This is a genomic window from Mycobacteroides sp. LB1 (assembly GCF_013449725.1).
Lineage (GTDB): Bacteria > Actinomycetota > Actinomycetes > Mycobacteriales > Mycobacteriaceae > Mycobacterium.
Window position 1 is genome coordinate 454,421 of record NZ_JACCFF010000003.1, and the last position, 51,280, is coordinate 505,700.

Consider the following 51,280-nt stretch of genomic DNA (forward strand, 5'->3'; position numbering starts at 1 on the left):
AGTGCGAGCTTCATGCCGTCCCCGCCGGGCGTGAATGCGTCACGGTCGAAAAGCCGGCCGAAGAATCGTGCGGTCTCCACAACACGTTGCGGACCTTCGTCACGGAAGCGTCCACTGGCCCCTGTGGACGCGGAGACATCGGCGTTCATCACCGTGTCAAAAATCGCGAACGTGCCCACGATCACGATCGTGAGCAGCGTGGAGCTGGTCATCCGCCTGCGTCCGCGTTCGGCCTTGGCCGGGTCCCACCAGTCCGGCACCCGGTAGGCGTCCTCCAGTAACGCCCGCAATTCCTCCGGCGGGTTGTCGAGCGATTCGATGCCCTGGTCGATCGCCTGGTCGAACAGGCGCCGGGCCTCTTTCGAGCCCAGGCGCCCGAACATATCCACCACGGCGTCCATCAGCTCGTCGCCCTGCCACATGTGGTCGTCGAACAGCAGGCTTTGTGGTGTGGGCGTGAATTCGTCCTCCACCTCGTACCAGGGACCGAACATGTGGTGCCTGCAGTGGCGCCATACCCAGCTGAATTCGTCCTTGGCGGGCGGAATCGGCCGTAGGGACATGCCTTTTCGGTAGTAGTAGTCGTTCTTGTGCTTGATGTCTTTCGAGCTCACAGGTTTCGCCATTGAACCAGCCCTTCTCGAGGGTCCTGCGTATTTCAACAGTTGGCAACATCTGTTGTTAATTCTGGAAAGTATCAGCAGACAGGCCGTGGCGCTAGACCTGATCCGACAATTGACGGGGCCGGAATCCCGCCGTGATAGGTAGGAGACCTGTGGTCCTGATCTGGGCCCGGGCCGGTCAGCCGAGACTGATGGTCTTCGCGAGCCCGCTCATCCCAGCTTCTTGAAGACACCCTTGGCCAGACCGATGACCCAACCGGCTGCACCGGGGCCGAACGCGCGATCCCAGTTCAGTTGGAAGCTGACCACATACGGTTGACGGTTGCGGTCCTCGGCGTACCAGCTGAATGTCAGGTCGCCGGGTAGGTTGCCGCCCTTGGCACCGATATAGCGCCAGTTTTCGCTGTGCAGGTCGATACCCGGTTCTGCCGACAGAAGATCACGGATCGGAGCAGCCGGGCCGACGGCGACCTTCTGCAGCGCCGCGTGCACCCGGCAGATGTCCTCGGCGCTGCCGTACCACTCGATGCCGTATTTCGACGCCGGTGTGGTGGTCCGGTCGGGATCCAGCTTGTAGTCGTGGGTATCTGCGTCGGCGAGCATCTGACCGCGCTGCGCAGGTGTGGTGGCGTCCTTCCATTGCTGTCGGACGTCGGGTACTCCCCAGCCGATGTTGAAAAGCTCATGCATCGTGGGGAAGGGCGTCATCGATCCCGGATCGTGATGGCCTCCGTCGGCCAGCGCCTTCTCGATCGCCTGTCTACCGAGGCGGTTGATCAGCATGTCGGTGCCCATGTTGTCGCTCACCGAGATCATCTTCTGGGCTGCGGTGCGCACTGAGACCGTCGAGCCCGTGGCGAGCTTGTCCATCGAGCTTCCGAGTGCCTTGCCGCGATCGGTGACGGTGAGTCGGTCGTCCCATTTGAGAGTGCCCGCATTGATGGCGGTGCCGGTGGCCAAGAGCACGTAAAGCTTGAAAACCGATGCGAGCGGCATAGATTCGGAGGTGTTGGTTCCGGCGATCTGCTCGCATTGTCCGTTGACGATCTTGGAGGCCCGGTAGGAGTATCGACCGCCCGATGCCGACAGAGCGGCGTCGACATCAGACCACTGGGCGATGTTCGGAGGCTGCTGATAAGGAACCAGCCTGTCGACATCCCCCTTGCCATTGGTCCGCAGCCCGATGTCCACGTTGGCGCCGTAGGGCGCGATCAGGTGGACGGTGGAGCTGTTCGCGGCGAGATCCACCGAGCTGACCTTGTATGGCCGGTCGACCCACAGCTTGGTCATGATCTCGGTGTAGTCGTCGACCTTGTTGGCTGCGGCCATGGTCGCCACGCCCTGCTTGCCGATCGGCCAGTTCGAGTTCAGCATGTCGATCAGCTGTTGTGATCGCAGGCCCGGAGGCGTGCTGGTATCCACATCGCCATGCGGCACCTGACGCAGCTTGATGCCACACCCCACTGTGCTGCCGACCGACAAGGCAACCACGACAACCGTGCACATCGATACGGCGCGCGTCATGCGCGCGCGAAGCGCCCCACCGTTCACGCCTTGGCGGCGGCCCCGGTCACGTCGAGCACAACCTCGAACTCCAGCAGGTGAGCACCCGTTGCCACGGGCTTGGCCTGCTGGCCGGCGTGTGCTTCGACTGCCGGACCGGTGGCCCAGGCCTGGAAGGCCTCCTCGGACTCCCACTGGGTGACCACGAAGTAGCGGTCCTCGCCCTTGATGGGGCGTAGCAGCTGAAAACCCAGGAATCCTGGCTGATTCTCCACAGCTCCGGCCCGGTGAGCGAATCGCTTCTCCAGCTCCGGACCCGCACCCTCGGGGATCTCGATTGCGTTGATCTTCACCACGGACATGGGTTCAGGCTACCGTGCGTGCTCCCGCATGATTTGGGGCCGATGATTAGGGCGATGATGAGGGGCATGGATGAGCCGCTTGCGCGAAGACCGGTAAGCATGGACGGCGACTGCCTGTTCGACCGGGGAGGGCTGTCTGAAGAGTCGGGGGCGCCGTCCATCGTCCTCGTTCACGGTCTGATGGGCCGCGGAAGCACCTGGTCGCGGCAGCTGCCCTGGCTGCGGCAGCTGGGACGGGTGTACACCTACGACGCGCCATGGCATCGCGGCCGTGACATCGTTGATTCCCAACCGATTTCGACAGAACGTTATGTAGAAGCACTGGCGAATGCGGTGCGCGAGCTCGGCGTTCCGGCGCTGCTCGTAGGGCACTCCATGGGCGGACTGCACTCGTGGTGTCTGGCGGCGGAGCATCCTGAGCTGGTGTCGGGGCTGGTGGTGGAGGATATGGCCCCCGACTTCATCGGCGGAACCACCGGCCCCTGGGAACCCTGGCTGCACTCCTGGCCCGAGGTGTTCACCTCTGCGCAGGATATCCTTGGTCGATTCGGACCTGTTGCGGGGCAATACTTTTTGGAAGCATTTGATCGTGGCCCGGACGGCTGGCGGTTGCACGGACCGATCGACAAGTGGATCGCCACCGCGTCCGAATGGGGAACCCGCGACTTCTGGGAGCAGTGGCGAGCGGTGCGTTGCCGATCGCTGCTTCTGGAGGCGTCGGACACCGTGGCCCCGCCGAGTCAGATGCGCAAGATGGCCGAGATAGGTTGGAAGTCAACCTATCTGAAGGTCGACGGGGCAGGGCACCTGATTCACGATGACGCACCCGAGAGGTATCGGACGGCGGTCACGGAATTCATTGCCGCGGACGGAGTCAGATGACCGGCTCGCGTCGAGAGTGAATGGCTTCCATCTCGTGCAGCTGGCGCTGTAGATCCCGGTCATCGGCGAAGGTTCCGCCCAGTGGTGCGGCGACCCGGAACTGGTCGAGTTGGATTCGGAAGGTCTTGTTTCGGCGAGCGATCCAGCTCAGCGCGACCGCCAGGGCAAAGGGGGATAGCAGGACGAGGGTGGCGGCGAGGATGGTCATGGCAATAATTGTGTTCTGATAAATATTGCGCCAACAGTGGCGGAATTGACGGTCTTCGATAATATTCAGCCATGTTGCGTTCGGTGGCGGCCCTGGTCCTCGATCGCGTAGCCGTCTTCGAATTCGGGGTCATCTGCGAGGTCTTCGGTATCGACCGCAGCGCCGACGGCGTTCCCAACTTCGACTTCCGGGTCTGCGGGCCCGAGGCCGGCGCACCACTGCGCACCTCGGTCGGAGCGTCGCTGATCCCGGAGCGTGGACTCGATGGGCTGGCCGACGCCGACCTAATCGCGCTTCCGGCGCGGCCGTTTACCGAGGGCTACCCGCAGGAGGCGCTCGATGCTGTGCGGGCCGCATCGGAGCGGGGGGCGACCGTGCTCACCGTCTGCTCGGGTGTGTTCATCGCGGGTGCCGCCGGACTGCTTGACGGGCGCCGCTGCACCACCCACTGGATGCATACCGATGAGCTGTCCCGCCGCTATCCGACCGCGACAGTGGACCGGGACGTGCTGTTCGTCGACGACGGTGACCTCATCACGAGTGCGGGGACCGCTGCAGGAATCGACGCCTGCCTGCATCTGGTGCGTCGCGAGCTGGGCAGCGATATCACCAACCGGATCGCACGGCGCATGGTGGTGCCGCCGCAGCGTGCGGGTGGTCAGCGTCAATTCATCCCGCAGCCCGTACCCGATGTGGACACCAATGGCTTTGGCGGACTGTTCGACTGGCTGATCGAAAACATCGACCAGACGTATACGGTGGCGGATCTTGCCGCTCGCGTCCACATGTCGACGCGCACCTTCGCCCGCAAGTTCACGGATCAGGCCGGTGTGACGCCAATGCGCTGGATCATCGATCAGCGGGTGCTACTGGCTCGGCGCCTGCTGGAGGAGACGGGCCTGGATATCGATACCGTCGCGGCGCGCAGCGGTTTCGGCACGGCGATCCTGTTGCGTCATCACTTCCGCCGCGGCGTCGGAATCACGCCCACCGATTACCGCAAAATCTTTGCGACGGCTGCGAGTTAGCCCTCGCCCGCCAGGGCGAACCGGCCGTCTGCCGTCTGCTCCACCAATCCGTCGACCAGTAGCGAGTCCAACGCGCGGTCGCGTTGCGCGATATCGGACAGCCACACCACGTCGAGCTGTGCCCGTTCGACCGGAATGCTGCTGCCGCGCAACACGTCCAAGAGTTTGCCTCGAACCTGCCGGTCGGTACCAGCGTACTTCTGTACGGGCCGCGCAGGGGTATCCAGTTCGGGGCGCCCCGACTCGTGCCATGCGCATGAGCTCAGCGGACATAGCGGGCACTGCGGCGCGCGGGCAGTGCACACCAGGGCGCCCAGCTCCATAAGCGCCGCCGAGAACCGTGCGCCGTTCTCCACCGGTAGCAGCGCCTCGGCATCCCGTAGGTCCCGGGCCGATGGTGCGGAGTCGGCGATACCGTGCACCACCCGCGCGATGACTCGGCGAACGTTGGTGTCCACTACGGGAACTCGCTGCCCATATCCGAAGCAGGCAATGGCACGCGCCGTGTACGCGCCTACCCCTGGAAGCGTCAGCAGGGTCTCCACGTCATCGGGTACCTGGTCGCCATAGTCGCGGGCCAGCACCGTCGCACACTCGTGTAACCGCATCGCGCGGCGCGGATAGCCGAGCTTTCCCCAGGCACGTAATACCTCTGCCACAGACGATTTCGCCATGGCTGACGGAGCCGGCCAGCGCGCGACCCATTCCCGCCACACCGGTTCCACCCGGACGACCGGAGTCTGTTGAAGCATCACCTCGCTGACGAGAATGTGCCACGGTGTCGCGTCGGGGCTGCGCCACGGCAGGTCTCGTTCAGCGATGTCGAACCAGCCCAAAAGCTCGTCAGGGCACAATGGCGGGCATGGCATCTGATCCGAAGTCCGCCTGGAAGGCACTCAAAGAGGGTAACCAGCGTTTTGTCGGTGGTTACCCACAGCACCCGAGTCAGAGCATCGCCCGTCGCGCACAACTTGCCGACGGTCAGAACCCCCATGTGATGCTGTTCGGATGCTCTGACAGCCGGGTCGCCGCCGAAATCATCTTCGACCAGGGCCTCGGCGATATGTTCATCGTCCGCACCGCGGGCCAGGTGATCGACTCCGCCGTGCTCGGTTCCATTGAGTACGGCGTGGCGGTCCTTGGGGTACCGCTGATCGCCATCCTCGGGCACGACTCCTGCGGAGCGGTGGAAGCGACGCTGAAGGCCCTCGATACGGGCGAGGTGCCGGGCGGGTACATCCGCGACCTGGTGGTGCGGGTGATCCCGTCCATCCTCGGAGGCCGCAAGGACGGGCTAACCCGGGTCGACGAGTTCGAGGCTCGTCACGTGCAGGAGACCGGCCTCAAGCTGCTGCAGCGTTCCCAAGTGGTCGCCGATGCGGTGCGTGCCAAGAAATTGGCCATCGTGTACCTGACCTACAAACTCGCGGACGGACGTGTCGTTTTGCACGGTCACGTCGGCGATATCGGCGAGCCTGGATAGTCGAACCCCCAGGTCAGAGCCCCTCGGCAAACATCACATGGCATCTCGGTGCCGGTGATGGGAGAATTAGACCGATTGCAGATTTCTCTGGGGGAGGGATGGGTAGTTCAGTGTGTATGTTGCTGCCACACGGGGGTGGCAACCGATGAGCCGCGACAGTGGTCGCAGGCGACCAAAGCACGCACTACCCAAATCGAATAACCGCTGGTCAATCAGTAAAGTCGCGGCCGGGCGGGCTATTTTCTCCCTGTTAGCGTGCGGCAGCCTGGTGGTAACCGGCGCCGGCTGGCAGGTGTTCTACAAGGCGTTCAGCCATGTGCCCACCTCAGGGGCAGAGGCCGAGGGCGGCAAGTCCAACGACGGCTCCATGAACATGCTGCTGATCGGTCTCGACTCGCGTAAGGACCAAAACGGAAACGACCTGCCGAAGGCGGTCCTGAATCAATTGCACGCCGGTGATTCGGATGCGGGCGGCTACAACACCAACACCCTGATCCTCGTGCACGTCGGCGCCGACAATAAGGTCACCGCGTTCTCGATCCCCCGTGACGACTGGGTCCCGGCTGAGGGCATCCCCGGCTACAAGCACATCAAGATCAAGGAAGCCTATGGCCTGACAAAGGCCAACGAGGCGGACAAGCTCGTCAACGAGGGCATCACTGATCAGGCGACCCTGGAGCAGCAGAGCCGCGAGGCGGGACGCCGCGCCACCCTCAATGCCGTGCACCGGCTCACCGGCCAGCCCATCGACTACTTCGCCGAGGTTAATTTGGTCGGTTTCTATGACCTGGCCTCTGAGCTCGGCGGGGTCACCGTATGTCTGAACAACGCCGTCTACGACAGCTATTCGGGTGCGAACTTCTCGGCCGGCGAACAAACCCTCAACGCCTCACAGGCATTGGCGTTCGTGCGCCAACGCCATGGTCTCGAAAACGGTGACCTCGACCGAACTCACCGCCAGCAGGCGTTCCTGGTGTCGGTGATGCAGCAGCTGCGCAGCGCGGGAACCCTCACGGACATCACCAAACTGAACGGCTTGATGAACGTCGTCCATAACGACGTGGTGCTGTCGAAAGGCTGGACCGAGAAGCAGTTTCAGCGCATCGGACAGATCGCCGATGGCAATGTGAACTTCCAGACGTTGCCCGTGGTGCGATACGACTCAATCAACGGCATGGACGTCAACATCGTCGACCCGGTCGCAATTCGGGCCAAGGTAGCCGCGGCGTTCACCGGGGAGGGTTCCGCTACCGGGTCCACTACGGCGACGCCCTCCAGCACCGTCGATGTTGTCAACGCCACCACGACCCCCGGTCTGGCATCAACGATTTCGTCCGCGCTGGCTGGCCGCGGTTACGCCAAGGGCGAGGTGCGGGATCCGCTCAGCGGTGAATCAACCAGTACCGTCATCGATTACGGTGCCGGCGCGGAGGCCGACGCCCGTGCGATGTCCACGATGCTAGGCATCGAGGCGACGCCCAGCGTGGATCCGTCGTTGGCGCCTAGGCGAATTCGAGTCATGTTGGGCGACGGCTACTCGGTGCCGTCCGATGTGATGAGTGCCGATGACACCGGCACCGCAAGCTCGATGTCGGGCTCGTCGAGCTCCGGGTCGTCCGGTGATTATGCGCCGCCTGATTCGGGGAAGCCGGTTGGCGGCAGTAGCGGCGTTCCCTGCGTGAACTAGCGCAGCAGGGCCGTCCACATTGGCGCAATTGGCCCTTCCGGCTAGCTCCAACTAGCCCCAAATAGCACTGTGAAGTCTGTGTAGCTCGCCGACACGCCGAGCGAGGTCGGCCATCCCGTGGTGACCTGCGCTTACCGTTGAATCGTGATTGAAATGCACCCGCAAGGCCCGCTGCCTTCAGAGATCTATTGGCGGCGCCGCGCCCTCGCCATCGGCGTGGGGGTGGTCGTGGTCGCCATCGTCGCGGCGGTGATCTTTGCGCTGGTCAGTGGTAGTGCTGGAGCCGATACGACGGCCGCCGATAGGCCCGCCGAAGCGGCGGCCCCCGCCGGTAAGCCGGTCATCTTGCCGCCCAACGAGATCAAGAAGCCGACCGATAAGCCCGCTGATGCGCCGGCCCATGACGGACCGCCCATCGCCAAGCCCGAGTTGGTGCCGCCGGTGGCGTTGAATCCCGGTGACGACTGCCCCGACGCGACCCTCGCGGTGAAGGCTTCCACCGACAAGCCCAGCTATTTGGCCGGTGAGCAGCCCAAGTTCACGATGGTCGTCACCAATATCGGCTTGGTGCAATGCAAGCGCGATGTGGGTGCCGCTGTGCTGGCCGCTTCGGTGTTCAGCGTCGATAACAAGCGGATCTGGGCCAACTTGGACTGCGCTCCGTCGCAGGAGTCCTCCAACAAGAACTTCAACCCGGGTGAGCAGGTGACCACCGAGGTCACGTGGACCGGAATGGGTTCCGCCCCGAACTGCCCGCTGCCGCGGCCGGCGATTGGTCCTGGAACCTATTCGCTTGTGGTGCAGCTCGGTGATCTGCGCAGCGCACCAGTGCCATTCATCATCGGCGAGAAGCCTGCCGATGCACCGGCGCCTGCACCACCGGCCTAGCCGGTCTGTTCGGTAAGGGTCGATTCGGCCAGCCGAGACAGTCCCTCGCGGATGTGCCGGGCCCACATGGCGCCGATGCCTTCCACCGACTGCAGATCCGTCGCGCTGGCTGCCAGGAGCCCCTGCAGCGATCCGAAGGCCCGGACCAGCCTGTCGATATGCGCGAACTGCAGCCGGGGGATGTGTGTCATGACCCGGTAGCCGCGGGAGCTCATTGCGGTGTCTTGGGCTTCAACGGTGGACGGGTATCCGAACGTCCGTGACAGCACGGTCAGGTCTAGCAGGTCGGTGTCTGAGAGCGCGTCCAAATCCTCGAGTGTCGAGGCGATCTGTTCCTGTGTCGGTGGCTCCGGGTTGGCGTGATAGTCCCGGACCAGCAGCTCGCGTTCGGTGTCGTTATCGCCGACGAGCTCGCCGATCTGCAGTTTGAGCTGCCGTCCATCGGTGCCGAGCTCGATGACATCGAGTTCGATGTCCTGGCTGATCCGGCGCACCAGCTCCAACCGCTGCGCCACCGTCATGACGTCGCGCAGGGTCACGAAGTCCTCGATCTCGGCGGTGGAAAGCGCCGAGGTCACCTCGTCCAGTCGCGTCGTGTAGCGCTCCAGCGTGGATACCGCCTGGTTGACACGGGACATCACGGTCGACGAATCCATGACCACGTGCCGGATACCGGCCGTGTAAACACTCACGATGTTCATCGAATGGCTCACCGACACAACGGGGTAGTCCGTCTGAATGGCAGTGCGCTCCGCGGAACGGTGCCGGGTGCCGGATTCGTCGGTCGGAATGGACGGGTCGGGGACCAGTTGGACATTGGCCCGGACGATCCGCGATCCATCCGTGGACAGCACCACGGCGCCGTCCATCTTCGAAAGCTCGCGGAGTCGGGTGGGAGCGAATGCGACGTCGAGGGAGAAGCCGCCGTCACAGATGGTCTCGACCTTGTCGTCGTAGCCGAGGACGATCAGCGCCCCGGTACGACCGCGAAGAATACGTTCCAGGCCGTCGCGCAGGGGTGTGCCCGGCGCCAACCGGGCCAGGGTCTCTCGCATTCTTGCGTTGGCTTCCGCATTGTCCATCACGCACCCTCCCTCTCAGGCTCGGTTCGCCGCAGTTAGATTACGTGGTCATGTCGACGTGGACGTTGCCCGAGGGGCTGGAGCCGGTAAGTCGCGGCCCGGAAGCTCCCAGTCCGGGCGTGGTGCTGAACCCGGGTTGGCCCCGTAGGTTCAGCTACCCGGGTACCGACGAGGACCTGTGGGGTACGCGGTTCTTTGCCGGTGACGGCGCCAGTGTGACGGGCCAGTTCGAGGTGCTCCCGGAGCTTGAGGGCGGACCCGGTGTCATCCACGGCGGTGTGATGGCGGCTATTTTCGATGAGCTGCAAGGCATTTTGGGAATCATGACGCAACTAGTGGCTGTCACAGCACATTTAGAGGTCGATTACCGCAAGCCGATTCCCGTCGGGTCAACGGTTGATCTGGCCTGTGCCGTGGAGGGCCGGGTCGGACGCAAGTTGTACACCACGGCGAGTGCGCGGATCCACGGTGAGCTGGTGGCCAGCTCGCAGGGCATCTTCGTGATCATCGATCCGGATGCGCACTACGGAGAAGGCGCCTCGCGGACGCTCGGCATCAGTCCGTAAATCGTTGCGCCAGGCGCAGGCTCGGGCGCTTCTCCGGTTCGATCTTGCGGGCCTCCGACAACACTTCGAGGGCCCTGCCCACCGTCGGGCAGCGCAGCAGATGCATCCCGGCCGGGTGCAGGTCGTCGCCCTCGGGCGGAATCACCGCATGCGTGTATCCGAGGCGCGCGGCCTCGGCGATGCGCCTGCCCACCGCTGCGGTGCGCCGAATATCGCCCGCCAGCCCCACCTCGCCGATGAACACCATGTTGGCCGGTAGGGCGATATCGGTGTATGCCGAGGCCACCGCCATCAGGACGGCCAGATCTGCGGCTGGGTCGGTCATTCGCATGCCGCCCACCGTGGCCATGTATATATCGTTGTTGCCCAATGGAATTCGTCCGTGCCGCTCGAGCACCGCGGTGACCATTGCCGAGCGTGCATGATCGAGCCCGCTGACCGCGCGTCGCGGTGACGGGTTGGTCGAGGTTGTCACGAGGGACTGCACCTCACCGAGCAGTGGGCGCTTGCCATCGAGGGTGACAGTCACGGCAGTCCCCGCCGCGGCGTTCTCGCGATGCTCGAGGAACAGCCCGGACGGGTCCGAAACGCACTCGATTCCCTTCTCTCGCAATTCGAAACATCCGACCTCGTCTGCGGCGCCGAATCGGTTCTTGATCCCGCGCACCATGCGCAACGCCGAGTGCTTATCGCCTTCGAAATGCATCACCACGTCGACGAGGTGCTCGAGAGACCGCGGTCCCGCGATCGCGCCGTCTTTGGTGACATGACCGACCAGCACCATCGCCACTCCCGACGACTTGGCCGCCATGGTCAGCGCCGTCGTTACCGCACGCACCTGTGTGACGCCACCGGTCACCCCGTCCGCGTCGGTCGTTGACATGGTTTGCACCGAATCAATAACCGCCAGTGTGGGTTTGACGGCCTCGATGTGTCCGAGCACGCTGTGTAGATCGGATTCGGCTGCCAAGTACACCTCGTCGTGAACACAGCCGGTGCGCTCGGCCCGCAGCCGAACCTGGGCCGCGGACTCCTCACCACTGATGTACAGGGCTCGCCCGCCCGAGGCCGCCCATTGATGGACGACCTTCAGTAGTAGCGTCGATTTCCCGACTCCGGGCTCGCCGGCCAGCAGGTTCACCGAGCCGGGTATGACACCGCCGCCGAGCACCCTGTCGAGTTCGGAGACACCGGTGGGAAGGTGTCGGGTGGCGTCGGTCGCAATGCTGGTGATCGGTACTGCCGCTGTGGCCGGGGCCACCGCGCGTACGGCGCCAAGCCCGCCGATCGAGGACAGCACCGCGGTTTCATTGACGCTGCCCCAGGTACCGCAATCGGGGCACCGGCCCACCCACTTGGCGGTGGTGTGTTGGCATTCCGAACAGCGGTACTGCGCGCGGGGTTTGGCCACACCGCGACGTTAGCCGCCGGGTCTGACAAGACCGGGCCAACACGGCCCAGGTGTGGCTAACGGTTGTATCCGTCGGAATCGGGCTCGGTAGATGTCTGTGCAGTCCCGTCTCGCTCACGCCCCGGGCTTCGTGGCTTGTTGTGTATTCGTGCTGGTTATGTTCCTGCTGTCGCCGCGATTGGTATGCAACTGTGCACTTTTTATGAGAACTCTGAGCGAATTGGTCACCGAGACGCATCGCCTGGAAAGCGCGGTGAAGAACATTCTAAATATATGCCTTGAACTGCCGTTAAATCTCGATGTTGTGTGCGTCACGTCGGAATAACTTGTCGTCGAGTGCGTCCTGTCGTACTGTTATCGGTGTACAACTGTTAACCGAAATGGAGTCAAGCATGTCTCTTAATATTCAGACATTGAGCTCTTCTCGGCTTGCGCGTCGCGTGCTGACCTCTTCATTCGTCAAGGCGGCCACGACTCCTCACGGTGTTGACCGCTACTTTGAAATGATCGACCCGCTGTGGTCCACGACTGAGACCCGCGCCGAGGTGACCGAAGTCGTCCGGAAGACCAAGGACAGCGTCACTCTGACTTTGCGCCCCAATACCAACTGGAAGGGCTTCCGGGCCGGACAGTTCGTCAAGCTCTCGGTTGAGATCGACGGCATCCGCCGCACCCGTTGTTACTCGCCGGCGAACTCGCAGTTCCGCCGTGACGGCCGCATCGAGCTCACCATCAAAGTGGACCCGAATGGACTTGTTTCGCCCTGGCTGCTGGCCAACGCCAAGCCCGGCTTGGTCGTACAGATCTCGGCCGCGCAAGGCGAGTTCTACCTGCCGCTGCCGCATCCGCGAAGCATCCTGCTCATCAGCGGTGGTTCTGGAATCACGCCGGTGATGTCGATGCTGCGCACACTGACCGACAAGGCGTATATCGGAAAGATCACCTTCCTGCACTACGCGTTCACCAAGGACGATGTGATCTACCAGGCTGAAATCGATGAGATCAAGGCCAAGTACGAAGGCGTCAAGATCGTCCGTGCATATACCGAAGCGGCCGACGGTGACCTTGAGGGCTACTTCAGCAAGGAGCACTTGCTCGCCGCTGACCGCCACTACGCAGAGGCCGAGACATATCTGTGCGGTCCGATGCCGCTCATGACCGCGGTCCGTGAGATCTTCGATGCCGAGGGTCTCTCGGACAAGCTTCACATCGAGCAGTTCGCCGCTCCGATTCGCACCGTCAGCAACGACGATGCCGAAGGTGACCTCACCTTCTCCGAGTCGAACACGGCCGTCGCCAACAACGGGCAGACGATCCTCGAGCAGGCTGAGGCCGCGGGCCTGACCCCGGAGTACGGCTGCCGGATCGGCATCTGCTTCACGTGTGTTCGCAAGAAGGACAGCGGAACGACCCAGAACGTTCTCAACGGCGACCTCTGCAGCGACGGTGACACCAACGTCAAGCTTTGTATCAACAAGCCCGTCGGCGACGTCGTCATCGCCCTCTGATCAACGCCGAGCCAGCCTCCACCACAGCCCTGAAGGAGACACGAAAATGACTACTTTCGCACCCGCTATCAAGCAGAAGAACCAGAAGAAGCCGACTATTTACGCACCTGCGGCCAGGCCGAACGACCTTAAGAAGCTGACCTCCGAGCAGATCGAAGAGTTCGGCAAGGAAATGGACGCCCTGCGTGCACGCATTGTCGCCGACCTCGGTGAGAAGGATGCCGAGTACATCCGCGGCATCGTGAACAAGCAGAAGAAGCTCGAGCTCACCGGCCGCGCGCTGCTGTGGGCTGGTTGGTTCCCGCCGGCCTGGCTGGGAGGAGTCGTTGCGCTTTCTCTCTCCAAGATCATCGACAACATGGAGATCGGGCACAACGTCATGCACGGTCAGTACGACTGGATGCAGGACCCGGCCTACACGTCGAAGAACTTCGACTGGGACAGCACGATCCACGCCGACAGCTGGCTATACACGCACAACTACATGCACCACACCTTCACCAACATCGTCGGCAAGGATCACGACGCCGAGGGTTACGGCGTCATGCGCATGACCGAAGAGCAGCCGTGGCACCCGATTTGGCTGCTCAACCCCGTTTTCTGTGCCACCCTGCAGATCTTCTTCCAGTGGGGGACCGCCCTGCAGGAGCTCGAGACCGAGAAGTTCTTCCGCGGCCAGAAGTCGTGGTCCGAGATGCGGTCGGGTCTTGCCCGGTTCCGCGCGAAGGCCGGCAAGCAGGCGCTCAAGGACTACGTCATCTTCCCGTTGCTTTCCGGACCCGGTGCACCCTTCACGTTCGCCGGAAACGTCGTCGCCAACCTGGCTCGCAACTTGTGGGCATCGTCGGTGATCTGGTGCGGTCACTTCCCTGAAGAGGTCCAGACCTTCTCGATCGAAGAGACCGAGGACGAGAGCCACGGCGGCTGGTACTACCGCCAGATCCTCGGTTCGGCCAACTTCACCGGTTGGAAGGGCATCGACATTCTGTCGGGAAACCTGAGCTATCAGATCGAGCACCATCTGTTCCCCGACCTCCCCGCGTACCGCTACGCGGAGATTGCAGTCGAGGTCCGCGCGATATGCGAAAAATACGGCATTGCCTACCACGAGGCTTCGATGGCGAAGCAGCTGGGAAGCGTCTACAAAAAGGTGTTCAAGCTTTCGTTCCCGGACGACTTCTTCAAGAAGTCGCCGATTGCAACGGTTGCAGACATCATCACGTTTCCAGTGCGGATGGTGAGGCGCCGGTTCCAGGCCGCTGTCTGAGCTTTATCTGAACCTAATCAGGGGGCAGCGGAACGATCCGGTCCTGACAGTTCACGGTCTTCTCGCCATCGTTGGACAGGATCGTCTGCCCATCCACCAAAATCCTGCAGTAGATGTGACCCGAACCCCAGATGGCCGTCACCTGTTTGACGGTGTCCTTGTACGGCCAGGCCACCGTCGTCGACCACGGCAACTTGACGGCGTTCACGGCCTGCGGCATTCCGGAGTGGTCGCCGTAGCTGATGGTGCCGGCCTCAGGCGTGTTACCGGCCGCCCACACCAGGTATGTCACCTTCGAGGGCGCGGCCTGTGCGGTGCCGGGCACGATCAGACCAACGACTGCCGTTGCTGCGGTTACCGCCGCCAACGCTCGCTTCACGGTGTCCTCCCGGTTCAGGCTTTGGGCCGGAAGTTATCACGAAGGCGACAGGCAAATGGGCCGAATCGTCACACCGGAGGTGTCAACGGGGGCTACTGCAGGGGTCGCCATCCACCTTGGTGAAGATGCCGACAATGGAACCGGAATTGCCGCGCATGCAGTGCTCGCGGGGTAGGCCGTCGGTGGCGTAGCTGCAGGTGGCTAGCTCCACCCGGTCGTCTTCGTCGACCACTTGCCCGTCGACGAGGATCTGGCAGTAGATGCGTGCGCCGTCACCGTTGTTATATCCGGTGACGTTGATGACGGGGTGTTTGGTGTCATCGGTCCACGTGATGTCCTTTCCCCAGGGCAGCTGCGGATTCATCGCCCCCTGGCGGGCACCGTTGGCTTCGTTGTAGCCGATGGTCGCGACGATGAGGGGCCCGTTCTCTGCCCAGACCCGGTAGGTGACCGTGCGGGGCGCCGCGTGCGCGGCTGGTGCGGTCAACACCGCACTCATCATGACCACCGCCGCGGCGCAGGTGAAGAGCCGTCTCATGGGCGCAAGCTAGCACGAAAAAAGCGAGGGCCCGGGTCGGCTGATCGCCGTCCCGGGCCCTCGCTACACGACTGTGTTAGTGTTCGCCGCCCTCATGGCCGCCACCGTTGCCGGTGTGCTGGCGGGGCGCGCTCGGACCGGCATCGATGGGCACCACGACGGTGACCTCTCCGGCCTTCTCGAAGGTGAAAGTGAACCGGTAGGTCAGGCCGTCGGCCAGATCCTTCGTCAGCTGCAGCTGGGCCTTGCCGTGCTTGACCAATGGATCAGATGAGGCTTGTGGCTTGGGTTCTGGCGCCTTGACCTCCGTGGTGGCCCCGGGCTCCCCGTTGCTTCCTTCTGGGCTGGCGGCTTCCTGTCCCTTGGCCTCGGAGGCGGGCGCCTGGCCCTCGGCGGCCCCGACGAACAGGCGGCCGGTGGCCGGGATGTCGTTGTCCCCGCTGAGTGTCACCTTGCCGAGATCGTCCGGGGAGCTGACGGAGGTGAGCTTGTCGTTGACGTCCGCGGATTCATTCGTGATGACCAGAACCAGATCGGCCTTCTGTCCGGCACGCTGCTTCACCGGGTCCGGGCTACCAACGAGGTGGATATTGCGCAGGGCCAGCTTGCCGAGGTTGGCGCTGCCGCCGTTGATTGCCGACGACTGGTTCGCGGTCTGCGAGATCTGTCCGGCACCGCAGCCGGTGAGGGCAGTGGCGAGAACCGCGGCGCCGACAAGGGTGACAACGCGAACGGTGGACCGAGTGCGAAACACAGGCATCTCCCTGATTCGAAAGCGGCTCCGGATTGTCCGAAATCCACCAGCGGCCGATATGTCCTATAGACAGTAGTAGGTGCCTCGTGTGGACGAAAACAGTGGGGCTTGTGGATGAGCCGCTTAAGCGAAGAGGGTCAAGATCCGGTGTTCCAGTCAGCCGTCAGGGAGCCGATGTGACCTGGATTACCGCTTGTGAGGGCTGTTTATGGGCCGGCGGGCAGGGTCCGCGCAGGCGTCCGGATGCACGAAAACATCACCCTGTCAACCCCGGAGGTTCATCTGCAGTGCCCCTGACCTGCACCGTTGGTGGGCACCTCGAGATACGCCGTGTTAGAATTGGGTATCGAAAGGGGCACGAAACAAGATGATATTTAAGGTCGGCGACACCGTTGTCTATCCACATCATGGTGCAGCGCTCATCGAAGCGATCGAGACCCGAACCATCAAGGGCGAGCAGAAAGAGTATCTCGTTCTCAAGGTTGCCCAGGGTGATCTGACGGTCCGTGTGCCTGCTGACAACGCTGAATACGTCGGTGTTCGTGACGTGGTGGGACGCGAGGGTCTGGACACGGTCTTTCAGGTGCTGCGTGCACCGCATACCGAAGAGCCGACCAACTGGTCCCGTCGATTCAAGGCCAACCAAGAGAAGCTGGCTTCCGGCGACGTGAAGAAGGTCGCCGAGGTCGTGCGTGACCTGTGGCGTCGCGAGCAAGAACGCGGACTGTCTGCCGGTGAGAAGCGCATGCTGGCCAAGGCCCGCCAGATTCTGGTCGGTGAGCTCGCGCTGGCTGAGAACACCAACGGTGACAGGGCCGACATCATGCTCGACGAGGTGCTCGCAGCTGCCTCGTAGGACGGCGGCGATAGTTCCAGCCGCCGGTCTCGGTGTGCGGCTGGGTGCAGACATTCCGAAAGCCTTCGTCACTTTGGCGGGGCGCACTCTGCTTGAGCACTGCGTCGATGGTCTCTGTGCATCGGGGGCCGTGGACCAGGTCATCGTTGTGGTGGGTGCTGATTACGTGGCCCAGGCCAAGACTTTGGTTGGCCGAGTTGCCTCCGTCGTGCCAGGAGGTGTCGAACGGACCGATTCGGTGCGTGCCGGTCTCGCCGCGGTCGATGCGGCCGACTGGATTCTGGTACATGACGCCGCGCGCTCGCTGACCCCTCCAGGCATGATCGCCCGCATTGTCGCGGAGCTGCACGGCGGCCGTTCCGCGGTGATTCCCGCGATTCCCGTCGCGGACACCATCAAAGAGATTGATGCCGACGGAAACGTGAAGGGGACTCCGGACCGGGCCGCCCTACGCGCGGTGCAAACCCCACAGGGCTTCGCTACCGAGATTCTCCGGCGTGCCTATGCCGTCGCGGGCGATGTGGCCACTGACGATGCCGCGCTCGTCGAGCAGCTCGGAGAACCGGTTCACGTGGTGGAAGGAGACCGAATGGCGTTCAAGATCACGACGGCGTTCGACCTGATCATGGCGTCCTCGATCCTCGCCGGGGATGAGCCGCTTGCGCGAAGGGGATCAAGCGGGGAGGTCCGATGACGGATATCCGGGTGGGTATCGGCACCGATGTGCATCCCATCGCCCCTGGAAGACCCTGCTGGCTCCTGGGCTTACTCTTTCCCGACGACGACGGCTGCGAGGGGCATTCGGATGGCGACGTCGCTGCTCATGCGCTGTGCGATGCTCTGCTCTCGGCGGCCGGGCTGGGCGATGTGGGGGCCATATTCGGCACGGGCCAACCGGAATGGTCCGGAGTCAGCGGGGCAAAGATGCTGACCCATGTGCGGGAGCTACTGCACGACAACGGTTTCCAGATCGGCAATGCCGCGGTGCAGGTCATCGGCAACCGGCCGAAGATCGGACCGCGCCGCGTGGAGGCTCAAGCGGCTCTGTCGGGCCTTCTCGGGGCGCCGGTTTCGGTATCGGCCACGACGACCGACGGGCTGGGGCTGACCGGGCGAGGCGAGGGCTTGGCCGCGGTGGCAACGGCACTCGTCTCATCGCGGTAAGCTCGCTGGTCGTGACCGGTCACGCTCCGCTTCGGCTTTACGACACCCGCGCGGGTGGCGTGCGTGACTTCGTGCCCCTGCAGCCCGGGGCCGTCTCCATTTACTTGTGTGGTGCAACTGTGCAGGGTCTGCCCCATATCGGGCACGTGCGCAGCGGTGTGGCCTTCGACGTGCTGCGCCGCTGGCTCACCGCCCGCGCTTATGACGTCCTGTTTGTCCGCAACGTCACCGATATCGACGACAAGATTCTCCATAAGGCAGCCGATGCCGGACGGCCCTGGTGGGAGTGGGCGTCGACGTACGAGCGCGCCTTCGACAACGCGTACGACGCTCTCGGCGTGCTGCCGCCCTCGGTATCTCCGCGCGCGACCGGGCACATCACTCAGATGATCGAGCTGATCGAGCGGCTCATCGACACCGGGCATGCGTACGCCAGCGGCGGCGACGTCTACTTCGATGTGCTGAGCTATCCGGAGTACGGGCAACTGTCCGGACACAAGATCGACGACGTACATCAGGGCGAGGGTGTGGCGACCGGAAAGCGCGATCCGCGCGACTTCACCCTGTGGAAGGGTGCAAAGCCCGGTGAGCCGTCCTGGCCAACCCCGTGGGGACCCGGTCGTCCGGGTTGGCATACCGAATGCGTCGCGATGTGCGAGACGTACCTGGGCCAAGAATTCGATATCCACGCCGGCGGAATGGATCTGGTCTTCCCGCATCACGAGAATGAGATCGCGCAGGGGCGCGCTGCCGGTGACGGATTCGCCCGGTACTGGCTGCACAACGGTTGGGTCACCATGGGTGGCGAGAAGATGAGCAAGTCGCTGGGCAATGTGCTGTCCATTCCGGCTGTGCTGCAACGCGTCCGGGCCGTCGAGCTGCGTTACTACCTCGGTAGCGCGCACTACCGCTCGATGCTCGAATACTCCGAAAATGCGCTCGCCGATGCGGTGAAGGCTTACTGCGGCATCGAGGATTTCCTGCACCGGGTGCGGGTTCGGGTCGGCGAGGTATCGGTGGGTACCTGGACTCCCGCATTCGCGGCCGCCCTGGACGACGACCTGTCGGTGCCGATCGCGCTCGCCGAGGTGCATTCCATGCGCGCCGACGGAAACCGGGCGTTGGATGCCGGAGACCACGAGGGTGCTTTAGCTGCCGCACAAAGCATTCGGGCCATGATGTCGATCCTCGGCTGCGACCCGCTCAATGAGCGCTGGGAGACACGCGATGAGACGTCGGCGGCCTTGAATGCGGTCGATGTGTTGGTCACCGCTGAGCTGGAACGACGTGGAACAGCTCGGGCAGAGAAGGACTGGGCGCTAGCCGACGAAATCAGGGACCGGCTCAAGCGGGCAGGCCTGGAGATAACCGATACCGCCGACGGCCCGCAATGGGCCCTTACCAGTAGCGATGAAGAGTAAAAATGGCAGGCAATTCTCAGCGCCGTGGCGCTGTACGTAAGGCGGGTACCAAGAAGGGACCCACCGTCGGTTCCGGCGGGGTGCGCCGTCGTGGGGTGGAAGCCAAAGGCGCGACACCGCCGGCCGAGCAGCGGACCAAGCATCCTGCCGCCAAACGTGCTGCGGCCCAACGAAAATTCAGCGATGCGAAACAGCGACGGGCTAAACAGGGCGACGAGTCTGAGATGGTCTTGGGCCGCAACCCGGTGCTGGAGTGTCTGCGTACCGGCGTGCCCGCCACTGCGTTGTATGTGGCCGTTGGCGCCGATAACGACGAACGTCTGACCGAGTCGGTGTCCCTTGCCGCCAATGCCGGGATCTCGATTCTGGAGGTTCCGCGCCCTGACTTGGACCGCATGAGCACCAATGGTTTGCATCAGGGGCTCGCGCTGCAGGTTCCGCCCTACCGCTATGCGCATCCCGACGACCTGCTGGCCCGGGCGCGTGCGGAGGCGCAGCCGGCGCTGCTGGTGGCCCTGGATAACATCACGGATCCGCGGAATCTGGGTGCCATTGTGCGTTCCGTGGCCGCCTTCGGCGGGCACGGGGTGGTCATCCCGCAGCGCCGCAGCGCCTCGGTAACGGCGGTCGCCTGGCGTACCAGTGCTGGTGCGGCGGCGCGGCTACCGGTCGCGCGTGCTACGAATCTGACACGCACACTGAAGGATTGGCAGGACAAGGGCCTCACCATCGTCGGACTGGATGCCGGTGGAGATACCGAGCTCGACGATCTCAATGGTGTCGGCGATATCGTCGTCGTTGTCGGATCCGAGGGCAAGGGCCTGTCTCAGCTGGTTCGCAAGACCTGTGACGCCGTGGTGTCGATCCCCATGGCTGGACGCATCGAATCACTGAACGCCTCGGTTGCGGCGGGTGTGGTGCTCGCGGAGATCGCGCGCCAACGGCGCTGACCTCCGCTGAGTGCGCAGTTACGCACGCCCCATCTCGCAATATGTGATCGCAGTTGCGCGCTCGGCGGTGGCGACTAGCCTTGTGCCCATGCTGCGTGCCGCGCTCTTGGCCGTTCTCACGCTGTTCACTCTGACGCCGGTTGCCAACGCAGATCCACAGGTCTTCGATCTGCAGGCCCACCGGGGCGGGCGCGGCGAGACCACCGAGGAGTCGTTGCGCGCCTTCGCTAAATCGCTGGAGCTCGGCGTTGACACCCTGGAACTCGATATCGTCATCTCCAAGGACCGCACGCCGATGGTGTGGCATGACCCGGCGATCGACTCTGCCAAATGTTCCGATACTGCACCCGTGAGACCCGGCGACCCACAATTCCCCTATGTCGGCAAGCTGGTCAAGGATCTGACCTACCAGCAGCTACGCACCCTCGACTGCGGCAAGCTGCTCAAGGATTTTCCGAAGGCCGAAGTGGTCAAGGGCGACAAGATTGCCACGCTGCCAGAGGTTTTCGCCCTCGCCGACAGCTACCGCGCGAACGTACGGTACAACATCGAGACCAAGGTCGAAGCTGCCGAGCCGGAAAGATCGGCCGATCCGCAGGTCTTCGTCGATGTCATCCTCGACGCCATTCGTGCCGCGGACAAGACCGACAAGGTGGAGATACAGAGCTTTGATTGGCGCACATTGCCGATGACCCGTCGGCAAGTGCCCGGTATTCCGCTCGTCGCGTTATGGGACGACACCACCTGGTATCCCGGATCGCCGTGGCTCGGTGGCGTCGAACCCGCCGTCGTGCGGGACCCGATCCTGGGCGCAATCGGTGTGGGGGCGTCCATCCTGTCTCCCGAGTATGTGTTGATAGACAAGGCGTTTGTCGACAGGGCGCACCTACATGGTCTCAAGGTCATTCCGTGGACCGTCGATGATGCCCCCACCATGAGGGCGCAGATCGATCTGGGTGTCGACGGCATCATCACCGACTACCCGACCACTCTGCGGAATGTCATGGCTGAGAAGGGGCTGCCGCTTCCTCCGGCATATCACCGCTAGACGAATGGGGCGAGCGCGATCCCGTTGGCCACCAATGCCGTGCGCACCGCCACCGCCATGTCGACGGCACCGGGTGAATCGCCGTGTAGGCATATCGATTCGGCGTGCACCGGCACCGAGACACCGGATACTCCCGCCACGCTCCCGGTACGCACCATTGCGAGCACGCGGTTCGCCACCGTGGTGGGATCGTTGAGTACCGCGCCCGGCTCGCCGCGAGGTACCAGGGTGCCGTCGTCACGATAACCCCGGTCGGCGAAGGCCTCGGGTATTACACGCAGCCCCAATTCGCTTGCACGGTAGCCGAATACGCCGTGCGGGAGGGTCAGTACGGGGAGCTGGGCGTTGACATCCCGCACCGCCCGTGCCACCGCATCCGCCTGCACCTCGTGGTGGATGATCGTGTTGTACAGCGCACCATGCGGTTTCACATAGGACACCGAAGAATCGACAGTGCGGGCGAGTGCATCCAGTGCGCCGATCTGATACACCACATCGGCGTACAGGTCGTCGGCGGCGATATCGATGAACCGGCGACCGAATCCCGCGAGATCGCGATAGCCCACCTGTGCGCCGATGCGGATACCGCGTTGTGCGGCAGCACGGCAGGTGCGATGCAGTGTGGCGGGGTCGCCCGCATGGAACCCGCAGGCGAGGTTGGCGCTCGTCACCACGTCGAGCATGGCCTCATCATCGCCCAGGCGCCAGGCACCGAAGCCTTCACCCAGGTCGGCATTCAGGTCGATGCGGCTCATCGTGCGAGCCTAACTCGCTCAGGCGTTCCGATAGCGCCCGATGACGCGGCAGATCAGATAGATCGATACGGCGATCATGGTGACGAATACCGATATCGGTACTCCCGGCGCCAAGGACAGTACGATTCCGCCGATGGCGGCGACCTCGGCGAAGACGATCGACAACATGATGGCACGAGCCGGGGATGAGGTAACGCGTGCGGCCGCCGCCGCGGGAGTGATGAGCAGCGACATCACCAGCAGCGCGCCGACGATCTGCACACCCTGTGCCGCGGTGAGGCCGACGAGCGCGGCGAACACAATCCCCAAGGTACGCACCGGGACTCCACGAGCCTCGGCGACGTCGGGATCGACGGTGGCGAACAGCATTGGCCGGTAGGTGACGGCGAGTACCGCGCCCACCACGATGCTCACCACAACCAGCATCAGCAATCCGCTGTATCCGACGCCGACGATCTGCCCGGTCAACAGCGCGAAGCTGGTGCCGGTGCGTCCCGGATATAGATGGATGAACAGCACTGCCAGTCCGAGCCCGAACGCCATGACCACGCCGATTGCCGAATCGCGATCCTTAGTGCGCTGTCCCAGGACGCCGAAAAGTATTGCCGCGACCACGCTTCCGAGCAGTGCGCCGGTCCCGACATTGGCGCCGGCCAGGAGAGCGGCCGCGGCGCCCGTCAGCGATAGCTCACTGGAGCCGTGTACCGCGAAGGACATCTGCCGCATGACCACGAACGGGCCGACAAGCCCCGCCAGTAGGCCCAATAGTGCGGCCGCGAGGATCGCCTGCTGTACGAAATCTCGCCCGAGGAGGTCGGCGGTGAGGGCGAAGTCGAAGAAGTTATTCATGCGCGTGCTCCGCACATTCGTTGGTCTCGCCCACCACGACGTATTGACCGCGCACCTTCACCACGTCGATCTGGGTGCGATACAGCTCGGATAACGTCTCGGTCGTCATCACCTCGTCGACGGCGCCGATTCGGAAGCGTCCGTCCACTAGGTACAGGATCCGGTCCACATACGGCAGGATCGGATTGATCTCGTGTGTCACGAACAGCACTGCCGTCTCCGCGCTGCGCCGACGTTTGTCTAAGAGTGTGCAAATCTGTTGTGCGCTTGCTGGATCCAAGTTCAGCAGCGGCTCATCGCAGAGCAGGAGCGCGGGATCGCCGGCCAATGCCTGCGCGATGCGCACCCGTTGTAGCTCGCCGCCGGACAGCGATGCGACCGCCTTGGTTGCCAAATGGCTCGCATCGACCTGGTTCAGCGCGACGTCGATTGCCGCGCGATGGCGGGCTCGGTGGGCGGGGTTAAATGCCGCCAAACCCCAACGGTGCCCGTCGATCCCGAGGCCCACCAGATCTGCTGCGCGCAGTATCAACGCGTTGTCGGCGAGCCGGTGTTGGGGGACGTATCCGAGGTTATCGGTGACAGTGAGGCTGCCCTGGGTCAGGGGTACCTGGCCCAGCAGCAGTCGAAGCAGCGAGGTCTTTCCGGAACCGTTGGGGCCCAGGACCGCGATGAACTCGCCCGGTTCAACGGTGAGGTCGAGGTCCTCCCAGAGGATGCGTCCACCGCGGCTCAGCGATGCGTTGCGCAGTGAGGCAACGGTCATGCGAGCCTTTCTGCTTGATGGTCTTCGCGCAAGCGGCTCATCCTACGGCCGCAGCCAACTGCTCGGCGGTGCGTTGCTGCCAGGTGATGTAATCGGTTCCGGTAGGCAAGGTTTCGGTCACCGTCACCACGGGAATTCCATGCGATTCGGCGGCCTGTTTCACCCGGTTGGACACGGGTCCAGCCGTCTGTGAGTTGTAGAGCAGAGCGGCCACCTTCTTGGTGGTGATCAGATCCATGGCGGCAGCAATATCGGCAGGTGCGGGATCTGTGCCGTTTTCGGCGGCTTCGGCGTACCCGTGTGGGGTGAGGTCGACCAACCCGGAACCGGTCACCAGGTAGTGGGCCACCGGCTCGGTGGCGAGGATCGCGGTTCCCTTGTGCTTGGTGGCGATGCTCTGCTCGACGGCCTTCACCGAATCAAGTTGCTTGTGAAAGGTTTTCACGTTGGCATGGTAGGCATCGCCGTGCTCCGGATCAACCTTTGCCAACTCGTCGGCCAGCTGGTCGGCTACTGCGGAGACGACGTCGAGCTGATAGAAGACGTGCTCGTTCGGCTCGGGGAGGTCGGCGGGGAGCAGCGAGTAGGCATTGACCCGCGGTTTGTCGTCCTTGAGCAGCTTGTCCACGTACGGGTCGTAGTCGCCGCCGTTGTAGACCACCACGGTGGCATCCTGGACCTTCGTCGCAGCCGCCGGGCTCACTTCGAAGGAATGCGGGTCGGTGTCGGCACCGCTGACCAATGCGCTCACCGTGGCGTGGTCGCCGACGACGGCCTTGGCCACCGAGGCCCACACATCGGTGGAGGCCACCACGGTGGGCTCACCGGTCCGCTCGGAGGAGTGGCCGCAGCCGGCCAAAACGAGCGTTCCGATGGTTACGACCGTCAAAGCTAACCCAGTGACACGAGCGAGCACAGGAGACCTCCAGCCATCCAGTAATGAAAACGATTTTCATTATGACGGATAGGGTGTGTGAGCGCAAAACGTGTCGGTCGTCGGTCAGCGTTCACTCAGATTGGCGGCGACGCGCAGCGCCGGTAGCAGCAGTGATCGCGGAGTGAATCGTCCCGCTATGGTCATCGCCTGAGGTACCGCTCCCGGCACCACGCTGCGAGACCCGCGCAGCATGCCCTTGATGGCCGCCGCGGCGACCTGCTTCGGCGAGACCTGCACACCCGGCACGCTGAATCGCTCCGCACTCGCGATCTCGGCCCACTCGGTCGGTACCGGCCCCGGGCACAGCACCGTGCAGGAAACTCCAGTACCCCGCAGCTCCTCGTGCACCGCTTCGGAAAAGGACTGCACATACGCCTTGGTCGCCGCGTATGTCGCCATATAAGGGATCGGTTGGAACGCGGCGACCGAGGCGATGTTGAGCACGGCGCCCGTGCCCCGGTCCACCATCCCCGCCACCGCGGCATGGGTCAGTTCGACCAGCGTGATGACATTGACCTCGATCTGCTCGCGTTCGCGATCCAGCGGCAACTCATGGAAGATTCCGCTGGTCCCAAACCCCGCGGAATTGCACAGTCCCGCAATCCGGTTGACGGCAATCCACTCGCGTAGTGCGGTGCGGCCGGGCTCGGTGCCAAGGTCGAGTGACTGCACGTCGACTTCGATGCGGTGGCGTGCGCTGATGATGTCGGCGAGCCGGTCCATCCTGTCTTTGCGACGCGCGACCAGGACCAGTGAGTATCCGCGCTTGGCCAGTCCGTACGCGAGTTCGGTGCCGATTCCCGAGGACGCTCCGGTGATGACGATGGGGCCGGCGGTGCCCGGCTTCGGCAGGCTCACCAGTGCACCCCGGGTGTGGCATCGATGAATATCTGTTGTCCGCTGTCCACTTCCTCGGGTTTGAGGTTTCTGACGCCCTTGGCCGCATCGGAATCCGGGAACATCTTGTAGCCCTGATTGCGCACCGCATCCATGATTTCCGGTGTCACCGAGTCCGCGAACGAGGCGATCCGTCCGAACGCCGAGGCCACCCGCCGGGGCCGCTCGGTGATCGCCTTGGCGATCACCTCACCTGCCTCGTCCGGGGTCAGCGCCGGAAATTTCTGGTATAGCGTCGTCGGCGCGATCATCGGGGTACGCACCAGCGGCATGTGAATGGTGGTGAACCGCAGCCCCTCGTCGGACGTCTCGGCCTGGAACGCATCCGAGACGGTGTCCAACGCCGCCTTCGACGCGATGTACGCACCGAACCGTGGCACCTTTGTCTGCACCCCGATGGAGGAGATGTTGATGACATGTCCGAACTTGCGTTCCCGCATACCCGGCATGAAACCGAGGATGAGATGAAGGGGCGCAAAATAATTCAGCTGCATAGTGCGTTCGAAATCGTGGGGCCGATCGTAGGACAGCGCCAATGAGCGTCGGATCGACCGGCCGGCGTTGTTGATGAGGATGTCCACCTTGTGGTGTTCGGCCAGCACGTCCTTGACCATGCGGTCTATCGCGTCCATATCCGACAGGTCGCATGGGAATACGTGCGCGGTGCCACCGACCCCACGAACCTGGGTCGCCGTCTCCTGCAGCTTGTCCTCGGAGCGGGCGACCAGCAGAACTGTGCCCCCGGCGGCGCCGATCTGCAGCGCCGCTGCCTGGCCGATACCCGAGGAGCCTCCGGTGATCATGACGATCTTGTTGCGGACAGCCGACCGGAGGCTTCGGCTCGGCGTGACGAGCTTGGCGATGGCGTGCGGGGTCAGCTGACCGGTGGGTGTGGTCAGTGCTTTGTTGACCTTCGCGAACTGCTGCGATGCCATTGAACTGAGACGTTGCATGGGCTTCATGGAGACCTCCCGGTCGATACCCCGGACGCTAGTCCCGCCGGGACGATCTTGCGGGCGAAGTGATCGAACTAGTTCTGTAGCAGCTGGGCGCAGCGCAGCAGCCCGATATGGCTGTATGCCTGCGGGTGGTTGCCCAGCGAGCGCTCGGCCACGGGGTCGTACTCCTCGGAGAGCAGACCCGTGGGTCCGGTGGCCTTGACCAGCTGGTCGAACAGCAGTTCGGCCTGGGATCGCGCACCGATGAGCAGATAGGCCTCGACCAGCCACGCCGCACATAGGTGGAACCCGCCCTCTCCGCCGGGCAGTCCGTCGTCCCGATGGTAACGGTAAACTGTTGCACCGCTTCGTAATTCGGCCTCAGTCGCGATCACCGTAGCGGTGAACCGGGGGTCGGCGGGATCTATCAGTCCGGACAGTCCGATGTACAGGGTGGCGGCGTCCAGGTCGGTGCCGTCATAGGCGGCGGTGTAGGACTTGACCGACTCGTTCCAGCCCTTCTCGATGACCTCGGCGGCGATCTGGTCGCGCAGCGCGACCCAGGCGGGAGGAGTTTCACGCTGGAATTCTTCGCCGAGCTTCACCGCTCGGTCCACCGTCACCCAGCACATCACCTTGGAGTAGACGTGATGACGCGGATTGCCGCGAATCTCCCAGATGCCGTGGTCGGGTTCGTACCATCGACGTTCGACGGCAAGAACCATGTCGGACACTAGGTTCCAGTCGGCGTCGGTCAGCGGCTCGGTGTGTCCGAGACGCTTGCGCGCGTGGGTCAGGTCGTGGATCAGCTCCACCACCGGACCGAAGACATCCAGCTGCACTTGCGAATTGGCGGCGTTGCCGACACGAACCGGGCGGGACCCCGCGTACCCGGGTAGTGAGTCGATGACGGCTTCGGGCGGCAGCACCGTGCCTGCGAGTGTGTAGAGGGGGTGTAGACGATCGGGCCCGGGGAGATGCTCGAGCACCCGGTGCAGCCAGTTGAGCAGCCCTTCGGCCTCACGCAGGGATCCCAGCGCCACCAGCGCCGAGGCGGTCATCGACGCATCCCGCAGCCAGCAGTATCGGTAGTCCCAGTTGCGAATGCCGCCAATGTCTTCCGGTAGTGAGGTGGTGGCGGCCGCCAGGATCGCACCCGACTCGGCGTGCACCAAGCCACGCAGCGTCAGTGCTGAGCGCTTCATCAGACCGGGTTTGCGGTCTGGAAGGGTCAATGTCTGGGCCCAATCGCGCCAATACGATTCGGCCCGCTCTCGCAGCTCCGGCTCCGAAGTCGAGTTTTCGCCGAGATCCTCAGTACCGCAGCGCAGTTCGAGAATCACCGGGCCGTTGGCGGGGCTGATGGTTGCGGTCGCGGTCTGATCGTCCGCCCCGATTGTCCAGGTGACACCAGGGGCTCGCAGCACGATCGGATCGTTGGTGCCCAGCACCCGCAGGCCGTCTTCCTCGGCGACCAGCTGCACGGGGGTTTGGCCGAATTCAGGACGTGGGGCGAAGGCGATGACCGCATCGGCCTCGCCGGTGACCACCCGAATCAGATCGGTGCGTCCGGGGATCTCGTCTGGGGCCAGGTAATCGGTGAGTTGCAGGCTGGCCCAACGTGTTTCGACGGTCATTGTGCTGTCGATGTATTTTTGGCCGAGCGGCAGTGCGGACCGCGCGGGCCCAATCGTGAAGTGTCCGGCCTCATCCCCGCCGAGAAGGTGGGCGAAAACCGCCGCCGAATCGGGTTCCGGGTGACACATCCAGGTGACGCCGCCGGTGGGCGTCACGAGCGCGATGGTGCGTGAATTGGCGAGCATGGTGAGGCGCTCGATGGGCGTGGCGTGCCCGCCGAGCAGCCAGGTACGGCGCTCCTCAAGAATGAAAGCCAATGCGACACCCACCGATTCGGTGTCCGGGATGCGGTATCCGGCGAGCGTATCGCCGTCGCCCACCTTGATGCCCACATCCGGGCCGTGCAGCCGCGTGAACACCTTCTCATCGGTGACGTCGTCCCCGATGAACACCGCAGCCGTTGCACCCTCCTGATGCCGCAGGATGTCCAGGGCCTGCCCCTTGTCGGTGGGGATGACGGCGAACTCGAGAACCTTCTTGCCCTCGGTCACCTGTGCGCCCCAGCCGTTGGCCACCGAGAGCGCTTGCGTCAACGCAGCATCGCCGTCCTCTTCGGAGGCGTTGCGGACGTGCAGGGCCACGCTGGCGGGCTTCAGTTCGATCGCGACACCGCGGTACTCGGCGGCGATCGCCGACAACCGGTTCGTGATGGTCTTCAGCAGCGCCTTGGCGTCCCCGTCGATGGCGTGCACAAATCCGGCATCGAATTCGGAGCCGTGACTTCCGACCAGATGCACCTCGGCTGGCAGCCGTGACAGGGTGGCCAGATCGCGCAGCGCACGTCCGGAGATCAGCGCCGAGGTTGTCGATGGCAGCCCGGCCAATGCCCGAAGGGCCGTGGCCGATTCGGGATGCGGGCGCGCATCATCGGGATTGTTGACCAGTGGGGCGATGGTTCCGTCGTAATCCGAGGCCACCAGCAGCCGGGGGGTACGGGCAACCTCGGAAAGAGCCCGGCGCAGTTCGACGGGCAGATCTTGCGCACTCACCACGGGAGCCGAGTCTACGTCCGCTACCTGTCTGTGCCCGGTTGGCTAGGGGGCGGGAGACTCAACCAACCTGAAACGGCTACGTAATGCCGAGCAGCAGCCTGACGGTTCGGTCCAGACGGTGGCTCACATCGGTTGCCGACGCGCGCCGCGTCAACCAGGCAATCATGTTGGAGGTCCAGACATCTGAGATGACGCGGGCGATGTGGAATTGCCCCTCGGTCGGGTTGTCATCACCGGCCATCGCGCGGGCGAAGATGCCGTCCATCAGCCGGCCCACGTGATCAACCTCACCGGCGGCGGAGGCGTCGGCGAAGACCAGGGCGCGTGTCATCGCCTCGGTGAGCAGCGGGTTGCGCTGCATATTGCGGTTCAGCCGGGTGATCGCTGTGTGCAGGCGTTCGTATGGCGTACCGCCGCCGACGGTGTTGCGATCCGTTTTCGCGTCGATCTGTTCGAACTCGCGCTCCAGCGCGGACACCAAGAGGTGCACCTTGGAGGGGAAGTAGCGGTAGAGGGTGCCGACGGCGACATCGGCACGTTCGGCGACTGTGCGCATCTGCACCGCCTCGTACCCGCCCTTGGACGCGATGGCCAAGGTGGCGTCCAGGATGCGCTTGCGCCGCTCGCGCTGCGCGGTCGAACCGAGATCGTCATCGGACAGCGCGGAGACGGCGGTGGGCTGATTCGTCGCGTCGGTGTCGTCGCTGTCGGCGTGTGTGGCTTCCGATGCGCTAGGTGTCCGTGGCGTTGCCATTGCGTGCTGTGCTCCCTGTGCTCAATCCCGCGCGATCACGCGATCGTTTCAGCGCACGACTATACGGATGCCCGTCGGTTGTTTCAGGTCTCCCTCGCCCGCCGGTAGTGCTCTGTACAGCCTGAATGCGTTCCTACTACACTGAACCCAATCACGATATTAGAACACGTTCTAGTCTCGTGTACCCCGAAAAAACAGGAGGAAATGTGTCCGCGTCTTCTGGTCTTCGCGCAAGCGGCTCATCCGAAGTCCAGGAAGCCGCGCGAGACGCGGTCCGTCAGTGGGCCAAGAGCGCGGCTGTCATCGAGTCGGTCCGGAAGCTGGAATCCGAGCCTGCCGAGTGGGGTCCCGCATATGCCGGGCTCGCTGAACTGGGCATTTTCGGTGTCGCCGTGCCGGAGGCCGCCGGGGGCTCGGGAGCCGGATTTGACGACATGATCGCCATGGTCGACGAAGCCGCGGCGTCCTTGGTGCCGGGACCGGTTGCCACCAGTGCGTTGGCCGCGGTGGTGCTCGCATCCGACGGTACGTCGCGATCGGTCCCCGAATTGGTCGAAGCGCTGGCCGCCGGGGAGCGCACGGCGGGCCTGGCCCTCGCCGGGAGCCTGAGCGTCGCCGATGGGCTGGCCTCGGGCGTGTTGCCCGCGGTGTTGGGCGGCACCGCGGACGGAGTGCTCTTGGCTCCGGGACCCGACGGTTGGGTGCTGGTCGATTGTGTGGGTGCCGGTGTCGTGGTCGACGTCAAGAAGGCCACCGACTTCTCGCGCCCATGGGCTGCGGTCACCCTCGATGGCGCCGCGGCGCACCCGGTGAGTCTGCCCGCCGCCGTGGTCGCCGATCTGGCCACGGTGACGCTCGCGGCGGAAGCGGTAGGCGTGGCACGGTGGGCGCTTCAGACCGCCGTCGAATACGCCAAGGTTCGCGAGCAGTTCGGCAAGCAGATCGGTAGCTTCCAGGCCATCAAGCACATGTGCGCGGAAATGCTGTGCCGTGTTGAGCAGGCCGATGTTGCGGCGTGGGACGCCGCCGGGTGCGCGCGGGATGTCCTCGCGAGCAGCTCGACTAACAACGTTGATTCTGAGCAGCTTTCGCTTGCTGCCGCGGTGGCGGCGGCGGTGGCCGTCGATGCGGCCGCGGCCAACACCAAGGACTGCATCCAGATTCTCGGTGGTATCGGATTCACCTGGGAGCACGACGCGCACCTGTACTTGCGGCGGGCGTATGCCGTTCAGTCCTTCCTGGGTAAGCCCGCGGTATGGCGGCGCAGGGCTGCCGCGCTGACACTGGCCGGAACCCGCCGATCCCTGACCATCGACCTCGGCGAGGTGGAGGCCGAGCGTGCGCAGGTGGCCGCCACTGCCGCCGAAATTGCATCGGCACCCAAGGATGAGCACCAGGTTCGACTGGCCGAGACGGGCTTCCTGGCTCCGCACTGGCCCGCGCCGTACGGGCTGGGGGCGGGTGCCGCACAGCAGCTGCTCGTTGACCAGGAGCTGCACGCGGCCGGCGTCACCCGTCCCGATCTCGTCATCGGATGGTGGGCGGCGCCCACCATCCTTGAGCACGGAACTCCGGAGCAGATAGCACAATTCGTCGCACCCACGCTTCGGGGCGAGATCGAATGGTGCCAGCTGTTTTCCGAGCCCGGCGCCGGCAGCGACCTCGCGGCGTTGCGTACCAAGGCAACTCGGGTCGACGGCGGATGGAAGCTGGACGGGCAGAAGGTGTGGAACTCCAAGGCGCAGGTCGCCGACTGGGCGATCTGCCTGGCCCGCACCAATCCGGATGTTCCCAAGCACAAGGGCATCACCTACTTCTTGCTGGACATGAAGACCCCGGGGATCACCGTGCGGCCGCTGCGCGAGATCACCGGCGAGGAAATGTTCAACGAGGTCTTCCTGGATGGCGTGGTCATCCCGGACGAGAATGTGGTCGGCTCGGTCGACGACGGGTGGCGCCTTGCCCGCACCACGTTGGCCAACGAGCGGGTGGCGATGGCCGGCGGGGGTGCCCTCGACGAGGCAATGGAATCGCTGATTTCCTTGATCGGGGACACCGAACTGGATGCGGCGCAACTGGATACGCTGGGGTCATTCGTGTGCTCGGCGCAGGCGGGTGCGCTGCTGGATCTGCGTACCGCGCTACGTGCCATCGGAGGTCAGGACCCGGGCGCGACCTCAAGCGTGCGCAAGCTCGTCGGCGTGCGTCATCGTCAGGGGCTTTCGGAGCACATCCTCGACTACGTCGACGCCCACGGTGCGGTGGAGTCGCATGAGATGTGGCTGTTCATGCGAGACCGGTGCCTGTCGATAGCCGGAGGCACCACGCAGATCCTGCTCAGTGTGGCGGGGGAGCGGCTGCTCGGGCTACCGCGGTAGCCCTACCGAACGCCGCCCTACTGAACGCCGAGTGCGCACTGAGGAACACGTTTCTCGGGTACTGCCGTACCTGAGTGCGCGCTCGACGCAGGGAAGCTAGCTGAACCGCGCCACCGCGCAGGCATCGGGCGAAATCACGCTGCGCCCATCGATACTGGCCTCGACGTGACTGCACACGATGTAGTCGGCGTCGAGCTTGGGTTGCCCGGTCGCCCAGTCGGTGGGCTGGGTGGTGCCGGTGACCCGGAACCGGTCGGTGTCACCGCCGCCGAAGTAGACAGTGGTGAGCAGCCAAGTGCTCCCGCCGTTGTGCTCCACGGTGTTCGGGTTGTCACCCCACTGCACCCATAGGTAGTTCATCCGATCGGAGGTGCGTAGTTCAGTGGTCTGCTTGGCCCACAGGTCGCCGCCGAATCCCTCAATCCCGTTGGGAGTCCGCAGATTGAAACTTGCGGTGTAATAGCACTGCCGCTCGGCCTTGCGGCAGTCGGCGGTGGCGTGTACCTCGAGCTGGCGGCCCTCATCGACCGGCGTGCTGACGTCGGTGGTTTTGATCTCGGCCGCGGCGGAACCCGGAAGAACCAGGGAAGCAACCACCAGTGATGCGGCGGCCAGCGCCGGTTTCAGGGACTTCATGATGTACCGAATCGTATCGGCCCGGCCGGAGTGTGGCATCGAGATGTGTTTTCTGTATTTGGTGTTCACTCGTCGAAGGTGACGTTGACGTCGTCGGTCTCGGGAACCGCCTGGCACGCCAGGATGTACCCGTCGTCGATGTCATTCTGGGATAGCGCATCGTTGACGAGCATGCGGACCTTGCCGTCCTTGAGGATGCAGGCACATGTCATGCAGTGCCCCTCGCGGCAAGAGAACGGCGCGTCCAGCCCCTTGGCGAGCAGCACATCGAGCAGCACGGTGCTGCGCGGCCAATTGACCGTGTGTGTCTCGCCATCGAGCTCCACGGTGGCCATGGCGGGTGGCTCATCGTCTTCGGAGGGTTCGGCGAGGACCACCTCGGCGAACGGGTCGCTCTCCAGCGAGCGGAAGACTTCGGTGTGCACTCGGTCGTCCGGCATGCCGTTGCTCTTGAGCGCGGCCTCAGAGGCGTCCATGAACGGGCCGGGACCGCAGATGAAGGCCTCGTGCCCGGCGAAGGGCGCGGCCAGGGTGGCCAGTGACTGTTGCGAGGGCAGCCCCTGCACCGATTGGAGCCAGTGGATGACGGTCAGCCGGTCCGGGTGCTGCGCCACCAGGTCCCGCAGCGCCGCCCCGAAGATCACCGACTGTTCGTCACGGTTGGCGTAGAGGAGCACCACCTTGCCGCTGCCCTGCGAGAGCGCGGATTTACAGATCGCCATCATCGGGGTGATTCCACTGCCGCCGGCAACAAGGAGGAGATCTCGGCTCAGGTCTCGGGGGACAAAAACCCCGGAGGGTGCCAGGACATGCATGTGCATACCGGCGTGCGCGTTATCGCAGATCCAATTGGACCCGTAGCCATCGACGGTGCGCTTGACCGTGACCGTCAACCGGTCATCGATATGGGGTGAGCTGGACAGCGAGTAACAGCGCGCCACCGATCCCGTGCGGTCGGATGGAATGCGCAGCGTGAGGTACTGGCCGGGTGCGTACGCGAACTTATCGGCCGCATCTTCGGGAATGTCGAAGACCAGGGACCTGGAGTCTTCGGTCTCGGCGATTACCTCGGCGATCCGTACCTCGAGGACGTGCTTCCCCAGCGGAACGTCCGTCACGTGATTTCCTCCGTCGTTGACTTCTTCTGGCCAAGCCCAACTAGAACCGAACTAGAACAGGTTACAGAATTGACCTTTGGCCCTACAACACCGTTGTCGCTTCGTTCCAGATGAGCCTGCCTTCCCGGGGTGGGAGAGGCGATGTCGACACAGATCGAAACGTGTTCTAGTCTCAGCAGGGAACACGCGCTGTCACCGAGGGTGGGCAGCGGGTGTTGCGAACTACTAGCCCTAGTTTGTGCCGACTGATGCTAACTACAGCAGTGGAGGAAATGCAGTGACGACGACCGAACAGCGGGACGAGATTCAGGCGGTTCTCGCAGGAATTGACGACCTGCTGCCGATCCTGCGCAAGCGCGCGCAGGAGACCGAGGACCTGCGGCGTCTTCCCGACGCTACGGTCGCCGATTTGCAGGAGATTGGCTTCTTCAAGCTGCTGCAGCCTTCGCAGTGGGGTGGATTCGAGACCGCTCCGACCGTCTTCTACGAGGCGGTCCGCCGCCTGGGCAGTGCCTGCGGCTCGACCGGTTGGGTCTCCTCGATCATCGGCGTGCACAACTGGCATCTGGCTCTGTTCGACCAGAAGGCTCAGGACGAGGTCTGGGGCGAGGACACCAACGTGCGGGTGTCCTCCTCGTATGCGCCCATGGGTGCCGGTGTCGTCGTCGACGGTGGGTATCTGGTCAGTGGTTCCTGGAACTGGTCATCGGGCTGTGACCACGCCACCTGGGCGTTCCTCGGTGGGCCCGTCATCAAGGACGGCCGTCCGGTCGACTTCGGCAGCTTCCTGATTCCGCGTACCGAGTACCGCATCGACGACGTATGGAACGTCGTCGGTCTGCGCGGCACCGGCAGCAACACCGTCGTGGTCAAGGAAGTGTTCGTGCCGACGCACCGCTTCCTGTCGTACAAGAAGATGAACGACCAGACCGCCGGTGGGTACGAGACCAACACCGCGCCGGTGTACAAGATGCCCTGGGGCACCATGCATCCCACCACCATCACCGCGCCCATCATGGGTATGGCCTACGGTGCGTACGACGCTCATGTCGAGGCCCAGGGTAAGCGGGTTCGTGCCGCCTACGCCGGTGAGAAGGCCAAGGATGACCCGTTCACCAAGGTGCGGGTGGCCGAGGCCGCCAGTGACATTGACGCCGGGTGGCGTCAGCTGATCGGGAACGTGGGCGACGAGTTCGCACTCATCTCGGCGGGCCAGGAGGTTCCGTTCGAACTCCGTGCCGCGGCACGCCGCGACCAGGTACGCGCCACCGGCCGCGCCATCGCCTCGATTGACCTGCTGTTCGAGAACTCGGGAGCCACTGCGCTGTCGAATGACGCACCGGTGCAGCGGTTCTGGCGTGACGCGCACGCCGGACGCGTGCACGCGGCCAATGACGCCGAGCGGGCTTACCAGATCTGGGGTAACCACGCCTTCGAGCTGCCCGCCACCGACACGATGGTTTAGGAGGGCATCAACACGATGAGCCTTATCAAGGCACTCGGGTACATGCGGATCGAGGCCACCGACATGGGGGCCTGGCGCGAATTCGGAACCAAGGTGCTGGGCATGATGGAAGGCACCGGCGACAACCCCGCCGCGCTCTATCTCCGGATGGACGATGTCGCGGCTCGTCTGGTGATCGTGCCGGGCGACAACGACCGGTTACTGGCCTCGGGCTGGGAGGTCGCCGACGCCCCGGCGTTGCAGGCAGTGCGGGACCGCCTGGACAATGCGGGTGTTGAGTACGTCGAGGGCACCAAGGTCGAGGCTTCCGACCGTAAGGTCGAGGGGCTGATCAGGTTCCAGGATCCGTCCGGAAACGTGCTGGAGTTGTTCCACGGAGCGCAGTACCTTGGCCGCAGGTTCGTCAGCCCATACGGCCACAAGTTCGTCACAGCCGAGCAGGGTCTGGGGCATGTGGTACTCACCTGTACTGATGACGCTGCGGCACAGGCGTTTTACCAGGATGTGCTCGGTTTCCGGCTGCGCGACTCGATGCGGCTACCCCCGCAGCTCGTCGGCCGTCCGGCCGACGGTGACCCGGTATGGCTGCGTTTCTACGGCTGCAACCCGCGCCATCACGCGCTGGCGTTCATGCCGATGCCCAACCCGACCGGAATCGTGCACCTGATGGTCGAAGTGGAGAATTCCGACGATGTCGGTCTCTGCTTGGACCGCGCGAATCGGAGAAAGGTCAAGATGTCGGCCACTCTGGGTCGGCATATCAATGACAAGATGCTGTCCTTCTACATGAAGACTCCCGGTGGGTTCGATATGGAATTCGGTTGCGAGGGTTCTGAAGTCGATGACGAGAGCTGGATCGCGCGCGAGAGCGTTGGTATCAGCCTGTGGGGTCACGATTTCAGCGTTGGGTTCAAGTAGAGATGCACACATCGCAGATCGACCCCAGGGCATTCCGGAATGTGCTGGGGCAGTTCTGTACCGGCGTCACCATCATCACCACGACGCATGAGGACGCACCGGTGGGCTTTGCCTGCCAGTCGTTCGCGGCGCTGTCGCTGGAGCCGCCGCTGGTGCTGTTCTGTCCCACCAAACAGTCGCGGTCTTGGGCGGCCATCGAGGCCTCTGGGAAGTTCTGTGTGAACGTCCTCGCCGAGGACCAGCGCGAGGTTTCCGCGCGCTTCGGTTCCCGAGAGCCCGACAAGTTCGCCGGAATCGACTGGCGTCCATCGCGTCTCGGTTCGCCGGTCATCAACGGGTCGCTGGCGCATATCGACTGCGAGGTCGCCCAAGTGCATGACGGTGGCGATCACTGGGTGGTGTTCGGGTCGGTTAGCGAGCTCAGTGAAGTTCCTGCGATTCCCACCGCTTCCCGGCCGCTGCTGTTCTATCGCGGGCAGTACACGGGTATCGAGCCGGATAAGACCACGCCCGCCGATTGGCGCAACGACTTGGAGGCGTTCCTCACCGCCACCACCGAGGACACCTGGCTCTAGCTCTTTCTTTCGCCGAGCGTGGGGCGTAGTGCACTGCTTGGGCGAAATTGCGGGCCCCAGCCCCCACTCTCGGCGTTGGTGTGATCTGCGGTTCCCATGCGGGCCTGGCCAATCCGGCGTAATCTCACAGATCCAGGTGGTACCTCGGTGAGGGCGGGTGATGGCGTCATACGAGTATCGGTGCGCGAGCTGCGGCGATAGTGCGCGTAGTTTTCCGATGTCCACTGCCCCAGATGCGGTGCCGTGCGCCCGCTGCGCTGGGTCGGCACGGCGGGTCTACGGTATCGCCGGAGTGAGCCGCGGTTCTTCGGCGCGTATGCGCCTACTCGATGCCACTCACCGCAGCGCCAGTGAACCGCCTGTGGTTTCCGCACCGCCGCCGTCGGCGCGCCGTGCGGCACCGATCACATCAAATCCGTTGCATCGCAAGCTGCCTCGCCCATAACCGGAAGGACCTCCATGCCCCAGGTGTTGTTCCCGCTGGATTCGAGCAAGAAGTTCACCGAGCAACAGATCGTGGGGCACAACCGGTGGCACCCGGATATCCCGCCCGCAGCTGTTGTGAAGCCGGGTACGTCGTTCCGTGTGCATTGCCGCGAATGGTTTGACGGCGCGATTCATAACGACGACTCTGCCGATGACATCCGCGATGCTCCGCTCACCACGGTGCACGCATTGTCGGGACCGTTCTCGGTAGAGGGAGCGCAGCCGGGCGATCTGCTGATCGTCGACATCTTGGACGTGGGTCCCATCCCGCAGGAGGACTCCGGACCGCTGGCCGGGCAGGGGTGGGGCTACACGGGAATCTTCCCCACCGTCAATGGTGGCGGGTTTCTCACCGAACAGTTCCCCGATGCATACAAGGCGATCTGGGACTTCTCGGGGCAGACCGCGACATCGCGGCATATCCCGCACGTCAGCTTCACGGGGATTGTGCATCCCGGGCTGATGGGTACGGCACCGTCCGCAGAACTGTTGGCACGATGGAATGCCCGTGAGGGTGCGCTGATCGCTACCGATCCGCACCGTGTTCCCGCCCTGGCGCTTCCGCCGGAACCCAGGGATGCGGTACTGGGGACGCTCGCGGGGGAATCCTTCGAGCGGGCAGCGGCGGAGGCGGCCAGAACGGCGCCGCCCCGAGAGAACGGCGGCAACCAGGACATCAAGAACCTGACCAAGGGCAGCAGAGTGTTCTATCCGGTGTTCGTGCCGGGCGGAAAGCTGTCGGTGGGCGACCTGCACTTCTCCCAGGGGGACGGCGAGATCACCTTCTGTGGCGCCATCGAGATGGGTGGCTTTATCGACCTACACGTCGATGTACTCAAGGGTGGAATGGATACCTATGGGGTATCGGAGAACGCGATCTTCATGCCGGGCAACACCGATCCGCAGTACTCCCAATGGTTGGCGTTCTCGGGGACCTCGGTCACCCTCGACGGCGAGCAGCGGTACCTGGATTCGCATCTGGCATACCAGCGTGCCTGCCTGCACGCCATCGACTACCTGACCAAGTTCGGCTACAGCCCGGAGCAGGCCTATCTGTTGCTGGGTGCTGCGCCTATCGAGGGGCGGCTATCGGGTGTGGTCGATATCCCGAATTCCTGTGCCACGGTGTACATTCCGACGGCGATTTTCGACTTCCCGATGACACCCTCGGCCGCCGGTCCGCTACAGATCGATCCAGGACCGGGGGCGCCACGTTCGGTTGCGCGCTGAGGGCGGCTACCGGGGTTCCTGCTGGGTGGCGCAGTGGATGCCACCGCCCCCTGCGGCAATCCCGTCGATATCCAGCTGCACCACCCGGTGGCCCGGGAAGACCCTCTCCAAGGTGGATTTTGCTGCCGCGTCTGCCTCTGGATCCCCGAACTGCGGTGCGATGACCCCGCCGTTACACACATAGAAGTTGATGTATCCCGCTGCAAAGTCCTCTGATTCGAACTCGTCACGTCCCTGTTCGGGTGCTTCGAGCACTTCCACGCGCAGTGGGCGGCCGGCGGCGTCCGTCTCCTTGCCGAGGATGTCGAGATGCTGGCGCGTCACGTCGTAGTCGAATGACTCGGGGTCGTTGTCCAATCCGGCGACGACTACGCCCGGTCCGGCGAAGCGCGCGTAGAAGTCGGTGTGCCCGTCGGTGATATCCATCCCTGCGATTCCGGGCAGCCAGATGATCTTCTGCACACCGAGTAAGCGTTGCAGTTCCGTCGCGACATCCTTCTTGGTGCGCCCCCGGTTGCGGTTGTTGTTGAGGACGCAGCTTTCCGTGATGATCGCCGTCCCCCCGCCGTCGACCTCGATGCCGCCGCCCTCCAGCACGAGATTCGTGTGAACAACGGGAACACCGGCGAGCTTGGCCACCTCAGCGGCCACCTTGGCATCGGATGTATGTTTTTGTTTGTTGCCCCAGCCGTTGAAGTTGAAATCAACAGCGGCCCTGCCAGTCTCGTTGCTGACGAACACCGGGCCGGTATCACGTATCCACAGGTCGTCCAGGGGCGCGGGCACCAACTCGACATTCGGGCCCGCCAACCGGCGGGCGAGCTCGGTCTCGTGTGGACGCACCAGCATCGACACCGGCTCGAACTGCGCAATAGCCTGGGCGATCGCGGCGAGATTCTGTTGCACTTGCCGCGTCAGTCGTCGGCCCCAGATCTCATCACTCGCGCCGAATGCCATCCAGGTCCGCCGGTGCGGTTCACCCTCATCGGGCATGCGCCACGGGCCGCCTTCGCTCACCTCGCCATTATCGTCACCCTCATCTGCGCAGGAAGTCAGCGCGAGGCTTGCGGCCACCGCCGTTCCGAGCTGGAGTAGTCGTCGTCGGCGCATGAACCGATTGTGCCAAGTCATGCCGCAATGTGCGGCACAGCCGCGATGAGCCCGTCTGGATCGGTGACGCTGAGCAGTAGTTGGCGAATGGTGCCGGCGGTCCACGGTGCGTTCTTCGGTTTCATAGGCGTGAAGCGGATTTCGACGATGCCATCTCGTGAGCCATTGACCAGCCAGCCGTCCCCGGAGGCATGAACACCCCACGCCATAGGCCTCTCCGGGACGTGCTTGGCGGAAGTGATTGACGTGAGCGGGATCTGGATGGAAAAGGCCCATCCGTTCTTGACGGTCAGCATCCCGTCGGCAACCCGGATGACAGTGCGGTTGGGGCCTAGCCACAGTGCCGTGGCAAGCGGTAGGTACCAGCGGTCATAGCGCAGCGCGAAGTCTGTGGATGACAGTGCCATACCGCCACGATACTCGAATCAGCAAATATCGAACCATGCTCTTCGGTGAGGTTGTCAGTCCTCCCCGGGCCGATTGAGCTATTGGGCCATACCAGATTTCGTGACTCAACTGTTTCTGTGATGTGGCTGTGGATTTCGACTCAGCGTTGGTACTAATCAAGATCACATACGCATCGCGTGAGTTCTTCCGAACGAAGGGATCCGATTGTGACCAAGATGAGTACGAAACTATTGGCCGAATTCTTCGGCACTTTCTGGCTGGTTTTCGGCGGTTGTGGCAGCGCGATTTTCGCGGCCAAGAATGTCGCCGATGCCGGTGAGGGCAACACGGGCGCGATTCAGTTGGGGATCGGCTTCCTGGGCGTGGCCCTGGCTTTCGGATTGACTGTCGTGACAATGGCTTACGCCGTTGGTCACATTTCGGGTGGGCACTTCAACCCGGCGGTCACGTTGGGCGCGGTGATCAGTGGTCGGCTTCCGGCCAAGGAACTGCCGGGCTACTGGGTGGCGCAGGTGGTCGGTGGACTCGTGGCGGGTACCGCTTTGTGGTTTATCGCCAGAGGCAAGCCCGGCTTCGAGGCCACCGGCAATATGGCGGCCAACGGGTATGGCGAGCATTCGCCCGACCATTACTCACTTGCGGCGGTTGTGGTGGCCGAGATCGTGCTGACCGCTATCTTCCTCATGGTGATCCTCGGCGCCACCGACGATCGTGCCCCAAAGGGTTTTGGTCCGCTCGCAATTGGTTTGTGCCTCACACTGATTCATCTCATCTCGATCCCCATTAGTAACACCTCGGTGAATCCTGCGCGCTCGACCGGTGTCGCCTTCTTCAACGGTGGTGCCGCGCCGGGGCAGCTGTGGGTGTTCTGGCTGGCGCCCTTGATTGGTGGCTTGGTCGGCGGAGTGCTCTACCCGTTGTTATTCGAGAGCGGGAAGTTTGCACCTGCGGGAGGTGCCGACAAGCGTTGATCGTGCCGCGCCGAACAGGTCAGGTGTACCAGCGCCTGGCGTGTTCGGCGTGCGTCGGCAGGTAGGCGCCGGGACCGAAGTGTTTGTCGTAGAAGTCCAGGTCGATGTTCTGTGCCTGCAGATACATGAGGACGTGCACGGTGGGAACGGTGCCGGGAATCTTCCCGAAGGTGTCGTATACGTACGAGGCCTGGACCGTCACGATCTCCTGGATCGCCTCGGCAGGCAGGGCGGCCGATCGCACCTTGCGTGAATCCACCCAGGCGCCCGGGGTGTCCGGATGGAAGGGGCCGCTGGGGCCATACTTGCGCTCGATGTACTTCTCCACGCCGGCCGCGACCGTCGGCACGTGTGGCGGGCTGAGGGTTTCGAAGAATCCGGACAGACCGGTGGCGTTCGGGAATGGCCAGCGATCGTCGTTGTCCGAATGGAACCCGATACCGGGGGCGCGCGGGTCACCGGAGCCGCCGAGCACCGACAGCCGGTCGAGCCCGTCGAACATCCAGCCGCCAAGTCCGAGCGCTTGGAGCAGCAGCACCCCGTTGTGCGTGGCGGTGGCGAGTTCGGCACTGGCCTCGGTGAGTGTGTACTGCTCGACGAAGGACAGCGGAATCGGATCATCGTAATTCCTTAGACCGCTGAACTTTTCAGTGCCGGGGATGCTCCGGTTGTTGATGTCGTCGTAGACGAGGTAGCCGTTGGCGGCGAAGAAGGACAGGTTGGCAATCAGGTGCTCGGCTAGATCGGCCACCGGGAAGGCAAGCAGGCTGCCCGGGTGGTTGCCGATCCAGGTGTTGTGCCCCTCCATATAGGGCTCTTCCCGTGGCAGCTCCAGGCGCTTATCGGAGATCCGCACATACGAGTCGGCGGTGTGGGTGATCCAGTCCTCGATGGTGTCGAAGTCCTGTGGCGGTTCGTCGCGGGTGGGCAGCAGGTAGATCCCGGTGTCGTCGGTGAAGAAGAGCTGACTGGTGTGGAAGCCTGCTGCCGACGGGAAAGCGCGGCCGGTTGCGCTGCCGGAGTAGTTCGGGAACGCGGGGGCGTATCCGGGGTGATGCGTGATGCCGTAGTGCCACCCTGTCACGCCTCCGACCACTGAAAGGATCAGTGCCCGTTCGACTTCCGATATCGGGGTAATGGGATGCCTACTGGTGAAAGCGAGTGGACCGTCGGGGATGCGTCCGCCGAGTGGGAAGCGTCGCGACCGGCGTCCGGTGATTGCCGCCAGCAGCGGGAACTGGGTGGCCTGCGTCAGGGCTTCGCGTTCGCGGTCGGATATCTGCAGCGATGAGCCGCTTGGGCGAAGAGCATCAGCTGGGGCCATGGATCAAGCCGACCACTGAGTGGTTGCGGGGTCAACCTTTTGGCTTGTCCCCTTTCAAAATATGGCACGAAGGGGGGCTTGCGGCAAGCCCCCCAACGCGGCGCACAATCCTGCGACCACGAATTTCGACTGATAGGACCTGGTATGACGATGCCGAACTTTTTCGAGGCGCACGAGTCGGGTGCGTACTTCCATGGCACCAAGGCCGACCTTGAGATAGGCGATCTGCTGATGCCCGGGCATCTGTCGAACTACGAGGAGGACCGCATCATGAACCACGTCTACGTGACGAAGACATTGATTGGCGCGGGGTTGGCGGCCGAGATGGCCAAAGGTGAGGGCAGAGGCCATGTCTACATTGTGGAACCGGAGGGCACCCTCGAAGATGACCCGAACGTGACGGACAAGAAGTTCCCTGGGAATCCGACCCATTCTTACCGCACCCGGGAACCCGTGCGTATCGTCGGCGAGGTCGCGGACTGGGTGGGGCCCCCGCCCGAATTCATGGAAACCTTCCGGGCAGGGCTGGCTGATCTTCAGCGCAAGGGAAACGCCGTCATCTATGACTAAAACACGACTAGATACGGCTACGCCGTGCGCCGCACCTTCAGCGCCTCGGTGATCAACGGAACCTGAAACGGCAACCGCGCGATGGCCCCGATGCGAAGCGGCCATGGCTTGTCCCACCACTGCCGCACCATGTTGATGTTCGCGGGGAAGACGGCGAGGAAGAGCAGCGCCGCGATGGTGCCGCCCAATCGTCGCGTGCGTGGTTCCAGTAGCAGTGCACCGGTGCCCAGTTCGGCGACTCCCGAGGCATAGGTGTACAGCCGGGCATCGCCGGGTAGTCCCGCCGGGACGATAGCGTCAAACGGTTTCGGCGCGAGAAAGTGCAGCGTTCCGACGCCGAGGAGGATGGTGGCCAGCCGGTAGGCGGGCCAAGGACTGGCTTTGGTCTCCATGACGAGAGTCTAGGCCGACGGTCTACAGCCCGGCCGCGGTCTCCAGGCTCGGCAGCAGTTCACGCGGAGTGCCGAGCAGCAGTGCGCTGCCATGCGCGCGCTTGAAGTAGAGGTGCGCGTCATGCTCCCAGGTGATGGCGATACCGCCGTGCAACTGGATGGAATCGCCGGCCACCGCCGAAAGAGCTTCGCTGGCCTTGATTCTAGCCACCGTCGCGGCCTCGGGCGTGAGATCCTCGATGGCCTGGTAGACGGTGGCGCGTGCGGATTCCACCAGTACGTACAGATCTGCCATCCGGTGCTTGAGGGCCTGGAAGCTGCCGATTGCGCGTCCGAACTGCACCCGTGTCTTGGTGTACTCGACGGTGAGTTCAAGCGCGCGTGCCGCAGCGCCCACCTGCTCGGCGGCCAGCAGTAGCCCCGCCTTGTCGATCAGACCCGGCGCATTCCCGATGGGCTCGCTTCCGGTCACCTCAACCGCGGCCAGCCTGCGGGTGGGATCCAAGGTGGCGAGCGGGGTGGGCACAAAGTCCGTCGCCAGGTAGGTCTGGTCACCGTCCAGCGTGAGCACCACGTCGGCAATATCGCCGTTGACGACATAAGCCGGATCGAAGGCCACCGCACCGACCGATTCACCCGATGCCAGCGATTCCAGTAGTTCACCCTGATATCCGGCGTCGAGGAGGGCGAGCTCGGCCCACAGCGTACCCATCAGTGGGCTGGGTACCAGCCCGCGGCCGAGCTCCTCCACCACCACGGCCGCGTCGGCGAGTTCGCCTCCGGCACCGCCCAATTCCTCGGGAACCAAGAGCACTGCCGCGCCGACCTGTTCACACAGGATGGTCCACAGCTTCTCGTCGTAGCCGCGTTCGGATTCCATTGCGGCGCGGACGGCGGCCGAGTCTGCCCGTTTGGTGACCAGGGAGCGAGCGGTGTCGCGGAGCATCTGCCGCTCGGAACTCATGACTGTGCCTTTCGCTCTTCGCGCAAGCTGGGGGTACCTCCCGCGTGCGGGGGCCTCATCGCAGGCTCCCGAGGACTCGTTCGCGATGCCATTCGGATGTGCCCCAGGCCGAGGTCAGGGCCCGCACCTTCAGGATCCACAGCGACAGGTCGTATTCAGCGGTGAAGCCGATGGCCCCATGCGTCTGCAAGGAGGACCGTGCGGCCAGGTAGGCAGCCTTACCGGCGGCGACCTTGGCGGCGCTCACATCGCGTGCCGCGGTGGGAGATTCGTCGGCTAGGGATAGCGCCGCGCCGTACACCAACGGGCGGGCCAGCTCCAGCGCGATATGCACATCGGCCAGTTTGTGTTTGACGGCCTGGTAGGAGCCGATCGGCCGGCCGAACTGGGAACGCTGCTTGGCGTACTCCACCGCGCGGTCCAGCAGCGCCTGCCCGGCACCGATCAGCTGTGCCGAAATCGCAAGCACACCAAAGTCGATGGCGCGGCTGGTGTCGAGGGAAACACCGCCGTCCGTCGGTGTCACATCGAACACTCGACGGGTCGCGTCGATCGACTCGTGCTGTGCACTGGCGTGCGCCTCGCGGACCCCGATGTCATCGGCGATGAGCACCAGCCCGGCGACATCCGCGTCGAGAGCGCGCGGCGTGATGGGGGGCGCGGCGACCGTGACGATCAGTTCTCCGGAGGCGAGTTGTGCAGACCGTTCGGCTCCGTCTTCGAGGCCGGCGAGCAGCACCGGTGCCACCGCGAGCGATTCGACGACCGGCCCGGGCACTGCCCACTTGCCCAAACCCTCGAGTGCGACAACCAGATCAACGGGGTGTGCTTCGATGCCGTCGTATTTCTCGGAAACCGCCAGGGCGGTGACGCCGAGCTCGGCGAGGGTCGACCACACGGCCAGACCGGGTTCGTGGTTACCTGCCGCCCACGCACGTGCCGCGGCAGGAACATCGGCTGCACCCAGGGCGGCATCGATACTCGCGGCGAAGTCGCGCTGCTGTGTGTCCAGGTCGAACTTCACTTGGCACCTCCCGTGCGGGCGCTCTCCTTGGGCAGGCCCAGGATGCGCTCGGCGATGATGTTCCGCTGGATCTCGTTGGTACCGGCGTAGATCGGGCCACCGAGGGAGAACAGGTACCCTGCTGTCCAGTCCGAGTCACCGGGCTCGGCCAACTCGCCATCGGCGCCGCGCAGGTCGATCGCGGTCTCGTGCAGGGCGACATCCAGCTCGGACCAGAACACTTTGGTGATCGATGATTCGGCACCCAGCTCACCGCCGCCGGATAGTCGGGTCACGGTGCCGAAGGTGTGCAACCGGTAGGCCTGCGCCGCGATCCACGCGTCGGCGACACGTTCGCTGGCGAATCCATTGTTGGGGTTGGATTTCCAGAGGTCCACCAGCCGGTCGGCGGTGGCCAGGAATCGGCCCGGGCTGCGCAGCGACATACCGCGCTCATTGCTCGACGTACTCATCGCGACGCGCCAGCCGTCGTGTTCCGCACCGATGACGTCCTGGTCGGGAACGAACACGTCGTCCAGGAAAATCTCCGCGAAACCGGCGTCGCCGTCGAGCTGCGGGATGGGGCGGACGGTGACGCCCTCGGCCTTGAGATCGAACATGAAGTAGGTGAGTCCCTGGTGGCGCTGTGACTCCGGGTCGGAGCGCCATAGCCCGAACCCCCTGTCGGCGAACGGTGCTCGTGAGCTCCAGATCTTTTGCCCGGATAGGCGCCAGCCGCCGTCCACCTTGCGGGCGGGGGAGCGCAGCGAGGCCAGGTCGCTACCGGACTCCGGCTCCGACCATGCCTGCGCCCATATCTCCTCTCCGTTGGCCATCTTCGGGAGAATGCGATCCAGCTGTTCCTTGCTGCCGTGCGCGAAGAGTGTCGGCCCCAGCAGGAACATGCCGTTCTGACTGATCCGAGCCGGGGCGCCCGCCTTGAAGTACTCCTCCTCGAAGATCACCCACTGCAGCAGGGTGACATCGCGGCCACCGTATTCCTTGGGCCAGGACACCGCCGAGAATCCCGCGTCGTACAGGATGCGCTCCCACTGGCGGTGGGCCACGGCACCTTCCGGCGAGTCATAGGAGGGCAGCGGCGGATTCGGGACGTTGGCCGTGAGGAAATCGCGCACCTCCGCCCGGAACGCCTCGGTCTCGTCGCCAAGAAGTAGATCCACTAGCTGCTCTCCTGTTGGTGCATGGCCCGCAGGGTGGGTTTAACCACCTTGCCGCCCAGGTTGCGGGGAAGCTCGTCGAGGAACTCGACGAACCGGGGCTTCTTGAAGTTCGCCACATGCTTTGCGCTGTAATCGATTACGGACTGAACGTCGAGTGTCGCGCCGGGCCTGCGAACGATGTAGGCCTTGCCGACCTCACCGAGCCGTTCATCGGCAACCCCGATCACGGCGGCGTCTGCCACACCATCGAGCCGCATCAGCACCTGCTCGATCTCGGCGGGATACACGTTGAACCCGCCGCAGATGTACATGTCCTTGAGCCGATCGGTGATGGTGAGGTTTCCGCGCTCGTCGAGCTTGCCGATATCGCCGGTGTGCAGCCAACCGTCGGAATCAATGCTCTCGGCGGTGGCCTTCGGATCGTCGAGGTAGCCCTTCATGACGTTCGCGCTGCGCAGCAGCACCTCGCCCTCGTCGCCGGGTTTCTCGGCGCCGTCGATTCGCAGTTCGTACCCGGTCATCGCGCGTCCACAGGTGGTGGCGACGGTGACGGCGTCGTCGTCGGAACGGCAGATGGTGGCGAAACCCTGTGTCTCGGTGAGGCCGTACGCGGTGAGTACCAGGTCGAAGTCCAGCTCCGACTGCATGCGTTCGATGAGCACGACAGGAACGACGGCCGCGCCCGTGACGGAATACCGCAGCGAGGTCAGGTCGTAGTTCTTGCGCGCGGGATGGTCGAGCAGCATCTGGAAGATGGTGGGTGCGCCGGGCAGCACGGTGATCTTGTGCTCCTGGACCGCTGCCATCGCCTTTTCAGGGTCGAAGGTCAGCTGTGGCATGAGTGCCGCGCCGGTCTGCAGGCAGGCCAGGATGCCCGCCTTGTATCCGAAATTGTGGAAGAACGGATTGACGCACAGATAGCGGTCATTTTCGGTGAACTCGCCGTAGGTGGCCCAGGCCAGGGAGGCCGCCAGCGGTTGACGGTGCATGCACAGCACGCCCTTGCTACGCCCGGTGGTGCCGGAGGTGAAGAGGATGTCGCTGATGTCCTCGGAACTCACTGCCGCCTTGCGCTGGTCGATGTTCTCATCGCTCACGGGCTCTCCACCGGCGACGAATTCGTCCCAATTGGATTCATCGCCGGCCTCCACGGCGACCCGCACGATGTGTCGCAGATCCGGCAGCGCCGCGGCGTCGAGGGTCTGGATGCGGTCTGCGCCAAGGAACGTCCCGACCGATATCAGCACCGGCGCCTTGCTGCGCTGCAGGATGTCGGTCGCCTCGTCCGCCGTGTAGCGGGTGTTCATTGGGACGACGGCGGCCCCGGCGTACTGCGCGCCCAGGCAGGCGACGGGCCAGTGCCAGGAGTTGGGGGACCAGATGGCCACCCGATCGCCGTGTTCCACGCCGACTGCGATCAGGGCCGCGGCGAAGCGCCGGGCGCGGGTACGCAGCTCGGTGAAGGACAGCCAGGAACCGTCGGATGATCCGTTTGTGGGAAGACCGTCAGGCCCCACATATAGGGCGTCACGGTCTCCGAAACGTATGGCTGCCTGGTCCAACGCGGCCGGAATGGTGAGTTCGGGTGTCTGCATAGACCGTCCGTCCACTCTCCTCTAACAAAGCAAGTGCTTGGTAGGTTAGCCTACTGGAGTGGTTGAGTTCCAGGTGCCTGACGAGGCACCCCTGTCGGAGATGTCCGATGACCAGGTGCGCGCCGAGATCCGGGCCTGGTTGGCCGAGAACCTCGTGGGCGAGTTCGCGGAGCTAAAGGGGCTGGGTGGCCCCGGCAGCGAGCACGAGGCTTTCGAAGAACGGCTCGCCTGGAACCGACACCTTGCCGCCGCGGGCTGGACCTGCCTGGGCTGGCCCGTCGAGCACGGTGGTCGTGGGGCAACCGTGAGCCAGCGCGTCATCTTCTATGAGGAGTACGCGCGGGCCGAGGCGCCACACAAGGTGAATCACTTGGGTGAGGAGCTGCTGGGGCCGACGCTCATCGCCTTCGGCACTCCGGAACAGCAGCAGCGCTTCCTTCCGACCATTCGCGACGTCACCGAGCTGTGGTGTCAGGGGTATTCGGAGCCCGGCGCGGGCTCGGACCTGGCGAACGTATCCACCACGGCCGTGTTGGACGGCGATGAGTGGGTGATCAACGGCCAGAAGGTGTGGACCTCCCTGGCATTGCAGTCCCAGTGGTGCTTTGTGATCGCCCGCACCGAGTCGGGGTCCTCGCGCCACAAGGGCCTGTCGTATCTGCTTGTGCCTCTTGATCAGCCGGGTGTCGAGATTCGGCCGATCATCCAGCTGACCGGCACCTCGGAGTTCAACGAGGTGTTCTTCGACAACGCGCGCACCGCCGCGGACCTGGTGGTCGGCGAGCCCGGTGATGGCTGGCGGGTTGCCATGGGCACCCTGACCTTCGAGCGCGGCGTTTCGACGCTGGGTAACCAGATCGTCTATGCGCGTGAACTTTCCAGGCTATCCGAGCTGGCACGCGCAAACGGTACGGCGGACGATCCGGCCATACGTGAGCGCCTGGCCCAGGCCTATGTCGGGCTGCGCACCATGCGCTCCTACGCGATGGCCACCATGGACGAGGAACGCCCCGGCCAAGACAACGTGTCAAAGCTGTTGTGGGCCAACTGGCATCGCGATCTTGGCGAGCTGGCCATGGAGATCATCGGCAAATCGACCCTGCTGACAGACAAGGGCGAGATGGACGAATGGCAGCGGCTGTTCTTGTTCTCGCGGGCCGACACCATCTACGGCGGGTCCAACGAGATTCAACGCAACATCATCTCCGAGCGCGTGCTCGGACTACCCCGAGAGGCGCGCTAAGTGAGCTTGTCCCAGGCACCGAAAGAGATTGATGGACACGGTCTTCTGAAGGGCAAGGCCGTCGTCGTGACCGCGGCTGCGGGGACCGGTATCGGCTCGTCGACCGCCCGTCGCGCGCTGGCCGAGGGTGCCGACGTCGTCGTCTCCGATTATCACGAGCGCCGTCTCACCGAGACTCGGGACGAGCTGGCCGCGCTCGGCCTGGGCAAGGTCGCCGCGGTCGTGTGTGATGTCACCTCCACCGAAGCGGTTGATGCACTCATCACCGAATCCGTTGCGGCCCTGGGCCGTATCGATGTGCTGGTGAACAATGCGGGTCTGGGTGGGGAGACTCCCGTCGCCGATATGACCGACGAGCAGTGGGACCGGGTGCTCGACGTGACCCTGACCTCCACCTTCCGCGCTACCCGTGCGGCGCTGCGGTACTTCCGCGAGGCGGGGCACGGCGGTGTCATCGTCAACAACGCGAGTGTGCTGGGCTGGCGGGCCCAGCACGGGCAGTCGCACTACGCCGCGGCCAAGGCCGGCGTCATGGCGCTCACCCGATGCAGCGCCGTCGAGGCCGTCGAGTACGGGGTGCGCATCAACGCCGTCGCCCCGAGCATCGCGCGGCACAAGTTCCTCGACAAAGTGACCTCCTCGGACCTGCTGGACAAGCTCTCCTCCGACGAGGCATTCGGCCGTGCCGCCGAACCGTGGGAAATAGCCTCGACGATCGCCTTCCTGGCCAGCGACTATTCGAGCTACCTGACCGGTGAGGTCATCTCGGTGTCCAGCCAGCGGGCGTGACGTCAAGCACTCAATCTCGACCAAACAAGCGCTTGGTTGATACAGTGGGGAGGTGGACAAGGTGGCAGAAGTGAACACGCCGTCGCGGCGTGACGAGCTACTGGGCCTTGCCGCCGAGATGTTCGCCGAGCGCGGTCTGCGCGCGACCACGGTGCGCGATATCGCCGATGCGGCAGGAATCCTGTCGGGCAGCCTGTACCACCACTTCGACTCCAAAGAAGCGATCGTCGACGAGCTGCTGCGCGATTTCCTGGAGGGATTGTTCGCTCGGTACCGCGAGATCGCGGCGGCCAACCTCAATCCTGTCGACACACTTAAGGGCTTGTTTCTGGCCTCATTCGACGCGATTGAAACCAAGCACGCGCAGGTTGCCATTTACCAGGCAGAGGCTCCCCGACTGTTGTCACAGGAGCGATTCACCTACCTCAACGAGCTCAATACCGAGCAGCGCGAGCTGTGGCTCGATGTGCTGCGCGACGGTATCGCCCAGGGCTATTTCCGTCCGGATCTGGATGTGGCCGTGGTGTATCGGTTCATTCGCGACGCGACCTGGGTCTCGGTGCGCTGGTTCCGCCCAGGCGGTTCGCGCACGGCGCAGGAAGTCGCCGAACAGTACCTTTCGATCGTCCTCGGCGGGATCACCATGAACAACGCCGTTCAGTCCACCTAGTAACCAAGGAGATTCACCATGTCTGAGGCGTACATCATCGACGCTGTGCGTACCGCCGTCGGCAAGCGCAACGGTTCGTTGGCCAAGGTGCACCCATTGGATCTGGGTGCGGCCACCTTC

Annotated in this window: 52 protein-coding genes (1 of these 52 only partly in view); 24 read left to right on the forward strand and 28 right to left on the reverse strand. The window is 64.0% G+C overall.

What is annotated here, in order from left to right; all coding sequences use genetic code 11:
* The 3 genes from MLB1_RS15900 to mhuD form a co-directional block, all read right to left on the reverse strand.
* Positions 1-626, reverse strand: the 5' portion of a protein-coding gene (locus MLB1_RS15900; protein ID WP_255485965.1) for an oxygenase MpaB family protein. It extends 751 nt beyond the left edge of the window; the window shows 626 of its 1,377 coding nt (coding positions 1-626); its start codon is at positions 624-626; its stop codon lies beyond the left edge, outside the window.
* Positions 627-833: 207 nt separating this feature from the next.
* A complete protein-coding gene (locus MLB1_RS15905; RefSeq protein ID WP_180750867.1) occupies positions 834-2,129 on the reverse strand; it encodes a serine hydrolase in 1,296 nt (431 codons plus the stop codon).
* A gap of 41 nt (positions 2,130-2,170) precedes the next feature.
* Complete coding sequence (gene mhuD, locus MLB1_RS15910; protein ID WP_180750772.1) at positions 2,171-2,488, reverse strand: mycobilin-forming heme oxygenase MhuD; 318 nt, start codon at positions 2,486-2,488, stop codon at positions 2,171-2,173.
* 99 nt (positions 2,489-2,587) lie between these two features.
* Between mhuD and MLB1_RS15915 the strand changes: the two genes are divergently transcribed.
* Complete coding sequence (locus MLB1_RS15915; protein WP_180750868.1) at positions 2,588-3,370, forward strand: alpha/beta fold hydrolase; 783 nt, start codon at positions 2,588-2,590, stop codon at positions 3,368-3,370.
* Here MLB1_RS15915 and MLB1_RS15920 read toward each other — a convergent pair.
* Positions 3,363-3,578, reverse strand: coding sequence for a hypothetical protein (locus MLB1_RS15920; protein ID WP_180750773.1), 216 nt, complete (start codon positions 3,576-3,578; stop codon positions 3,363-3,365). The two genes, MLB1_RS15915 and MLB1_RS15920, sit on opposite strands and share 8 nt — an antisense overlap.
* 71 nt (positions 3,579-3,649) lie before the next feature.
* On the opposite strand from MLB1_RS15920, the gene MLB1_RS15925 reads away from it, so the two are divergent.
* On the forward strand, positions 3,650-4,606 hold the full coding sequence (locus MLB1_RS15925) for a helix-turn-helix domain-containing protein (protein WP_180750774.1): 957 nt from the start codon (positions 3,650-3,652) through the stop codon (positions 4,604-4,606).
* On the opposite strand, the gene MLB1_RS15930 is transcribed toward MLB1_RS15925, so the two are convergent.
* Entirely contained in the window at positions 4,603-5,475 is an 873-nt protein-coding gene (locus MLB1_RS15930) for an A/G-specific adenine glycosylase (RefSeq protein WP_180750869.1), read from the reverse strand. The two genes, MLB1_RS15925 and MLB1_RS15930, sit on opposite strands and share 4 nt — an antisense overlap.
* On the opposite strand from MLB1_RS15930, the gene MLB1_RS15935 reads away from it, so the two are divergent.
* From MLB1_RS15935 to MLB1_RS15945, 3 genes are all read left to right on the forward strand, one after another.
* Complete coding sequence (locus MLB1_RS15935) at positions 5,469-6,089, forward strand: carbonic anhydrase (RefSeq protein ID WP_180750775.1); 621 nt, start codon at positions 5,469-5,471, stop codon at positions 6,087-6,089. The two genes, MLB1_RS15930 and MLB1_RS15935, sit on opposite strands and share 7 nt — an antisense overlap.
* A gap of 145 nt (positions 6,090-6,234) precedes the next feature.
* A complete protein-coding gene (locus MLB1_RS15940) occupies positions 6,235-7,776 on the forward strand; it encodes an LCP family protein (RefSeq protein ID WP_180750776.1) in 1,542 nt (513 codons plus the stop codon).
* A 147-nt stretch (positions 7,777-7,923) separates the two neighbouring features.
* Positions 7,924-8,664, forward strand: coding sequence for a hypothetical protein (locus tag MLB1_RS15945; RefSeq protein ID WP_180750870.1), 741 nt, complete (start codon positions 7,924-7,926; stop codon positions 8,662-8,664).
* Here MLB1_RS15945 and disA read toward each other — a convergent pair.
* Entirely contained in the window at positions 8,661-9,746 is a 1,086-nt protein-coding gene (gene disA, locus MLB1_RS15950) for a DNA integrity scanning diadenylate cyclase DisA (RefSeq protein ID WP_255485990.1), read from the reverse strand. The genes MLB1_RS15945 and disA overlap by 4 nt on opposite strands.
* A gap of 50 nt (positions 9,747-9,796) precedes the next feature.
* Here disA and MLB1_RS15955 point away from each other — a divergent pair, with 50 nt between their 5' ends.
* On the forward strand, positions 9,797-10,312 hold the full coding sequence (locus MLB1_RS15955) for a PaaI family thioesterase (RefSeq protein WP_371750634.1): 516 nt from the start codon (positions 9,797-9,799) through the stop codon (positions 10,310-10,312).
* Here the strand turns inward: MLB1_RS15955 and radA are convergent.
* A complete protein-coding gene (radA, locus tag MLB1_RS15960) occupies positions 10,302-11,723 on the reverse strand; it encodes a DNA repair protein RadA (protein WP_180750777.1) in 1,422 nt (473 codons plus the stop codon). The genes MLB1_RS15955 and radA overlap by 11 nt on opposite strands.
* A gap of 392 nt (positions 11,724-12,115) precedes the next feature.
* Between radA and MLB1_RS15965 the strand changes: the two genes are divergently transcribed.
* On the forward strand, positions 12,116-13,231 hold the full coding sequence (locus tag MLB1_RS15965) for a ferredoxin reductase (protein ID WP_180750778.1): 1,116 nt from the start codon (positions 12,116-12,118) through the stop codon (positions 13,229-13,231).
* A 172-nt stretch (positions 13,232-13,403) separates the two neighbouring features.
* A complete protein-coding gene (locus MLB1_RS15970) occupies positions 13,404-14,498 on the forward strand; it encodes an acyl-CoA desaturase (RefSeq protein WP_255485991.1) in 1,095 nt (364 codons plus the stop codon).
* A 13-nt stretch (positions 14,499-14,511) separates the two neighbouring features.
* Here the strand turns inward: MLB1_RS15970 and MLB1_RS15975 are convergent, their stop codons facing one another.
* The 3 genes from MLB1_RS15975 to MLB1_RS15985 all read right to left on the reverse strand — a co-directional run bounded on the left by MLB1_RS15975 (position 14,512) and on the right by MLB1_RS15985 (position 16,169).
* A complete protein-coding gene (locus tag MLB1_RS15975) occupies positions 14,512-14,877 on the reverse strand; it encodes an MmpS family transport accessory protein (protein ID WP_180750780.1) in 366 nt (121 codons plus the stop codon).
* Positions 14,878-14,959: 82 nt separating this feature from the next.
* Entirely contained in the window at positions 14,960-15,415 is a 456-nt protein-coding gene (locus tag MLB1_RS15980; RefSeq protein ID WP_180750781.1) for an MmpS family transport accessory protein, read from the reverse strand.
* 76 nt (positions 15,416-15,491) lie between these two features.
* On the reverse strand, positions 15,492-16,169 hold the full coding sequence (locus MLB1_RS15985) for a hypothetical protein (RefSeq protein ID WP_180750782.1): 678 nt from the start codon (positions 16,167-16,169) through the stop codon (positions 15,492-15,494).
* Between the two features lie 367 nt (positions 16,170-16,536).
* Between MLB1_RS15985 and MLB1_RS15990 the strand changes: the two genes are divergently transcribed.
* The 6 genes from MLB1_RS15990 to MLB1_RS16015 all read left to right on the forward strand — a co-directional run bounded on the left by MLB1_RS15990 (position 16,537) and on the right by MLB1_RS16015 (position 21,608).
* Positions 16,537-17,025 (forward strand): CarD family transcriptional regulator, encoded by a 489-nt coding sequence (locus MLB1_RS15990; RefSeq protein WP_180750783.1) that lies wholly within the window; start codon positions 16,537-16,539, stop codon positions 17,023-17,025.
* Positions 17,015-17,719, forward strand: coding sequence for a 2-C-methyl-D-erythritol 4-phosphate cytidylyltransferase (gene ispD, locus MLB1_RS15995; RefSeq protein ID WP_180750873.1), 705 nt, complete (start codon positions 17,015-17,017; stop codon positions 17,717-17,719). Before MLB1_RS15990 ends, ispD begins: the two co-directional genes overlap by 11 nt.
* Positions 17,716-18,189 (forward strand): 2-C-methyl-D-erythritol 2,4-cyclodiphosphate synthase, encoded by a 474-nt coding sequence (ispF, locus tag MLB1_RS16000; RefSeq protein ID WP_180750784.1) that lies wholly within the window; start codon positions 17,716-17,718, stop codon positions 18,187-18,189. The genes ispD and ispF overlap by 4 nt, the downstream gene beginning before the upstream one ends.
* Before the next feature lie 11 nt (positions 18,190-18,200).
* Positions 18,201-19,610: a cysteine--tRNA ligase gene (gene cysS, locus MLB1_RS16005; protein WP_180750785.1), complete on the forward strand. Its 1,410-nt coding sequence runs from the start codon at positions 18,201-18,203 to the stop codon at positions 19,608-19,610.
* A 2-nt stretch (positions 19,611-19,612) separates the two neighbouring features.
* Positions 19,613-20,560 carry a 23S rRNA (guanosine(2251)-2'-O)-methyltransferase RlmB gene (gene rlmB, locus MLB1_RS16010; RefSeq protein WP_180750786.1) on the forward strand — a complete coding sequence of 316 codons (948 nt, stop codon included), beginning with the start codon at positions 19,613-19,615 and terminating at the stop codon, positions 20,558-20,560.
* An 88-nt stretch (positions 20,561-20,648) separates the two neighbouring features.
* Complete coding sequence (locus MLB1_RS16015) at positions 20,649-21,608, forward strand: glycerophosphodiester phosphodiesterase family protein (protein ID WP_180750787.1); 960 nt, start codon at positions 20,649-20,651, stop codon at positions 21,606-21,608.
* Here the strand turns inward: MLB1_RS16015 and MLB1_RS16020 are convergent.
* From MLB1_RS16020 to kstR, 8 genes are all read right to left on the reverse strand, one after another.
* Entirely contained in the window at positions 21,605-22,363 is a 759-nt protein-coding gene (locus MLB1_RS16020) for a 5-oxoprolinase subunit PxpA (protein WP_180750788.1), read from the reverse strand. The two genes, MLB1_RS16015 and MLB1_RS16020, sit on opposite strands and share 4 nt — an antisense overlap.
* 18 nt (positions 22,364-22,381) lie before the next feature.
* Positions 22,382-23,212, reverse strand: coding sequence for a metal ABC transporter permease (locus tag MLB1_RS16025; protein WP_180750789.1), 831 nt, complete (start codon positions 23,210-23,212; stop codon positions 22,382-22,384).
* Positions 23,205-23,978 carry a metal ABC transporter ATP-binding protein gene (locus MLB1_RS16030; RefSeq protein WP_180750790.1) on the reverse strand — a complete coding sequence of 258 codons (774 nt, stop codon included), beginning with the start codon at positions 23,976-23,978 and terminating at the stop codon, positions 23,205-23,207. Before MLB1_RS16030 ends, MLB1_RS16025 begins: the two co-directional genes overlap by 8 nt.
* Positions 23,979-24,015: 37 nt before the next feature.
* Positions 24,016-24,894: a metal ABC transporter solute-binding protein, Zn/Mn family gene (locus MLB1_RS16035; protein ID WP_180750791.1), complete on the reverse strand. Its 879-nt coding sequence runs from the start codon at positions 24,892-24,894 to the stop codon at positions 24,016-24,018.
* Positions 24,895-24,978: 84 nt separating this feature from the next.
* The gene (locus MLB1_RS16040; protein ID WP_180750792.1) at positions 24,979-25,773 is read right to left on the reverse strand and encodes an SDR family oxidoreductase; all 795 of its coding nucleotides are present in this window, start codon (positions 25,771-25,773) and stop codon (positions 24,979-24,981) included.
* Complete coding sequence (locus MLB1_RS16045) at positions 25,770-26,774, reverse strand: SDR family NAD(P)-dependent oxidoreductase (RefSeq protein ID WP_180750793.1); 1,005 nt, start codon at positions 26,772-26,774, stop codon at positions 25,770-25,772. The genes MLB1_RS16040 and MLB1_RS16045 overlap by 4 nt, the downstream gene beginning before the upstream one ends.
* A gap of 68 nt (positions 26,775-26,842) precedes the next feature.
* The gene (gene otsB / locus MLB1_RS16050) at positions 26,843-29,377 is read right to left on the reverse strand and encodes a trehalose-phosphatase (protein WP_180750874.1); all 2,535 of its coding nucleotides are present in this window, start codon (positions 29,375-29,377) and stop codon (positions 26,843-26,845) included.
* A gap of 79 nt (positions 29,378-29,456) precedes the next feature.
* Positions 29,457-30,134 (reverse strand): cholesterol catabolism transcriptional regulator KstR, encoded by a 678-nt coding sequence (gene kstR / locus MLB1_RS16055; protein ID WP_180750794.1) that lies wholly within the window; start codon positions 30,132-30,134, stop codon positions 29,457-29,459.
* 206 nt (positions 30,135-30,340) lie between these two features.
* Between kstR and MLB1_RS16060 the strand changes: the two genes are divergently transcribed.
* Entirely contained in the window at positions 30,341-32,512 is a 2,172-nt protein-coding gene (locus MLB1_RS16060) for an acyl-CoA dehydrogenase (RefSeq protein WP_180750795.1), read from the forward strand.
* A 96-nt stretch (positions 32,513-32,608) separates the two neighbouring features.
* On the opposite strand, the gene MLB1_RS16065 is transcribed toward MLB1_RS16060, so the two are convergent.
* Positions 32,609-33,148: a hypothetical protein gene (locus tag MLB1_RS16065; protein WP_180750796.1), complete on the reverse strand. Its 540-nt coding sequence runs from the start codon at positions 33,146-33,148 to the stop codon at positions 32,609-32,611.
* A 65-nt stretch (positions 33,149-33,213) separates the two neighbouring features.
* Positions 33,214-34,266: a ferredoxin--NADP reductase gene (locus tag MLB1_RS16070; RefSeq protein WP_180750797.1), complete on the reverse strand. Its 1,053-nt coding sequence runs from the start codon at positions 34,264-34,266 to the stop codon at positions 33,214-33,216.
* Positions 34,267-34,543: 277 nt separating this feature from the next.
* Here MLB1_RS16070 and hsaA point away from each other — a divergent pair, with 277 nt between their 5' ends.
* From hsaA to fmdA, 4 genes are all read left to right on the forward strand, one after another.
* Positions 34,544-35,731 (forward strand): 3-hydroxy-9,10-secoandrosta-1,3,5(10)-triene-9,17-dione monooxygenase oxygenase subunit, encoded by a 1,188-nt coding sequence (gene hsaA / locus MLB1_RS16075; protein WP_180750798.1) that lies wholly within the window; start codon positions 34,544-34,546, stop codon positions 35,729-35,731.
* A 15-nt stretch (positions 35,732-35,746) separates the two neighbouring features.
* Positions 35,747-36,649, forward strand: coding sequence for an iron-dependent extradiol dioxygenase HsaC (hsaC, locus tag MLB1_RS16080; protein ID WP_180750799.1), 903 nt, complete (start codon positions 35,747-35,749; stop codon positions 36,647-36,649).
* A gap of 2 nt (positions 36,650-36,651) precedes the next feature.
* Complete coding sequence (gene hsaB, locus MLB1_RS16085) at positions 36,652-37,224, forward strand: 3-hydroxy-9,10-secoandrosta-1,3,5(10)-triene-9,17-dione monooxygenase reductase subunit (RefSeq protein WP_180750800.1); 573 nt, start codon at positions 36,652-36,654, stop codon at positions 37,222-37,224.
* A 459-nt stretch (positions 37,225-37,683) separates the two neighbouring features.
* A complete protein-coding gene (gene fmdA / locus MLB1_RS16090) occupies positions 37,684-38,940 on the forward strand; it encodes a formamidase (RefSeq protein WP_180750801.1) in 1,257 nt (418 codons plus the stop codon).
* 6 nt (positions 38,941-38,946) lie between these two features.
* On the opposite strand, the gene MLB1_RS16095 is transcribed toward fmdA, so the two are convergent.
* Positions 38,947-40,050: an agmatine deiminase family protein gene (locus MLB1_RS16095; protein ID WP_180750802.1), complete on the reverse strand. Its 1,104-nt coding sequence runs from the start codon at positions 40,048-40,050 to the stop codon at positions 38,947-38,949.
* A gap of 17 nt (positions 40,051-40,067) precedes the next feature.
* Positions 40,068-40,457, reverse strand: coding sequence for a hypothetical protein (locus MLB1_RS16100; RefSeq protein ID WP_180750803.1), 390 nt, complete (start codon positions 40,455-40,457; stop codon positions 40,068-40,070).
* Positions 40,458-40,664: 207 nt separating this feature from the next.
* On the opposite strand from MLB1_RS16100, the gene aqpZ reads away from it, so the two are divergent.
* Positions 40,665-41,429 carry an aquaporin Z gene (gene aqpZ / locus MLB1_RS16105; protein ID WP_180750804.1) on the forward strand — a complete coding sequence of 255 codons (765 nt, stop codon included), beginning with the start codon at positions 40,665-40,667 and terminating at the stop codon, positions 41,427-41,429.
* 19 nt (positions 41,430-41,448) lie between these two features.
* Here aqpZ and MLB1_RS16110 read toward each other — a convergent pair whose 3' ends face one another.
* A complete protein-coding gene (locus MLB1_RS16110) occupies positions 41,449-42,753 on the reverse strand; it encodes a hypothetical protein (RefSeq protein WP_180750805.1) in 1,305 nt (434 codons plus the stop codon).
* Between the two features lie 144 nt (positions 42,754-42,897).
* On the opposite strand from MLB1_RS16110, the gene arr reads away from it, so the two are divergent.
* Complete coding sequence (gene arr, locus MLB1_RS16115) at positions 42,898-43,323, forward strand: NAD(+)--rifampin ADP-ribosyltransferase (RefSeq protein ID WP_180750806.1); 426 nt, start codon at positions 42,898-42,900, stop codon at positions 43,321-43,323.
* A gap of 17 nt (positions 43,324-43,340) precedes the next feature.
* On the opposite strand, the gene MLB1_RS16120 is transcribed toward arr, so the two are convergent.
* Genes MLB1_RS16120 through MLB1_RS16140 form a run of 5 tightly spaced genes read right to left on the reverse strand, consistent with a single transcriptional unit; the run spans position 43,341 to position 48,458 of the window.
* Positions 43,341-43,715, reverse strand: coding sequence for a hypothetical protein (locus MLB1_RS16120; protein WP_180750807.1), 375 nt, complete (start codon positions 43,713-43,715; stop codon positions 43,341-43,343).
* A 22-nt stretch (positions 43,716-43,737) separates the two neighbouring features.
* Entirely contained in the window at positions 43,738-44,679 is a 942-nt protein-coding gene (locus tag MLB1_RS16125) for an acyl-CoA dehydrogenase family protein (protein ID WP_180750808.1), read from the reverse strand.
* A gap of 55 nt (positions 44,680-44,734) precedes the next feature.
* The gene (locus tag MLB1_RS16130) at positions 44,735-45,703 is read right to left on the reverse strand and encodes an acyl-CoA dehydrogenase family protein (protein WP_180750809.1); all 969 of its coding nucleotides are present in this window, start codon (positions 45,701-45,703) and stop codon (positions 44,735-44,737) included.
* Positions 45,700-46,863, reverse strand: a complete 1,164-nt coding sequence (locus tag MLB1_RS16135; protein WP_180750810.1) for an acyl-CoA dehydrogenase family protein — start codon at positions 46,861-46,863, stop codon at positions 45,700-45,702. Before MLB1_RS16135 ends, MLB1_RS16130 begins: the two co-directional genes overlap by 4 nt.
* Positions 46,863-48,458 carry a FadD3 family acyl-CoA ligase gene (locus MLB1_RS16140; protein ID WP_180750811.1) on the reverse strand — a complete coding sequence of 532 codons (1,596 nt, stop codon included), beginning with the start codon at positions 48,456-48,458 and terminating at the stop codon, positions 46,863-46,865. The genes MLB1_RS16135 and MLB1_RS16140 overlap by 1 nt, the downstream gene beginning before the upstream one ends.
* Positions 48,459-48,558: 100 nt before the next feature.
* Here MLB1_RS16140 and ipdE1 point away from each other — a divergent pair, with 100 nt between their 5' ends.
* Genes ipdE1 through MLB1_RS16155 form a run of 3 tightly spaced genes read left to right on the forward strand, consistent with a single transcriptional unit; the run spans position 48,559 to position 51,160 of the window.
* Positions 48,559-49,701 carry an acyl-CoA dehydrogenase IpdE1 gene (ipdE1, locus tag MLB1_RS16145; RefSeq protein ID WP_180750875.1) on the forward strand — a complete coding sequence of 381 codons (1,143 nt, stop codon included), beginning with the start codon at positions 48,559-48,561 and terminating at the stop codon, positions 49,699-49,701.
* Positions 49,702-50,490 carry a (5R,7aS)-5-hydroxy-7a-methyl-1-oxo-2,3,5,6,7,7a-hexahydro-1H-indene-carboxyl-CoA reductase gene (gene ipdF, locus MLB1_RS16150; protein WP_180750812.1) on the forward strand — a complete coding sequence of 263 codons (789 nt, stop codon included), beginning with the start codon at positions 49,702-49,704 and terminating at the stop codon, positions 50,488-50,490.
* A 52-nt stretch (positions 50,491-50,542) separates the two neighbouring features.
* A complete protein-coding gene (locus MLB1_RS16155) occupies positions 50,543-51,160 on the forward strand; it encodes a TetR family transcriptional regulator (protein ID WP_180750813.1) in 618 nt (205 codons plus the stop codon).
* Positions 51,161-51,280 lie beyond the last annotated feature (120 nt).

Excerpts from the sequence above, each read along its gene's own strand:
- MLB1_RS16095 (WP_180750802.1), bottom strand. The coding sequence starts at position 40,050 with ATGCGCCGACGACGACTACTCCAGCTCGGAACGGCGGTGGCCGCAAGC.
- MLB1_RS16015 (WP_180750787.1), top strand. The coding sequence starts at position 20,649 with ATGCTGCGTGCCGCGCTCTTGGCCGTTCTCACGCTGTTCACTCTGACG.
- mhuD (WP_180750772.1), bottom strand. The coding sequence starts at position 2,488 with ATGTCCGTGGTGAAGATCAACGCAATCGAGATCCCCGAGGGTGCGGGT.
- MLB1_RS15990 (WP_180750783.1), top strand. The coding sequence starts at position 16,537 with ATGATATTTAAGGTCGGCGACACCGTTGTCTATCCACATCATGGTGCA.
- ispF (WP_180750784.1), top strand. The coding sequence starts at position 17,716 with ATGACGGATATCCGGGTGGGTATCGGCACCGATGTGCATCCCATCGCC.
- MLB1_RS16045 (WP_180750793.1), bottom strand. The coding sequence starts at position 26,774 with ATGAAGCCCATGCAACGTCTCAGTTCAATGGCATCGCAGCAGTTCGCG.
- MLB1_RS16100 (WP_180750803.1), bottom strand. The coding sequence starts at position 40,457 with ATGGCACTGTCATCCACAGACTTCGCGCTGCGCTATGACCGCTGGTAC.
- MLB1_RS15930 (WP_180750869.1), bottom strand. The coding sequence starts at position 5,475 with ATGCCATGCCCGCCATTGTGCCCTGACGAGCTTTTGGGCTGGTTCGAC.
- MLB1_RS16020 (WP_180750788.1), bottom strand. The coding sequence starts at position 22,363 with ATGAGCCGCATCGACCTGAATGCCGACCTGGGTGAAGGCTTCGGTGCC.
- MLB1_RS15970 (WP_255485991.1), top strand. The coding sequence starts at position 13,404 with ATGGACGCCCTGCGTGCACGCATTGTCGCCGACCTCGGTGAGAAGGAT.
- MLB1_RS16120 (WP_180750807.1), bottom strand. The coding sequence starts at position 43,715 with ATGGAGACCAAAGCCAGTCCTTGGCCCGCCTACCGGCTGGCCACCATC.
- MLB1_RS15935 (WP_180750775.1), top strand. The coding sequence starts at position 5,469 with ATGGCATCTGATCCGAAGTCCGCCTGGAAGGCACTCAAAGAGGGTAAC.
- hsaB (WP_180750800.1), top strand. The coding sequence starts at position 36,652 with ATGCACACATCGCAGATCGACCCCAGGGCATTCCGGAATGTGCTGGGG.
- arr (WP_180750806.1), top strand. The coding sequence starts at position 42,898 with ATGACGATGCCGAACTTTTTCGAGGCGCACGAGTCGGGTGCGTACTTC.
- MLB1_RS16025 (WP_180750789.1), bottom strand. The coding sequence starts at position 23,212 with ATGAATAACTTCTTCGACTTCGCCCTCACCGCCGACCTCCTCGGGCGA.
- MLB1_RS16125 (WP_180750808.1), bottom strand. The coding sequence starts at position 44,679 with ATGAGTTCCGAGCGGCAGATGCTCCGCGACACCGCTCGCTCCCTGGTC.
- MLB1_RS16065 (WP_180750796.1), bottom strand. The coding sequence starts at position 33,148 with ATGAAGTCCCTGAAACCGGCGCTGGCCGCCGCATCACTGGTGGTTGCT.
- MLB1_RS15965 (WP_180750778.1), top strand. The coding sequence starts at position 12,116 with ATGTCTCTTAATATTCAGACATTGAGCTCTTCTCGGCTTGCGCGTCGC.
- rlmB (WP_180750786.1), top strand. The coding sequence starts at position 19,613 with ATGGCAGGCAATTCTCAGCGCCGTGGCGCTGTACGTAAGGCGGGTACC.
- MLB1_RS15905 (WP_180750867.1), bottom strand. The coding sequence starts at position 2,129 with ATGTGCACGGTTGTCGTGGTTGCCTTGTCGGTCGGCAGCACAGTGGGG.
- MLB1_RS15920 (WP_180750773.1), bottom strand. The coding sequence starts at position 3,578 with ATGACCATCCTCGCCGCCACCCTCGTCCTGCTATCCCCCTTTGCCCTG.
- MLB1_RS15915 (WP_180750868.1), top strand. The coding sequence starts at position 2,588 with ATGGACGGCGACTGCCTGTTCGACCGGGGAGGGCTGTCTGAAGAGTCG.
- MLB1_RS16030 (WP_180750790.1), bottom strand. The coding sequence starts at position 23,978 with ATGACCGTTGCCTCACTGCGCAACGCATCGCTGAGCCGCGGTGGACGC.
- fmdA (WP_180750801.1), top strand. The coding sequence starts at position 37,684 with ATGCCCCAGGTGTTGTTCCCGCTGGATTCGAGCAAGAAGTTCACCGAG.
- kstR (WP_180750794.1), bottom strand. The coding sequence starts at position 30,134 with ATGGCAACGCCACGGACACCTAGCGCATCGGAAGCCACACACGCCGAC.
- MLB1_RS15980 (WP_180750781.1), bottom strand. The coding sequence starts at position 15,415 with ATGAGACGGCTCTTCACCTGCGCCGCGGCGGTGGTCATGATGAGTGCG.
- MLB1_RS15955 (WP_371750634.1), top strand. The coding sequence starts at position 9,797 with ATGTCGACGTGGACGTTGCCCGAGGGGCTGGAGCCGGTAAGTCGCGGC.
- ipdE1 (WP_180750875.1), top strand. The coding sequence starts at position 48,559 with ATGTCCGATGACCAGGTGCGCGCCGAGATCCGGGCCTGGTTGGCCGAG.
- hsaC (WP_180750799.1), top strand. The coding sequence starts at position 35,747 with ATGAGCCTTATCAAGGCACTCGGGTACATGCGGATCGAGGCCACCGAC.
- disA (WP_255485990.1), bottom strand. The coding sequence starts at position 9,746 with ATGGACAATGCGGAAGCCAACGCAAGAATGCGAGAGACCCTGGCCCGG.
- MLB1_RS16110 (WP_180750805.1), bottom strand. The coding sequence starts at position 42,753 with ATGGCCCCAGCTGATGCTCTTCGCCCAAGCGGCTCATCGCTGCAGATA.
- MLB1_RS15925 (WP_180750774.1), top strand. The coding sequence starts at position 3,650 with ATGTTGCGTTCGGTGGCGGCCCTGGTCCTCGATCGCGTAGCCGTCTTC.
- MLB1_RS15940 (WP_180750776.1), top strand. The coding sequence starts at position 6,235 with ATGAGCCGCGACAGTGGTCGCAGGCGACCAAAGCACGCACTACCCAAA.
- MLB1_RS16140 (WP_180750811.1), bottom strand. The coding sequence starts at position 48,458 with ATGCAGACACCCGAACTCACCATTCCGGCCGCGTTGGACCAGGCAGCC.